General features: G+C 49.2%; 44 protein-coding genes (2 of these 44 running past the window's edge). 5 read left to right on the forward strand and 39 right to left on the reverse strand.

The genetic code is table 11. From position 1 onward, the window contains the following. The 7 genes from ACAN54_RS07610 to ACAN54_RS07640 form a co-directional block, all read right to left on the reverse strand. On the reverse strand, positions 1-206 hold the beginning of the coding sequence (locus ACAN54_RS07610; RefSeq protein WP_379152640.1) for a coiled-coil domain-containing protein. 4294 nt of this gene lie to the left of the window's left edge; 206 of the gene's 4500 nt are visible here — the first part of the coding sequence; it begins with the start codon at positions 204-206; its stop codon lies beyond the left edge, outside the window. Then, complete coding sequence (locus tag ACAN54_RS07615; RefSeq protein ID WP_379152642.1) at positions 193-951, reverse strand: DUF6063 family protein; 759 nt, start codon at positions 949-951, stop codon at positions 193-195. The genes ACAN54_RS07610 and ACAN54_RS07615 overlap by 14 nt, the downstream gene beginning before the upstream one ends. Before the next feature lie 11 nt (positions 952-962). Then, positions 963-2471, reverse strand: a complete 1509-nt coding sequence (locus ACAN54_RS07620; RefSeq protein ID WP_379152645.1) for a hypothetical protein — start codon at positions 2469-2471, stop codon at positions 963-965. A gap of 295 nt (positions 2472-2766) precedes the next feature. Further along, positions 2767-3201: an SRPBCC family protein gene (locus ACAN54_RS07625; protein WP_379152647.1), complete on the reverse strand. Its 435-nt coding sequence runs from the start codon at positions 3199-3201 to the stop codon at positions 2767-2769. Between the two features lie 12 nt (positions 3202-3213). Then, positions 3214-3825: a GNAT family N-acetyltransferase gene (locus tag ACAN54_RS07630; protein WP_379152649.1), complete on the reverse strand. Its 612-nt coding sequence runs from the start codon at positions 3823-3825 to the stop codon at positions 3214-3216. A gap of 176 nt (positions 3826-4001) precedes the next feature. Beyond that, the gene (thrS, locus tag ACAN54_RS07635; protein ID WP_379154147.1) at positions 4002-5915 is read right to left on the reverse strand and encodes a threonine--tRNA ligase; all 1914 of its coding nucleotides are present in this window, start codon (positions 5913-5915) and stop codon (positions 4002-4004) included. Between the two features lie 399 nt (positions 5916-6314). After that, positions 6315-6992 carry an HAD family hydrolase gene (locus ACAN54_RS07640; RefSeq protein ID WP_379152651.1) on the reverse strand — a complete coding sequence of 226 codons (678 nt, stop codon included), beginning with the start codon at positions 6990-6992 and terminating at the stop codon, positions 6315-6317. A gap of 145 nt (positions 6993-7137) precedes the next feature. On the opposite strand from ACAN54_RS07640, the gene ACAN54_RS07645 reads away from it, so the two are divergent. Further along, positions 7138-7623 carry a DUF6803 family protein gene (locus ACAN54_RS07645; RefSeq protein WP_379152653.1) on the forward strand — a complete coding sequence of 162 codons (486 nt, stop codon included), beginning with the start codon at positions 7138-7140 and terminating at the stop codon, positions 7621-7623. A gap of 135 nt (positions 7624-7758) precedes the next feature. Here ACAN54_RS07645 and ACAN54_RS07650 read toward each other — a convergent pair whose 3' ends face one another. The 9 genes from ACAN54_RS07650 to ACAN54_RS07690 all read right to left on the reverse strand — a co-directional run bounded on the left by ACAN54_RS07650 (position 7759) and on the right by ACAN54_RS07690 (position 19476). Next, a complete protein-coding gene (locus ACAN54_RS07650; RefSeq protein ID WP_379152655.1) occupies positions 7759-9147 on the reverse strand; it encodes a sensor histidine kinase in 1389 nt (462 codons plus the stop codon). Continuing rightward, entirely contained in the window at positions 9144-9848 is a 705-nt protein-coding gene (locus ACAN54_RS07655) for a response regulator transcription factor (RefSeq protein WP_379152657.1), read from the reverse strand. Before ACAN54_RS07655 ends, ACAN54_RS07650 begins: the two co-directional genes overlap by 4 nt. Positions 9849-9851: 3 nt before the next feature. Continuing rightward, positions 9852-12782: an insulinase family protein gene (locus tag ACAN54_RS07660; protein WP_379152659.1), complete on the reverse strand. Its 2931-nt coding sequence runs from the start codon at positions 12780-12782 to the stop codon at positions 9852-9854. 326 nt (positions 12783-13108) lie between these two features. Next, positions 13109-14467: a glycoside hydrolase family 64 protein gene (locus ACAN54_RS07665; protein ID WP_379152661.1), complete on the reverse strand. Its 1359-nt coding sequence runs from the start codon at positions 14465-14467 to the stop codon at positions 13109-13111. Between the two features lie 242 nt (positions 14468-14709). Then, on the reverse strand, positions 14710-15222 hold the full coding sequence (gene msrA / locus ACAN54_RS07670; protein WP_379152663.1) for a peptide-methionine (S)-S-oxide reductase MsrA: 513 nt from the start codon (positions 15220-15222) through the stop codon (positions 14710-14712). A 79-nt stretch (positions 15223-15301) separates the two neighbouring features. Continuing rightward, positions 15302-16324 (reverse strand): Gfo/Idh/MocA family protein, encoded by a 1023-nt coding sequence (locus ACAN54_RS07675; protein ID WP_379152665.1) that lies wholly within the window; start codon positions 16322-16324, stop codon positions 15302-15304. 51 nt (positions 16325-16375) lie between these two features. Continuing rightward, positions 16376-17464, reverse strand: coding sequence for a Gfo/Idh/MocA family protein (locus ACAN54_RS07680; RefSeq protein ID WP_379152667.1), 1089 nt, complete (start codon positions 17462-17464; stop codon positions 16376-16378). A 21-nt stretch (positions 17465-17485) separates the two neighbouring features. Beyond that, positions 17486-18250 (reverse strand): sugar phosphate isomerase/epimerase family protein, encoded by a 765-nt coding sequence (locus tag ACAN54_RS07685; protein WP_379152669.1) that lies wholly within the window; start codon positions 18248-18250, stop codon positions 17486-17488. A gap of 62 nt (positions 18251-18312) precedes the next feature. Continuing rightward, positions 18313-19476 carry a Gfo/Idh/MocA family protein gene (locus ACAN54_RS07690; RefSeq protein ID WP_379152671.1) on the reverse strand — a complete coding sequence of 388 codons (1164 nt, stop codon included), beginning with the start codon at positions 19474-19476 and terminating at the stop codon, positions 18313-18315. 159 nt (positions 19477-19635) lie between these two features. On the opposite strand from ACAN54_RS07690, the gene ACAN54_RS07695 reads away from it, so the two are divergent. The 3 genes from ACAN54_RS07695 to ACAN54_RS07705 all read left to right on the forward strand — a co-directional run bounded on the left by ACAN54_RS07695 (position 19636) and on the right by ACAN54_RS07705 (position 22003). Next, positions 19636-20463 (forward strand): helix-turn-helix domain-containing protein, encoded by an 828-nt coding sequence (locus ACAN54_RS07695; protein WP_379152673.1) that lies wholly within the window; start codon positions 19636-19638, stop codon positions 20461-20463. A 159-nt stretch (positions 20464-20622) separates the two neighbouring features. Further along, positions 20623-21477 (forward strand): SDR family oxidoreductase, encoded by an 855-nt coding sequence (locus tag ACAN54_RS07700; protein ID WP_379152675.1) that lies wholly within the window; start codon positions 20623-20625, stop codon positions 21475-21477. Between the two features lie 115 nt (positions 21478-21592). Further along, on the forward strand, positions 21593-22003 hold the full coding sequence (locus ACAN54_RS07705; protein WP_379152677.1) for a VOC family protein: 411 nt from the start codon (positions 21593-21595) through the stop codon (positions 22001-22003). Positions 22004-22552: 549 nt separating this feature from the next. Here ACAN54_RS07705 and ACAN54_RS07710 read toward each other — a convergent pair. The 23 genes from ACAN54_RS07710 to ACAN54_RS07820 form a co-directional block, all read right to left on the reverse strand. Continuing rightward, positions 22553-24340 (reverse strand): glycoside hydrolase family 36 protein, encoded by a 1788-nt coding sequence (locus tag ACAN54_RS07710; protein ID WP_379152679.1) that lies wholly within the window; start codon positions 24338-24340, stop codon positions 22553-22555. A 51-nt stretch (positions 24341-24391) separates the two neighbouring features. Then, positions 24392-26110: a cache domain-containing sensor histidine kinase gene (locus tag ACAN54_RS07715; protein WP_379152681.1), complete on the reverse strand. Its 1719-nt coding sequence runs from the start codon at positions 26108-26110 to the stop codon at positions 24392-24394. A gap of 1 nt (position 26111) precedes the next feature. Further along, positions 26112-27677, reverse strand: a complete 1566-nt coding sequence (locus tag ACAN54_RS07720; protein WP_379152684.1) for a response regulator transcription factor — start codon at positions 27675-27677, stop codon at positions 26112-26114. A 130-nt stretch (positions 27678-27807) separates the two neighbouring features. Continuing rightward, positions 27808-29412 (reverse strand): extracellular solute-binding protein, encoded by a 1605-nt coding sequence (locus ACAN54_RS07725; protein ID WP_379154149.1) that lies wholly within the window; start codon positions 29410-29412, stop codon positions 27808-27810. An 83-nt stretch (positions 29413-29495) separates the two neighbouring features. Next, positions 29496-30401, reverse strand: coding sequence for a carbohydrate ABC transporter permease (locus tag ACAN54_RS07730; RefSeq protein ID WP_379152687.1), 906 nt, complete (start codon positions 30399-30401; stop codon positions 29496-29498). Between the two features lie 49 nt (positions 30402-30450). Further along, a complete protein-coding gene (locus ACAN54_RS07735) occupies positions 30451-31314 on the reverse strand; it encodes an ABC transporter permease (protein ID WP_379154151.1) in 864 nt (287 codons plus the stop codon). Between the two features lie 199 nt (positions 31315-31513). Continuing rightward, a complete protein-coding gene (locus ACAN54_RS07740) occupies positions 31514-34489 on the reverse strand; it encodes a glycosyl hydrolase (protein ID WP_379152689.1) in 2976 nt (991 codons plus the stop codon). 163 nt (positions 34490-34652) lie between these two features. Further along, the gene (locus ACAN54_RS07745) at positions 34653-36923 is read right to left on the reverse strand and encodes a hypothetical protein (protein ID WP_379152691.1); all 2271 of its coding nucleotides are present in this window, start codon (positions 36921-36923) and stop codon (positions 34653-34655) included. Between the two features lie 204 nt (positions 36924-37127). Further along, positions 37128-42836 (reverse strand): HAMP domain-containing protein, encoded by a 5709-nt coding sequence (locus ACAN54_RS07750; RefSeq protein ID WP_379152693.1) that lies wholly within the window; start codon positions 42834-42836, stop codon positions 37128-37130. A gap of 4 nt (positions 42837-42840) precedes the next feature. Beyond that, positions 42841-44493 (reverse strand): response regulator, encoded by a 1653-nt coding sequence (locus ACAN54_RS07755; protein ID WP_379152695.1) that lies wholly within the window; start codon positions 44491-44493, stop codon positions 42841-42843. A gap of 265 nt (positions 44494-44758) precedes the next feature. Then, entirely contained in the window at positions 44759-45100 is a 342-nt protein-coding gene (locus ACAN54_RS07760; protein WP_379152697.1) for a DUF1801 domain-containing protein, read from the reverse strand. A 415-nt stretch (positions 45101-45515) separates the two neighbouring features. Further along, entirely contained in the window at positions 45516-46196 is a 681-nt protein-coding gene (locus tag ACAN54_RS07765) for an ABC transporter ATP-binding protein (protein ID WP_379152699.1), read from the reverse strand. Then, positions 46193-47311, reverse strand: a complete 1119-nt coding sequence (locus ACAN54_RS07770; protein WP_379152702.1) for an ABC transporter permease — start codon at positions 47309-47311, stop codon at positions 46193-46195. Before ACAN54_RS07770 ends, ACAN54_RS07765 begins: the two co-directional genes overlap by 4 nt. Positions 47312-47380: 69 nt before the next feature. Next, complete coding sequence (locus ACAN54_RS07775; protein ID WP_489685738.1) at positions 47381-48757, reverse strand: sensor histidine kinase; 1377 nt, start codon at positions 48755-48757, stop codon at positions 47381-47383. Continuing rightward, a complete protein-coding gene (locus ACAN54_RS07780) occupies positions 48754-49431 on the reverse strand; it encodes a response regulator transcription factor (RefSeq protein ID WP_379152706.1) in 678 nt (225 codons plus the stop codon). The genes ACAN54_RS07775 and ACAN54_RS07780 overlap by 4 nt, the downstream gene beginning before the upstream one ends. An 89-nt stretch (positions 49432-49520) precedes the next feature. Further along, positions 49521-50342, reverse strand: coding sequence for an SDR family oxidoreductase (locus ACAN54_RS07785; RefSeq protein WP_379152708.1), 822 nt, complete (start codon positions 50340-50342; stop codon positions 49521-49523). A gap of 169 nt (positions 50343-50511) precedes the next feature. After that, positions 50512-51003, reverse strand: coding sequence for a MarR family winged helix-turn-helix transcriptional regulator (locus tag ACAN54_RS07790; RefSeq protein WP_379152710.1), 492 nt, complete (start codon positions 51001-51003; stop codon positions 50512-50514). 130 nt (positions 51004-51133) lie between these two features. Then, on the reverse strand, positions 51134-52327 hold the full coding sequence (locus tag ACAN54_RS07795; protein WP_379152712.1) for a metallophosphoesterase: 1194 nt from the start codon (positions 52325-52327) through the stop codon (positions 51134-51136). Positions 52328-52707: 380 nt separating this feature from the next. Further along, positions 52708-53571 carry a TIGR02452 family protein gene (locus ACAN54_RS07800; RefSeq protein WP_379152714.1) on the reverse strand — a complete coding sequence of 288 codons (864 nt, stop codon included), beginning with the start codon at positions 53569-53571 and terminating at the stop codon, positions 52708-52710. A 40-nt stretch (positions 53572-53611) separates the two neighbouring features. Further along, positions 53612-54088: a riboflavin biosynthesis intermediates N-glycosidase gene (gene ybiA / locus ACAN54_RS07805; protein WP_379152716.1), complete on the reverse strand. Its 477-nt coding sequence runs from the start codon at positions 54086-54088 to the stop codon at positions 53612-53614. Positions 54089-54125: 37 nt separating this feature from the next. After that, positions 54126-55028 (reverse strand): NUDIX hydrolase, encoded by a 903-nt coding sequence (locus tag ACAN54_RS07810; RefSeq protein ID WP_379152718.1) that lies wholly within the window; start codon positions 55026-55028, stop codon positions 54126-54128. A gap of 211 nt (positions 55029-55239) precedes the next feature. Then, a complete protein-coding gene (locus ACAN54_RS07815) occupies positions 55240-55641 on the reverse strand; it encodes a VOC family protein (RefSeq protein ID WP_379152720.1) in 402 nt (133 codons plus the stop codon). Between the two features lie 110 nt (positions 55642-55751). Then, positions 55752-56615: a cation diffusion facilitator family transporter gene (locus ACAN54_RS07820; RefSeq protein ID WP_379152722.1), complete on the reverse strand. Its 864-nt coding sequence runs from the start codon at positions 56613-56615 to the stop codon at positions 55752-55754. Between the two features lie 300 nt (positions 56616-56915). Here ACAN54_RS07820 and ACAN54_RS07825 point away from each other — a divergent pair, with 300 nt between their 5' ends. Then, on the forward strand, positions 56916-57671 hold the 5' portion of the coding sequence (locus ACAN54_RS07825) for an outer membrane protein assembly factor BamB family protein (RefSeq protein WP_379152724.1). Its footprint extends 600 nt past the window's final position; the window shows 756 of its 1356 coding nt (coding positions 1-756); the start codon lies at positions 56916-56918; its stop codon lies off the right edge, out of view.

The following is a 57671-nucleotide window of genomic DNA, read 5'->3' on the forward strand; positions in this document are numbered from 1 at the left end:
TCATTGTCCTTGCCCCAGGCCGCCTTAGGGATCAGCAACTGAAAAATCGACTGCAACAGGACACCTTTGCCGCCGCCGTTCATCAGGGTAATCAGCGTGTTAGCCGGGCCTTCGTCGTTGCTGAGGTCCAGGATCATATCGTCATACTTTTTGAGCATCTTCTCATATTTAAGTCCGGCAATCCGGATCCGTTCAATGCGCGGCATGCGATTCCCCCTCCTTCTCCGTCAAGGTGCGCCCGACAAGTGCTTTTAATTCTTTATAACGGTCCACATCATGATACAGGTAACGCATTCTTTCATATAACTCTTCTCGCGGGAAGATCCGCTTCTCATTCTCCGAGATGAATACCAGATGTTCCTCCTCCAGCAGCTTCATCCCCTCATGAATCAGACCCATCCGTGAACCGGCCCCTCGGGTTAGGGAATCGCCCTCCTCCTGGCTTTTGGTCTGCATATAGAGGCTTGTCCAGACCTTGTACATCGCCTGAATATCCAGTCGCCATTGCTTGCTGAAGCTACTGTCAGCGTCCATTTCCACCCATGCCTGAAATAGGGATGAGATCTGGTCGGAAATTTGAATATAAGACATGCTGTCCTGTCCCGGTTTGAAGTGGTGCTCATCCTGATCCATCTCGGCCAGAAACACCAGAATGATAATGTTTATGATATGTAAATGGGTTTTACGCTCAATCCTTGAATATTTATTCCGTAATTGTGTGAAGTTACTGGCAAAACCCGATCCGAGCGGATTAACCAGCAGATGCAGGCGGTGTCCGGAATTCATAATCCGGCAGCCTCCTTCTTTGGCCATGTACTGCAGTGCATCATAGGCTCCCGTGTCCTGAAGACATTCGGCGGCTGCGGGATCATCCAGTGAGATCACCTTCCGGCGAAGCAGGTCAAAAAAGAGCCGTGAGGCCTGCTGCAATTGTTCGAGTGAATAGCTCATGCGGGTTCATCTCACCTCTCGATTATAGTAATAGTATAAGGACTCATTTCCAGGCCGGGCCAGGAGACAAGTTGCGTATGTGTGTTCTGTATTGTTGTGCGTAGCACTGTGCCGCGCAGTACCTCCAGATCAGGGTTAGAATCCAGCAGCCGCTGGATGAGCTCCTGACATTCATCTGACGCTCCGCCCTTACTGTCCGGATCCAGGTCCTGCACTGTAATTTCAGCATGGAAGAACTGCACCCACAGATCGACGGCATCAGGTGTCGAGGACCATTGGCGCTGTTGCTCTTCTGTGAAAGCTTCTGCAGAAAAAGTAAAGCTTCCTTGATCCGCCAGTTTTTGTAAAATAGGACCCCATAGTTCTGCAACCTCAGGCCATGGAATAGACCTCGGTGTATATGGAATACTTTCCTCTTCTCCAGCTTCATCTGGATCGTCTAATTCATCTACGGGCAGGAACCCGACCTCCTGTTCTTCCCATGCCCAGGCCAGCGGGTAGATAAAGTCCTGATTAGGCGCGAACAATCCGCTAACCAGCATCTCCAGGCTGTCCGCATCCGGCAAACCTTCGGCTTTAACCCATTCCTCCCAGACATTGGTACGAAAATTAAAGCCTCCCGCTCCCCAGAAGAGCTCGGGGAAATTCAACCGGAGATTCGTCTCTGCCTCAAAAATGCTTAGCACCACTTCAGCAAGCTCATCGTGTACCCGTCTGGATAACTCCACTCTTTCCGACAGCTGGCGGAGCTCATTGAAGTCGATAACATCCTTCTCATCATTAGCCAGACGGGCTAGTGAACGGTGGATATTATCAAAGTGCTTGCGCTCCTCGTCAAACTGCAGGTGGATTTCCTCCAGCCTCTGATGCCGCAGCACACCGTATTCACTGAACATATGCTTCGGATTACGACGCAGCGCATTTCGGTATTCCTGCTGCTGCTGTGTCATCTTCCGTACCCGCGAGATCAGTTCACTCACATCCTGCAACGCGCGGGTCACCCGTCCATGCTTGATGTGCATCTGAATTTCCAGCAGCTTGATGCTGATCTGAAATTCTTCGATAATCTCATGGCTCATGAAGATCAGCTCCATGGCGTATTCCGACAGCCGGTAGACGGTTTTGCCGCTCTCCTCCCAGCTGGTGCGGGTAGCATCCTCATCGACAGTAAAGTACTTGTATTTCTGTACTTCCATCTTCTGGGACAGATCATCATAATAGTAGGCTTCAAAATCGCCACCGCTCCCGCTCCACAGCAGACCATCCACTAGCCGACCTACAGATTCGGCAGTACCAAGCTTGACTATATTGAACCGCTCCAGTGAACTCCAGGCCAGCTCCACGATATCCTCCCTGGCTCTAAGTTCACTGGATTCCAGTTCCAGATAATAGACCTGCAGCAGCACACTGAGCGCTATCATTTCCTTATACGGCTGCAGCTCGCCAAGATTCATGCCCGCCCCCAAGGTCCACAAGGGATTGAGACGTTTATTCCGTTCTCCAAAATCACTCCAGTTCATGCTTCACTCCAACCTCGCCATCACTTCGTAGTTTAGGACTTCCTGGGGAATTCTTATAAAATAACATAAACCCATATCTGCCCCATAGAGGGTGGAATATGGGCTATATAGATAGAACATGAACTCTGCGGGATTAATCTCTGATCTCTTACAGATAAGTTCCTGCTACCGGGGAATGTATGTTTCTATTATATCAATGATCTAGAATTCTGGCTATTTGCAAAAATAATAATGAAGAGAACATACAACAAAACGCATGCCGATGTCGGCATGCGCTATTAAGGCTGATAAGATTCTATTCTTCCGGAGATGTTTCCACATATTTTTTGAAATTATCTAGAATCGCTTGCCAACCGGCTCGCTGCATTTCGGCGGGATTGCTATCTTCCGCATCGAACACTGTGATGATTTTTGTGTTGTGATCTTGGTGTGAGAAGTTGATTACCACTTTTCTACCGTCGGCAATCGTATAGGATATACTCTCGTTAAGGTTCACCTGGTCGTACACTCCGGTAAAATCAAATCCAAAGCTGCCGTCCTTGGCTTCCATTCTAGAGAGAAATTTACCACCGGCCTTCAGGTCATTCTCTGCGTATGGCGTATGCCAGTCTTCGGAAGCGTTATTCCATTGCGTGATATGCTTCGGCTCTGTCCAATAGGTCCACACTTTTTCAATAGGAGCATTAACTACTGTGTCCACTGTTACCGTTACCGGCTTACCTGTCTCCACTATATAACCCCCTCAATGGCTGATTTGTTCTGCATACTTCACATGCAGCAAGTAATGCAGATTGGCTTGCACCGCAGGCCACTCGTCATCAATGATACTGTACAGCATGCTATTCACTATAGGGCCTTCCATGGTGATCCGGTGTTTACGCAGAACGCCCTCTTTTACCGCACCAATACGTTCGATGGCTTTTTGTGACCTCAGATTGTCCCCCGCGATCGTGAAGTTCACACGAATCAAACCCAGGGATTCAAAACAATACTGCAGTAACAATGATTTGGATTCCGTATTTACAGCAGTCCGCCAGAACTGGGGTGCAATCCAGGTGCAGCCAATTTCCGCATTGCGGTGATTGTGATCTATATGCATAATTCGCGATGTCCCGGCGACTCTGCCTGTGGATTGTTCAATCATAACAAAAGGGAGCTCCGTCCCCTTCGCCTGATTGGCCAGCGCCGTGTCAATTAAACTTTCCGCTTGTGCGTCTGATGTGATTTTGCGCCAGGTATACTCCCAAATTTGCGGATGGCTCATAATAGCGATCAGATCCGCCTTATGCGCGGATTCCATAGGAACCATTCTAATACTAGTGCCGCTAAGTTCTCTGATATTATTGGAAATCACGAAGTTGCCTCCTATAGACGTATTCTCCCAGACTTCCCGCAGAAGGGAATCTTCATATCATTATAAATTACATCCATCAACCCTGTCTGCCACATTCATATAAAAAAAGAGCCCCGTTTGTGTAAAACGGAGCTGCTTCCGGCTGTCATTTTGCCGATATTTTAATGAAGATACATCTATTCTCTTGTGTCATTCTCACAGATCATTTGCCGGACAAGCTCGGAGACGCTCATGACTCCGATATCACCTGCCGCACGTTTTCTTACAGATACAGTAGCGGAGTTCTGCTCCTGCTCACCAATCACAAGCATATAAGGTACTTTCTCCAGCTGGGCTTCGCGGATTCTGTAGCCCAACTTTTCATTCCGCAGATCAAGCTCGGCGCGGATTCCGGCATCCTGCAGTTCTTTTTTCACCTTGAAGGCATAATCGGTAAAGTGTTCAGAGACTGGTAAGAGCTTCACTTGTACAGGGGACAGCCACAGTGGAAAAGCTCCGCTGAAATGCTCTGTAATAATCCCCATGAACCGGTCAATTGAGCCATATATGGCACGGTGGATGACAACCGGACGGTGTTTCTCACCATCTTCACCGATATAATTCAGATCGAACTTCTCGGGCATCTGTAGATCCAGTTGAATGGTTCCGCATTGCCAGCTTCTCTTAAGCGCATCCTGAATATGAAAGTCGATCTTCGGCCCGTAAAAAGCCCCGTCTCCCGCATTTATCCGGTACTCGATCCCGCGTCTATCCAGTACTCTTTGCAGCGATGCTTCCGCCTGATCCCAAAATGCCTCCGAACCCATATAGTCTTCCGGCCGTGTAGACAGCTCCACCCTGTATTCGAAGCCGAATACTTTGTAGATATAGTCGATCAGTTCCAAAACGCCGCCGATTTCTTCTTCAATCTGTTCAGGAAGCACAAACAGGTGGGCATCATCCTGGCAAAAGGTCCGGACCCGCATCATCCCGTTCAGCGCTCCTGAGAATTCATGACGGTGAACCTGACCAAACTCCGCGATACGTATCGGCAGTTCCCGGTAGGAATGCAGGCTATTTTTGAACATCAGCATATGCCCTGGACAATTCATCGGCTTCAGCGCATATTTCGTTTCGTCCACCTGAGTAAAGTACATGTTGTCCTTGTAATGATCCCAATGGCCCGACTGCTCCCACATCCGGTTGTTCATCATCAGGGGCGTACGAACCTCATCATACCCCCGCTCACGCTGCAGTGCCCGGGAGAAGTCCTCAAGTTCTGTGCGGAGAATCATGCCTTTAGGCAGGTAAAAGGGCATACCCGGCGCTTCTTCGGAAAACATGAATAATCCAAGCTCCTTACCCAGCTTGCGGTGATCCCGTTTCTTCGCTTCCTCCAGCATGTGCAGATGCTCATCCAGCTGAGCCTTCTTGTAAAAAGCCGTACCATAAATGCGCTGCAGCATTTGATTATCCGAATTACCGCGCCAATAGGCTCCCGCTACACTCATCAGCTTATAGGCTTTGATCTGGCCTGTAGAAGCCACATGCGGACCTCTGCATAAATCTATGAACTCACCCTGCTCATACAGGCTGATCACTTCGTCCTCCGGCAGACTATGAATCAGTTCCACTTTTAACGGCTGATCCATCGCTTCAAAAAGTGCGACTGCTTCACTGCGGCTGACAACCCGCCGGACAATCGGCAGATTATCCCGAATAATGTTCTGCATTTCCTTCTCAATTGCGGCGAAGTCATCTATTGAAACCGGTTGATCCGCATCAAAATCATAGTAGAAACCATCCTCGACAACCGGACCAATGCCCAGTCTAACCTTCGGTGCGCCATATATTCGTTGGATAGCCTGAGCCATGAGATGTGCTGCACTATGACGCAGGATAGACAATCCTTCTGAACTTTCCGGCATGACGATTTCAACGAGACAGTCGTATTCAACCGGTTGATGGAAGTCAACGGGTGTGCCGTCGATTTTGCCGGCTACTGCTTGTTTCTTCAGGCTAGAGCTGATTGATTCCGCTATTCGTGCAATTGTGGTGTTGCGTGCGTACCTCCTAATTGTTCCATCCGGCAGCGTTACATTGATCTCCATGATTGTGGCCTCCATTTCTTCAGGTTTATTGGTGTTATAGAACGCAAAAAAACGCATCTCTCCCGGAAAGGGACGAGTGCGTTCTGGCTCGTGGTTCCACCCTAATTTGATCTGCAATGTTCGACCCCCGGCTGTTCGGCGGAAGAATCATATACAAGATCCTCATTGGTATCCGTTATCGGGGATAAGTCGGTGACATTTACAGCTTCCCTAACAGCAGGGTAGGTTCAGTGCCACGGCTGCAAAGGGGTAACATCCTGCCGGTCCCTGTAAGAAGCTCTCACCGTTCACTTCTTTCTCTGGCCAGTCCTAGTAGGATATCCTGTCTTTGGTCATTGCCTTGGATATGGTGTTGCTGGTTACATAATACTCAAGTCGTTTACGAAATGTCAACCACTCTTATTTCACAGTAATAACATTTATATAATTGCGCGAGATAATATCACCTATATCTTTCACATCGTAAGCAATATCATCCGCTCCAGCATTTTGAAGCTCCGCTTCCGAACCATAGCCGATCATGACACCCATGGAGGCTACGCCGCATGCTTTGGCACCGATAATATCATGTTCGCGGTCTCCAATCATCAGCGCGGTTTCCGGAAGAATGTGATTCTCGTCCAGAACATACTGAATAACCTCTTTCTTCTTAGATCGGGTACCGTCCAGATTACTTCCAGCCACATGCCGGAAATATTTGTTCAGGCCATAATGCCGGATGATCTCTTCCGCAAATACCGTGGGTTTTGAAGTAGCTACGTATAGATTGAAGCCTTTGTCCTGCAGTTCCTCCAGTAGTTCCGGGATGCCATCAATCACCGCATTCTCGTACATTCCCAGTGTGCGGTACCGTTCACGGTAGAATTCAACAGCTTTGGCCGCCATCTCGGCGGAGAATCCCTGTATTTCTATAAAAGAATCATATAAGGGCGGGCCGATATATGGCAGGAGCAGATCGGGATGCTCCACGGTAATATCGAATTTGCCCAGGGCGTATTCTACGCTTTTGGTGATCCCTTCTTTGGGGTCGGTTAAGGTGCCATCCAGATCAAATAAAATATTTTCGAGTCTCTCCATAACTTACGTCTTGCCCCTTCCGTATTCATTTGCTGCCTGCATGATGTCACAACTCTTACAATCATACCTTTGATTCTCCATACTTTCCACACACTTATCTACTACTATGATTATGACAGTTAATTAATTTATTGGAGGAACCAACATGAACATGACGCATTATATGTTCCTGCTCGCGGATAATCAGCCATGGAATCTGATTCTTTTTATGGCAATCCCGGTCATCTTTGCAGAGACGATCACCGTGACTGAATTTATTATTTTGTTCACCAAAAAACTGAGCGGGCCCCTCAGGACGTTTAATCGGGTATGCAGTATTCTGGCCGGGCTATATTTTACAGGAGTATTCCTGTACTTGTTCCCTACTGCTTTTGTACCGATTACCGCAAACGGGGAATGGCATACATGGGTTGACGTAGTGGCGGTAAGCTTTTACTTAAGCGGAGTCATCTTCCTTCTGCCCCTGGCGCTGCTGGACCTTGGACTGATTGCCCGCAAACAAAGTGAGGAAAACAAGATGAAGCTGCATTTCATCCTGATCAGTGGATTTCTTGTGGTAGCGCATATCGCGATGATCTTCGGGATGGTTAATCCTGAGATTATGGGCGGGATGGCTGGAATGAGCCATTAAGTTGGACTTGGAAAATAGAGAAGAACGCGTGTGGGTGCGCGTTCTTTTTTGTGCTATGGGAATGATCGGAATGATGTACTTCAGTTTGGCCTTTTTAGATAGGCTCTTTCCCTCAGTGAATTCAAATGCTATTCATCACTTACGCAGGGGAAACCTGACCTCGCAGCGGGTGCCAACGCCTACTTTACTGGTGATGCCAATCGAACCGCCAAGAAGCTCGACCAGTTTCTTCACGATGGAAAGGCCAAGCCCAGTGCCTCCATACTGTCTTGAGCGGGACTTTTCGACCCTATAAAAGCGGTCAAAGATATACGGAAGCTCATCTTCAGGGATGCCCATACCTGTATCCTCTACGATGAAGTGCACGACATCAGATGTATACTTGAGCTGAATATTAATCTTACCCTCATCGGTATAGCGCACGGCATTTTCCAGCAGATTCATCACGATTTGCTCCATCCGTTTGCGGTCTCCATGCAAATTGGCAGCTTGTCCACTATGCAATACTGTAATACTCAGGCCTTTTTCTTTGGCGGCCAAATCCAGCTTGCGGGCTGCCTGATCCACAACCAGCTTCAAGTCTACCATCTCAAGGTTAAGCGGAATTTGGCCCTCCTCCATCTTGGCCAACTCAAACAGATCATCTACAAGATGCTGGATGCGGTGTGCCTCCTGATCAATAATGTCTAGATACTGTTTTTTTTCCTCTTCAGTCTCATAGAGTTCACCCTTCACTACCTTGGCATAACCTTGTAGATAGGTGATTGGCGTCCGCAGCTCGTGCGAGATATTCGCCAGAAACTCCTGACGAGTGTCCCGATACCGCTGCAGGTCTATAGCCAGATCGTTAATCGCCGCAGCCAGGAACCCTATCTCGTCAACGCTCCTGATCGCCAGCCTGGTCTCCAGCTCTCCTGCCGCAATTTTGCGGGTTGCTTTCTGCATCTGTACAAGCGGACGAGACAGCACCCGGGCAATGAACCAGGTAATCCCCAGCGCCAGCACCAAAGCCCCCATTCCCGACAAGAGCAGAATATCCCGCACCGAAGCCAAAGATTGCTCCATACTTGCCGTCGATGACATGAGATAGAGTGCAGAACTTATCGTCCTGCCCGTCTTAATGGGTTGCCCCGTCACGAAATACCGGTGTCCCGCAGGATCTTTGTATTGAAAGCTCACACTTTTGCCGGCAAATATCCGCGCCAGATCTGCCGTATGAATAAATGAACGATCCGCCGAGTCATGCACGCCAGAATGAAGATTGATGCTGCTATCCCGGGAAATGTTAAATATACTCACATTAGAAAATTCGGCAAAGGTCCGCATCATTTGTTCGCTGGTAGTGTCCTGGGATTCAGCCATGATGGTGAAATGCGAAGCCAATTCATTGGTTTCGGTCTGCATTTCTTTATAGAAAAAGCTGCTGAACATCCGGTCGATGGCGATCCCCAGAAACAGCAAAACAATCACAAACACCGACATGATCACAAGCCCCAATTTAAAACCGATGATGTTATTCTTCATTCCGTGTCGCCGGGAATTTGAAATTTGTAACCTAGCCCCCATACCGTTTGCACCGGATTATAGGACAGCCCCGCCTTTTGCAGCTTCTCCCGGATGTTCTTGATATGGGTGTCGATCACGCGCGTCTCTCCGCCATAATCATTGCCCCACAATCGTTCAACCAGTTCATCCCTGGTGAATACCCGCTGGCCGCTCCGCGCAAGCATCGTCAACAGATCGAATTCCTTCATAGTAAAATCAATACTTTGCCCTTCAATAAATACTTCTCGTGCTTCAGGAGAGATTCGCAGGCCCGGAAAATTCAACTGCTCTTCCTGGGGCTTGACTGCCTTGGTTAATGAAGAACGCCGGAGCAAAGAGTGAATCCGCGCCAGCAATTCTTCCGGTTCAAAGGGTTTGGTTAGATAGTCATCTGCACCGATGCCCAGCCCCTGCACTTTGTCTTTGGTTTCTGAGCGGGCTGTAAGCATCAGTATAGGAAGCTGAGTATGCTCCCTCACTGCACGGCACACTTGCCAGCCATCCATATCAGGCATCATTACATCCAGGAGCAGCAGATCGAAGCTGTGCTGTTCTACCATACGTAGCGCTTCATGTCCGGTCGCTGCTTCTTGTGTCGCAAAACCTTCTTTTTGTAAATAAATACGCAGTAAATTCCGCATGTTCCACTCGTCATCTACAATCAGAATTTGTGTTTTCATAGGTTACCTCACCAATTCCTCCAGGCTGCCGAATAAGTCTTGTGCCGATTTCATTCTGGATTCGTTACCAACCACACTATAGTAATTCTTATCTGCCACAGCTTTAAGCAGCCCGGCATATTGCCTGATATCTTCGGGGGTAGCTGACAAAATTTCATTCCGTTCCTGCTGCAATTCTTCTGCAGTAATCTGTTCGAAATAATACCTGTCTGCCCGCCGCCCCTGTCCACTGGGACTAAGCGGCTGTTCAAACATCGCCAGGGTGCCAATAATCGCCTTGGTCATCTCTTCTTCATCTGCTTCAAAGCTTCCGGCAAATTGGTATGCCTGATCGTAGACCTCCAGCGTCTCCTGCAAATTCGGATCACGATAGGAGGTGAAGATAAGCACACCATCTCTCCGCAGGATCAGATTCCCGCCATAAGCTCCGCCTTTTACCCGGATTGTATTCCACAGGTAGGTGAGACTAAGGATCTTTTTGAGAACCTGCATCTTGCCTGAATATACAAAACCAAGCTTAGTAAAATCATATCCCTTCACTACATACTGCACCTGGCTTGCTGACATAAAACCCTCGTTATTGGCATGATCCTCCGCCTTCAGCATAAGGTTGGATTTCATATACCCGTCCTGAAGTTTCAGTTGCGGCAATTGAGCAGCGAACTGCTCATAGACATCTGCTGTTCCCGTAACCGAAAGGATTAAATTCTGCTTATTGAACAAGGCCGCACAAATGTCTTTCAGGGTGTCAGCTAAGTGTTCGGCCTGTTTATCAATAGTGTTAGCTAGTCCTCGGATAAAACGGTAATAGGCTACACCGTCAAGCTGTTCCTCGTACGCTCCCATATCGGAGAAATAGGATAGCAATCGGCTGGCTGCGATGTCATTGCCTTTCTGGTTCAGGAACGATTCCATCCGTGAAGCTTCGCGGCGGACGATTTCCTGCAGCTTGGTGTAGTTATCCAGATTGCTGCTATAGAGCATCTCATGGAGAAGCTTAAGCGCATCACTTATGTTGCTCTCTAATACTTTTATACGCGCGCTGAATTTGGGCTGATAGCTGGCTTCAGAATCTGGTTTGGCACCAAACACCTCATTCTGAAATCGAATTCCTCCGGTTTTGATCCCAATCTCACTCGTAAGCTCTTCAATACTATATGCCGCAGTCTCCAATTGCCCAAGCGCCCTCCCCAGCAGCACCAGATATTGAATCTGTTCCGCCGCAAGAACCCTGGTGTCCCAATAAAACTTAATGTAGGCAATTTTGTTCGTAGGTACCTCATGATGAATCAGCTTGATCCCTTCCAGAGTGTACTCATGCGTAGCCACCTGGGATGGAGCGTTACGGTCAATGTCCTGTAGGGACAGCTTCGGGAGCTTCTGCAGATTCTCAGCCGTGTCCGGGAGGCTCTGGCGGGCTAGCAGGTTTTGAGTGCTTTGAACAAGCTGGCTGAGCTGTACCGGGGACAATGATGCTTTATATTCAGCAAGCTGCGCTTTGTTTAAAGCTTCATTCTCGGCCGCAATGGCAGCAGAAGGCTGTAATATTACTACACTGCAGTGGTTACTATTCAGCAAATAGGTTTCGATCAGCTTCTCAAAATAACGGTCCGCACATTTTTCCCGGATGGCAGTGAACGCTTTTTCATATTCCAGATGTGCAGCCGGCGCCCCTCCATACAGCCACGATTTCATTAGCTCAATATTATAGGTCAGCCCTTTGGGATACTGGGTAAAGTCCGCTTCGCGCAGTTCGAATTCCTTGCTGTTGACCGCTGCGAGCACAAGTTTCTCATCCAGACCGTCAGCTACAAGACGGCTTAACACCGTTCTGATCAGGTCAAGGAAAGCCTCTTTGGATGAGGGGTTGGAATGGGTCAGTGTAATGCCCAGCATCGGCTGGACCATACTGTCGGAATAGAAAGCAAACGCGTCTTTGCCCAGTCCGCTTTCGAGCAATGCTTGTTTTAGCGGAGCTGCGTTGCTGTCCATCAGTATGTTTTTTAGAATAGCAAAGGCCAGATTCAGTTCCCGGTCCAGGGAAGTTCCTATCACATAATTCATGCTCAAATAGGTTTTATCTTCAGCGGTTTCTGATTCCAGAATGGGATATTCCGAAGTGAGTTCCGTCATTCCGGTCGGCTGCTGCAGAGGAATTGCGGTATCGAGATCATTACGAGTGTAATGGCTGAGATATTCCTGATGGATGAACTGCAGTCTCTCTTCGATGTTCACGTCTCCATATAGATAAAAATAGCTGTTGGACGGGTGATAATAATGACTGTGAGTCGCAAGGAACTGTTCATAGGTCAACGCAGGGATATTCTGCGGATCTCCCCCGGAGGAATGGCGGTAGATCGTATCGGGGTACAGCGATTTTTTGATCCGGTCAATCAGAACCGTAACCGGCGAGGAATAAGATCCTTTCATCTCATTGTAGACGACGCCTTTATAGATCAGCTCATCCTGTTCTTGCTGGAGTTCGTAATGCCATCCCTCCTGCTCAAAAATCTCCTGCTGCCTGTAAATATTCGGCTTAAATACACTATCCAGATAGACTTCCATCAAGTTGGAGAAATCCTTGTTATTCCGGCTCGCCACCGGATACATAGTTTTGTCTGCAAACGTAAATGCGTTCAAGAATGTCTTCATTGAGCCCTTGAGCAGCTCGACAAACGGTTCCTTGACCGGGTATTTGTCAGATCCGCACAAGACCGAATGCTCCAGAATATGAAACACGCCTGTGCTGTCCTCCGGCGGAGTCCGAAAGCTCACACTGAAAACTTTATTGTCATCCTGATTCTGCACAAAAAGCAGCTTGGCACCGCTTGGCTGATGCTCCATTGTAAATACGGAGGATTCGATTTCCCGGATAAATTCCTCACGTACGACTTGAAATCCTGAATAAATACTACCTGTCTTCAAGTTGCTCACAGATTTCACTCCTCTATTTAGGGCTAACCTCACTCCATGAGCTTATCATATTCCGGGTTTCCTGTTCCATCCGTAGAAGACTTGCAGTATGAATTTGCGAATTACTGGCAGGTTATGTTCCGGTGTTGGCGCCGCTCTCCCACGAATGTAAATAGAAGTGTACTGAATAAATATGTAGGAAGAATGTAGAATTGCAATAATTAAAAATATATTAATAGCGTAATGAAAATCTAATTGAACAAAGAAGGCTGCGCCGCCATTCATTAAGCGGTGCAGCCTTCTTATACATCGGATTTTACAATTAGAAGTCAGTGCGAATTACACGTTTACCAGGCTACACGGATAATCAGGCCTTTGGGATCGCCTACCTCCAGATAAGCTGCTTGACCGTTGACATCATCATAAGGGAAGCCGTAAGCCAGGCCGCTGATGCTGTGGTCATGCCAGAACTTTGCATAATAGTTGGCTGGAGCTGCGTTGTAATAGTTCGCTACATTATTCCAGTTGCTGGTTGTATAGACATGGCGGTTGATGGCAGCCGCAGTAGCAGCATCGGTGAGCGCACCGTCACAGCGGAGAATATCCTGGGTGTTATAACTCGAATAGCCGGCAAAATAATTGGCATTAGCCCCGCCTGGAGCAAAAGATCCGTGAATCGGAGCTACGATGCGGTATGGTGCCTGATCGGTAGCCAGTGATTTGAAGGCGGTTGGCACTTCGTTCTGATATTTCGTGAATATTCCTGCACGGGTTTCCGATTCCAATTCACCTACAGTCCGGTCGTATGAGCCGGACAAGCTCACCAGACGGTGCTGGATCGGGAATCCGAATGCGTCAACGCGGGTAGTATTGCCGTGATATCCGGTGGCGTCGACTGTGAATTCAATAAAATCAAAATAGATATTACGGTTCGGATCCGTTGCATTATTGATATCCGGTCCGGCAAAGCCGTCGTTATAGGTTTTGATGTACAGTGGTGTTCCTACACTGAGGAACATCCGCCCGGAGGTGATTTTGGGCATGTTCACCCATGAGGCTTGGCTGACCGTGTGATAAATATTCGCATAATTCACGCCGTTTTTGGTCAAATGGCCAGACGCGTCGTTCAGAGCCGCTGAGATAGGCACCAGATTTCCATTCAAATCCAGATAACTCCATTGTCCGTTAGCCGGATTGATGCCGATAACCCCCCAGTAGACTTGACTGTCAGAGTATGCTCCCCCTGTTCCGTTCATTACCTTAAAGGATAGCGATCCGCTTGGTGCTGTGGGAATGGAGGATGCGGCAATGGAATAGATCGAACCGGAGGAATTGGATGGCGGTGTTGTAGGTGTGGTTCCGGCATTGAAAGTGAACCAGCCAGTGTCATAAGCAGGAGTTCCGTTGTTATATGTGAAGAAATAGGTGATTGCTGTCCCGCTTGATACACCCGTTACGGTTTGTTCATAGCGGGCTTTGCTGCTGCTGTACGTCATGCGAAGATTAATCTGGGTTCCACCATTAAGCTTGTAATGCACGTCCGTCCAGCTAGTGCTTACAGCAGATTTGAACCAGATCGTTGCTGTGGTTCCAGACAAGTCGACACCTTGCGTGTAATCGGCGGCCTCGGCTTTGGAGCCGAACAGCGGGAAGCAGGAGATCAGCATCAGAAGCGCGAGCACGGACATGAGCCATTTTTTTCTCATCGCAATCATCCTCCATTATATGGAATAAGTTCAATCACGCACCATAAATGTATGCGTTTACAATGCTGATTATAGTATTCTTATTGCTCATTTAGTAGGAGCAGAATTTCGGATTTGGTCTCCATATTTTGGGTGAAACGTTTTGATAATCAATGGATCTGCCACATTTGCTGCAAAAAAAGAAAAAACCTTATGTCTCCTGAATGCAGGAGGTATAAGGCTTTTGAAAAACACTATTAGCTTTACCAATGCTTTGCAATGAAAGTATCGCGTCCAGATTGCTCGCGGTCCTCTTTATAGTGCTTTGGATTCTTTTTGTGATAGTCCTGATGGTATTCTTCTGCCCGGTAAAAGACGGGTGCTGGCAGTATTTCCGTTACGACCGGACCTTCGAACCTGCCGCTTGCTGCTACCTGTTCCCGGGAAGCCAGTGCAGCCAGACGCTGCTCTTCATTATAATAAAATACCGCTGTCCGGTATTGGGGACCTCTATCCTGAAACTGTCCACCATCATCGGTCGGATCGATTTGCGGCCAGAACAGCTCCAGCAGCTTCTCGTACGGGAACAACGCCGGGTCATAAGTAATCTGCACAACCTCATAATGGCCTGTCGTTCCGGTTTTGACCTGTTCATAAGTCGGATTCTCTACGGATCCCCCGGCGTAGCCTGAGATAATCCCATGAATTCCGGGGAGCTCCTCAAAAGGTGTTACCATGCACCAGAAGCAGCCTCCGGCAAACATTGCCTGTTCCATAACCTGTATCCCTCTCCCTGTCTATCATCTGCCATGCTAGAAACGCATGTAATGAAGATAAGGCTAAACGTGCTTAATGTCAATTTGAGGACACAGGTGAACAGAGCCTGGATTCGGATGATTGATAAATACCGGCAATAACCTTCAGCGCTTTGATTCCCTCGTTACCGTCAATCCAGAATTTGCGGCCTTCACTGATGTGTCTGTAGAAGTCATGGATTAACCGTTTATGACTGTTTCCCCAGTAAGACTTTCCTTCGGCTGCCGTAGACGTGGGTTCACATAACAGCGTCTCCTGGCCATCCTTCCAGAGATATAGACAGTCTCTGCGAAGAAGCAGCGTACCCAGCTCAAAAACAACTTCCATTTCAACCGGAGAATTCACGGAATATGCATTCGTTCCATAAAAAATTCCGCGTATATTATCCTTGAAAAGGATGCAGGCATGTGCGGTATCTTCCACTTCAATGACTTCATTCAGCACATCCGTAGTCACACTTCCCTTAATAGAAGTGATTTCGCCGCCGAACCATTGCAGGAGATCGAGCGTATGAATCGTCTGGTTAATCAGGACTCCTCCACCTTCGGTAGACCATTTCCCGCGCCAGCTACTCTGCGTATAATAATCTTCACTCCGGCTCCAGGTCACGATCCCCTTCATGCAGAGCAGCTGGCCGAGAATACGGGAGTCTATAATCTCTTTGATTCGTATGGAAGCTTCATTATAACGATTCTGAAATACAATACCCAACTGTCCCTTGCTTACAGCTGCAGCTTCCTGCATTCTCCGGGCGGACGGCACATCCATGGCCATTGGCTTCTCCGTCAGGACATGATGGCCTGCCTGAAGGAACTCCACTGCCATTGAGGCATGCAGATGATGCGGTGTGCATATGTGAATGATGCTGATGTCTGTTCTCCCAATAAGCTGCTTATAGTCTGTTACCGCTTCACAGCCATAGTCCAGAGCGGCTTGTGCCGCATGTTCAGGATCGGAATCGGCGACGGCAATTAGCCGTGCCCCATCCAACGATAGAATAGCCTTGGCATGCAAGGGGGCAATCGCGCCGCAGCCGATGATCGCTGCACCAATTGTACTCATCCCGGTCCACCTTCCGTTATGCTATGTCTTAAATTCTACTAACTTAGTATGTTACCTGAGAATATCCGGTGTAAGGTTCAGCGCTTGAGATTGGGCTATGAGGCACAGTTCCGCAGCTTTGAACACATGAGCCTGTGTCATCGCCAGCTCTGAACGCTGCAGACAGTCCAGGATAAGCTCACCGAAGAAGGGAAAACCAATTTTGCCGGCTACTTGCTCATAATGTTCGCCCTGTCCGTCTACCCAGAATACATGATCCGGTGTATTTGAGCGGGCAATATCTGTGTATTTGCGAAGCTCCAGGTAACCTTCGGTTCCCATAATGATCATACGCCCGTCTCCCCATGTGCCGAGTCCCTTCGGGGTGAACCAGTCCACACGAAAATATTGGGTTGCACCATTATCACCAACCAGTGATGCATCCCCGAAATCTTCAAGCTCCGGATGGGCAGCATTGTTGTAATTGGCCACCTTGCTGTGCAGTACCTTGGCGTCACGGCAACCCGCATAATAGAGAAATTGTTCGATCTGGTGACTGCCGATATCACAGAGAATCCCCCCATATTTCTCGCGTTGGAAGAACCAGTCGGGACGGCTTGGCGCATTCAGACGGTGAGGCCCCATCCCAATCACCTGTAACACGCGGCCTATCGCACCCTGTCTGATCAAATGGCCAGCGTACACTGCACTTTCTACATGCAGCCGTTCACTGAAATAGCACATGTATTTACGTTTCGTTTTCTCCGCCTGTACCCGCGCCGCCTCCAGCTGTTCCATAGCTGTAAAAGGTGCCTTGTCCGTAAAATAGTCCTTCCCGTGAGCCATTACACGCAAACCCAGTGGTCCTCTTTCAGAAGGCACAGCGGCAGCGGCTACCAGGCGGACCTCCGGGTCTTCCAGTACTTCTTCGGCAGATCTGGCCACCCGGACTCCCGGATATGCGGCCGTGAACGCTTTGATCTTTATCGGATCCTGATCATATACCCATTTCAATTCCGCTCCAGCCTCCACCAGCCCGTTGCACATTCCATAAATGTGTCCGTGGTCCAGCGCGATTGCAGCAATTAAGAATTCGCCTTGTCCCACCACAGGTTTAGCCTCATGTCTGGGAGCATAATTCATTCCGTCATTACGACTCATACATTTTCCCTCCAGATCTAATTACAGCAAGGTATGAAGATATTTCAAGCTGATCTCCAGGCTCTCGAACGGATTGCGGCGGCAGACATCCTGTTCAACCACATACCACTCTACTCCTGTCTCGCGGCAGGCTTCGATGATTGCTCGATAATCCATATTGCCTTGGCCGATTTCAGCAAATTCTGCTTTTCTTGCGACCACTGCCATATCTTTCAGATGCACAACCCGCATTCGGCCCTTCATCTTGTGAATCCAATCCACCGGACTGCCACCCCCAGCCTGAACCCAGTAGAGATCCAATTCAAAATCGAACGTCTCCGGGTCTGACTCCTGCCGAAGAACTTCAAGTCCCGTCATGCCATCCAGTTGCTCGAACTCAAAATCATGATTATGATACACAAATTGCAGCCCGTGCTTCTGCTTCAAGACTTTTGCAATTTGGGAAGCTTTCTTGGCAAATGTACGATAACCTTCCTGACTAGTCTGGTACTCGCCCGGAAGTGCTCCAAGACCGATGTATGGACAGTTCCAGAGCTTGTGCTCCGCCGCCAGCGCGTCAAGGTCGTTCACCAGCCTGTCCCAGGGAACGTGTGTGGCACAGATCGCCAGTCCCGCTTCTTCTGCATATCGCTTAACCAGCTGCGGATCAATTGGCCCAATACCCGAAACCTGCACTGCCTGATAACCAATATCCTTTACCTTTAGAAAGCTGTCCCGCAACCCTTCGGCAGTCTGTGTGAACTCCCTCAGGGTATACATTTGCGCGGCAATGGTTGAAGTCTTCATAGATTGCTACACTCCTTGTATGGTTGTAATCGGACGGTTGATATCGCTTTAACCGAAGATATCTAGTGTGTTCCCGACACATTCAGCGTCTTTAGCCCAGTCGTATCCTTTTGGAAGGTAGAATTCTGCACTTTATCCATCAGCTTCTCATGGAACAAATCACCGTCAATGGGAAGCTCCACCCAGTTATCTGTCCATGCGGACAGATACATCGCATTCGACAGTGTCAGGCCATGGATGCCTTCTTCCCCTGGTGCAAGCAAGGGTTCATCGTGCAGGATGGCGTTCGTGAAGTTGCGCAGGATGCCTTTATGCTGCTCACCATCCCCTTTTTCCACGGGAATCTCGCATTTCCAGCACTCTGGTGCTCCGAAGCCGCCCTTGTATTCAGCGTTAAAAACTGGCTCAGGCGTGCGCAACCGCCAGAAGGTCAGGGTGCCGTCTTCAATGACGATCTTCCCGTTGTCTCCGGTGATTTCAAAGCGGTTTGTACCCGGAGCTTCTCCGGTCGTGGTAATAAAAAGCCCGGTGGCTCCATTCGCATACTCGGCATAAGCAGTCACATCATCCTCGACCTCAATCTTCCGGTATTTCCCAAAATGGCAAAACGCCCGGATGCGCACAGGCATCATTCCTGTGGTCCACTGCCAGAGGTCTAACTGATGCGGGTCCTGATTCAGCAGCACTCCGCCTCCCTCTCCGGCCCAGGTAGCGCGCCAGCCGCCGGAATCATAGTAGTTCTGTGATCTGTACCAGTTCGTAATAATCCAGTTCGTACGACGGATCTCGCCAAGTTCACCAGCCTGAATCAGCTCACGGAGCTTCTGGTAGAGCGGGTTGGTCCGCTGATTGTACATAATGCCGAACTTGCGGTCTGACTTAGCAGCTATGTCGTTCATTTCCTGAACGGCTTTGGTGTATACACCGGCAGGCTTTTCAATTAGAACGTGCAGTCCGTAACCCATCGCTTCTATCGCGAGCGGCGGGTGGTCATAATGCGGTGTAGCGATTAACACAGCATCTATGACGCCTGATTGAAACATATCTGTTGCTGTGCTGAAATGCTTCACCTTCTCCGGCAACTGTTCCGAAGCCCATTCCAGGCGTTCAGGACTGATATCGCATACGGCAGTCAACTCAGCCCCCTTCACTTCTTCCAGCAGGCTAAGGGCGTGGGCCCGGCCCATATTTCCGATGCCTATGATTCCATAACGTACCTTTGTCATCTCTTGGATCACATCCTGATTTCAGTTTATGTTATGAGAATAACCTTAATCATCAGGTGTGAACATGACTGGAATTAAGGAGTATTTGTATATAATTAAGATGTATTAGTTAAATGAAAGCGGTATACTAAAGTTATCCCTCTATTAAGGAGTGGCCCTATGGATCGATTAGGAAATATGACAGGACGACTGCTTCAGAATTTGAACGTTACTGTCACTCATGCCCAGCTCAGTACCAGGTACCCGGGCTGGAACCGCACGAACGAGACGCCTTCTTTCAACCGGCTTTATTTTATTGACAGCGGGGAAGGTAAAGTGATTATTAATGGTGTTGCTTATTATCCAAGACCAGGGCAATTAATGATAATGCCTGCCGGTTCCATTCAGACCACAGAAACTTCGCCAGACCACCCATATGCCCGGTACTATTGCCATTTCGATGCCCACATCGGGGAGTGGCCGCTGTTTCATTCCGCTAATAAGCTGTATATCAGCGATGCTGCCGATCCCGATGCTGTTCGGGAAGTTTTTACCGAGATGATCACTCACTTTCAAGATGACAGCTTTCTCTCCACAATCCGTGTGCAAGCGGCACTGCTTAATCTTATGGCGTTGTGCATGGAGGCCGGCGGCTACTCGGATTTCCTGAATGAGCTGCTGCATACCAGTGACCAGGGCAAACTCGCGCATGTGCTGGAATACATTGACCGGCGTCTGAAACATCCGCTTGAGATCGAAGAACTGGCAGATCAAGTGCATCTGCATCCCAATTATTTTATTCCTTATTTCAAAAAGTTCATGGGCGTCACCCCGATGCACTATGTACAGCTCAAACGGATGGAGCTCGCCAAAAAACAGCTGTCCTATACCGGCTTCAGCATCTCTGATATCGCCGAACAGGTTGGAATGGAGCTGGCCCACTTCTCTAAGTATTTCAAAAAAACAACCGGGGTCTCCCCCTCGGCCTACAGGAGCAGCACCCGATAAATACCTGGCCACTGTTTCACTTTAAGATTAATGAATGTATATACAAATGACACGGAAAGCGGATAGATCTTTGAAGTCATGTGCAAGAAGTTATGCTGCAAAAGAATTCATCCTGGGCTGCGCGATAGCGCTGTACCCTGCAGAGAGGAAGTGCCATTCATGGCTCGATTAGCACTGCAGCCTGCGCTTGCAGGCAAGATTGCTGTTATTACTGGAGGAGCGGGTGTCTTGTGTGCTGTCATGGCACATGAATTAGGGCGCCAGGGCGCCAAGGTAGCTATACTGAACCGCACGGTGGAAAAGGGAAACTCGCTTGCTGCCGAGATTAATGAAGCAGGAGGACAAGCCTATTCAGTAGCTTGTGATGTAACGGATGAAAGCAGCGTTAGCCTTGCTGCAGCTGAGGTTCTGAAGCATTGGGGGCCATGCGATCTTTTAATTAATGGGGCTGGGGGAAATCAGCCGTCCGCCATTACAACGAAGGAAATACTGGCAGATGGAGATCTGGAGAATCCGGAGATCACCTCCTTCTTCGATCTATCTGCATCCGGCTTCCGTCAGGTCATGGACCTCAATCTGATTGGCACACTTATACCTACCCAACTATTTGCCAGGCAAATGCTTGGGCGTTCAGGTGCAACCGTGATTAACATCTCTTCCATGAGTGCCGCGTCGCCAATGACCAAAGTACCTGCATACAGTGCTGCGAAGGCTGGGATTAACAACTTCACCCAATGGCTGGCTGTCCATCTGGCAGAGTCCGGGATTCGGGTTAATGCCATTGCACCAGGCTTCTTCCTCACGAAGCAGAATGAGAAGCTCCTGCTCCGTGATGACGGAGGACTGACCGAACGATCAGACAAGATCATCTCTCAGACTCCGATGCGCCGCTTCGGGAAGCCGGAGGACCTTCTCGGTACCTTGCTCTGGTTGGCGGACGAAGAGATGTCGGGTTTTGTTACGGGAATTACAGTACCGGTAGACGGCGGATTCATGGCCTATTCAGGGGTATAGAAAGCTTGAGTTCTGTACAGAACAATACAGCAATCCATAAGAAATGCGGCTGAAGTGATTTGTTACAATGAACATGTCAGAACCAAACCTTATCCCTGGAAAGGATGTTGTTCACATGGCTAATTTTACAGCTTATCTGATGTCAGAGGATGCTAAAGCTCAAGCGGAGTTCTACATTCAGGCGCTTGGCGGCAAAATGAATTCCATTACCAGACACGGAGACTTGCCAAACGCAAGTGAGGATTTGAAGGACAAAGTGATTAACCTTAGCTTTATGGCTGCCGGGGTCCACTTTATGATGTCCGATTCAGTCTTAGAACCGGTTAGTTATGGCAATACGGTCAATTTGAACCTGGAATTCGCGGAAGAAGCTGAAGCCCGTCAAGCCTTTGACAATCTTGCGGAGGGCGGCGTGGTTAAGGAAGCATTGAACCCAGCATTCTGGGGAGCACTCTTCGGACATGTTCAGGATAAGTTTGGCATTCTTTGGATGATCACTACAGTGCCTAAGCAGGAACAACAGTGACCTATCCTTTATAAAGACGCCGCTATCTTCTATTAAAGCGGCGTCTTTTCACTGTGCGGACCTACGTCTCCTATAAGCCACTCCAAAAGCCTTCACAAGCACATCCCCCAGCACCGACAGCAGAACTGATCCAATAAGTCGAGCCAGAAAGTGGCTTTTTCCTATTTGGAAAAATTTTTATAAAATCCCTCCTTTCCTCCAGACCCATCAGGTAGGCAGGTGCTCCTACAACGGTATTTCTGCCGTTGTTTTCGGGCTAAGCAGCCTAAGGCGCTTCAACAACAGCATTTCTACCGTTGTTTTCGGGCGATCCAGGCTAAAGCGCTCCAACAACGGTATTTCTGCCGTTGTTTTCGGGATAAGCAGCTTAAGGCGCTCCTACAACGGCATTTGTGCCGTTTTTTTCGATTTCAAACAGGCTTGGGCGGACAATAGCCACGTTACCGAATAAACTCGGTAGCGGCGCCTATTGCACGTTGTATTTAGCTAATCAAGCTCAGAGCCAGCTACAGTAATGCTGAAACTGAGGAGTAGATATCCCTCATAAGTCTATTCGTTTTTGCGGACTGGACGCAGTGTAATTACACCAGCCGATGGCACATCCAGCGCGTGTACCCCGCTGCTCCAGTTCAGCTGGTAATCTGCAGTCACTGTTCCGTGACAATCACGGACACTGATATCCAGTGGACCCGAGTCACGGTCCAGCTCCAGCACCAACCGGGTGAGCAGCGTACCATTGACGATAATCACCAGCCCTGGTAAATCCCCGGTTACGGAAATAACAGTATCAAGGTAAGCCGCAAATACCCACTTCTGGGTGGTGCGGGCTATCACCAGCGGATACAACAGCTCAGGATGCTGCGGCTCCAGGCGGCCATCCAGCAATACCTCCCTGTGTTCTCGCCAGAAGGATAACCAGAACGCCAGCATGGTGACATGGTCCTCCGGCAGACGTTCGATTCTGACTGAAATCTGCGGGACAGCAAACAGCACATTGATAAACTGAAGTGCTGCCGATGCTGAAGACTCCTGCGTATTCCACATCAACATGTCAGAATGCGCTGCAGTGGTTCCGCATATCAACCGGATATCGATTGTCTTGATCCGGTTCTGAAGCGCGTCATTCGGACAATCCCCTGCCCGGAACATATTCCCGTATTTGCGCAACAGCGGTCCAATGTAGTTCTGGCGGAATTCGATCAGAATATCCGGTTTCAGCTGCCGCAGACGGGAGATGATTCCACTCATAAGCTTATCTACCGCTTCCGGCACCGAACTGGTGTCATGCCCATACTTAGGTGACTTATCCTCTGAGGTATAGAAACTGTCGATGAAATCCAGTTTAAACCCGTCCAGATCCCACTCCAGAACCGCCTGCTCATAGATTCCGGTCAAATATTCCCGCACTTCCGGGTAACGGGGATCGGCAACCCCGGCTCCAAACGCATCATTCACATACAGCAATTTATTCTCAAACCTCGCCCAGGCCTGACTATGCTTCCCGATGAATGGAACCGCGTACCATAGCATGAATTTCATCCCATACTTATGAATCCGGGCTACATGCGCCTTCAGATCAGGGATTTTTTCTGTACTCTCCCTCCAGTCTCCGCAGTAGGCATAACCTCTGGTTGCATCTGAGGTCTGCCAACCGTCATCCACGATAACCGTCTTGCAGCCCACTGCAGCTGCTGCCCGGCACTCGGCTTCCACTGCATCAGGTGTTAGCTGTTGATGAAAGCTGTACCATGTCGAATACATCGGTTCCCTGGCCGCTTCCGGCACGGGTGAAGGGTCACATCCGGGTAGTCCGGCCCACCATTCTGTCACCCCCTTCAATGCTTCATAATATGGATGACTGCGGGAATCCAGCCTCAGGGTGATCTCAAGATGGTCCACTGGCGGGCTAGATTCTGCAAAGAGTGTCACGGAACAATGAAAGCAGGATGTTTCTTCATGCAGACCTGTATGCAGAACCACAGGGTTCAGAACATCCGAACAGGCAAAGGTAAGAACATTATTCCCCCGGTTCCCATAGAGACTAATGACCGGCGCAGAGGAAGTAGACCTTGAGGGGAAGCCCTGCCACCAATCAGGGATCAGTCCGCGGCTCCGCTCTACCGATGGATGCCAGAGACCTTGCACATCCACTGCTGCGCAGCTCCATTTCAGGGATAATTCAGGGGGAACCTCCGGATTTAAGGCATCCATAACAAGACGGACATAATGAACTCCTGTCTCAGAGACTTCTTCACTAGCAGTAAAGAGCGAGACGGTAAAAGCGCCTGTCTTACCCTCCAGCCTCATTTCACAGCCATTGCTTAGTATGATCTTCAATAGCTTCAAAGCTCCTTTGTAGCCGGTTGGGACCGCCTGAATGATTACAGGTTACATCCGGCACGGAATCGAAATCTGTATACACGCCCCGATCCCTGGCCGGCTGGCGATGGTTACACCGTAGCTGCTGCCATGATGCAGCTTGATCCGGGAATCCACATTACGTATGCCATAGCCAATGCGGGGGCCTTCGGGGTCCATAATCTGCCGGATGATCTCCGAATTCATGCCAACGCCATTATCAATCACCTTGAACACAATCTCCGTATCCCTTTTCTCTGCGATAAGCCGGATACCTAGAGTCGTTCCGAACCAAGCATGCTCGAGCGCATTTTCAATCAGCGGCTGGAGTATCAACTTGACCGTGGCATACTCCAGAACTTCCGGGTCGATGTCATAATATACACTAAGCCGTTCACCGTATTTGATACACTGGATTGCCACATAAGCTTTAGCATGTCCTATTTCATTACCCACGGTGGTCAGGATTTCTCCGCGGTTCAGACTAAGCCTGTAGAATTTCGCCAGCTCTTGGACCATAATATGCAGTTTATCGATATCGCCGAATTGCGCGAGACGATTGATGGAGGAGAGAGTATTGTAGAGGAAATGGGGATTGATCTGCGCCTGCAGCGACTCCAGCTCTGCTTCCTTTTTCTGCAGATCGGCAACGTAATTTTTGTGGATCAGTTCTTCCATATTGCTGCCCATCCGATTGAAAGCGGTAGCGATTTGAGCCAGCTCGTCATTGCCTTTGAAGCGGATTCTTTTGTGGAAATCCCCGTCATGAAAAGCATTGAGCGATCCCACGATCTTCTGAATCCTCCGTGAAAAGTAACCGGATACCCAAATCCCCAGCACTGCCAGAATGAAGGCGCTGACCAGACAGACCAGCAGGGTCATCCGGCGGACTTCATTCGCGCTCTGATCGAACAAGCTATCCGGAATGTAGGCTTGCAGCTGCCAGCCCAGACCGTGCAGGGATTCACTAAGAACAAGCCGTCCGGGACCGGACTGGATGCTCCCCCCTTCCGGATCTTCCGGCGAGGACTTCAGCACGATTCTTCCGCTGTCGTCAAGCACGACAAGCGTGCTGTATTCACCGATTTTACGATAATCCACCGAGTCCAGCAGATCCTTAATCTGCACCGTCACCCGGACGAGTCCGATCTTCTTGCCGCGCTGTACATCGTCCAGACGCTGCAGCAGCGAGATATTGTTGTCCTCCTTATCGCGGAGTATCTGCTGCCAGTGGCTGAGACCCGGGAGGGTGCCTGGGAATTCCAGCATGCGGTACCAATCCGCATCTTGTATCCGCTGCAGATGATAGATCTCGTAGCGTTTGGTTGAGAGCAGTGGATTCTGCCCTCCATCCTTATAGAACACCTCAGGCAGTGATTCGTTCTGAAGATACAGGGACAGGCCAATGTTGCTGGCTGTATAATTCAGCAGATTTTCGAGCGCCGGCATGAGGGTCTTCGTCATAGTCTCATAGCTGTACCAGCCCTGATCATAGCGGCGCAGTGCATTTTGCAGACTGTAATTGTAGTAGAGACTGTTCGAGATCCGTTCGAGATCATCTGTGCGGTAACGGATATTATCGCGCATTTGCCTCAGGGTACCTTGAAGATTCTCCCGTGTTTTTTCACGTAGGGAATTCACAGAATGGGTGTAAGCGAACAAGCCAACCGTCAATACGGCAATCAGCAGGCAGAGTACATAAGGCAGAATGAGCTTGTATCCAAAAGGAATATTCCCCATGCGCCGCATGTCACAGATGTCTCCTGTAATCGCCAGGGCTCACACCATAAAATTCCTTGAACTGCTTGCTGAAATGGGAAAGATTTTTATAACCCACTCTGTTTGCGGCTTCATAGACCTTCAGTTTTGGATCACCAAGCAATACCTTGACCCGCTCCAGCCTCCGCTGCCCCACATAATCGGAGAAATACACTCCGGTCTCTTCATAGAAGATCTGACCTAGATGGTTAGGCGAAAAAGAAAAGTAATTGGCTGCATCCCGTAGCATGACATTATGCTCCAGATGCTCTTCAATGTACGCCTGAATCTCCTCTACAAGCTTGCGTTTCTTCCCCTGGCGTTTGCGCTGCAGGCGCTCGGATAACTCGAACATCCGGCGGCGGAGCCAGGATTTCATATCCTCAATGGTCTCAAGGTCATATAAAATATTGAGATGCTTGCGTTCCAGCCCCAGCAGCTCATAAAAATCCTCATTGATCGTATGCAGATATGCATCCAGCTTGGAGATAATGTGCAGAAAAAGCTGGTAAATCTCCAGCTTGGTCTCCATATTGCCCACCCATACGAACAGCTCTTCGTTGCAGTCATCCACATCGACCAGACGATAAGAGGACATCGCCGCAAATAAAGCTTGCAGGATGCTGTCTAGGTCCTTAGCGGAGGCCGAGATCGGCCCTCTGGCATCGGAATGGAGAATCAGCTTGCCTTTGCCCAGGAACAACTTCAGTCCTAGCGCATTCCTTGCCTGCTGGAAAGAATCACGCAGCTCACACAGATGGCTAACGGTAGGACCCACACCGATGGTTATCGTCAGCGGTGTTCCGTCCGCCGCCTGTTGGGTCAGCCTGCGGAGTCTTTCGTGGCCCACACCTTCCTCCAGAATCAGCGCATAATGGAACCGTTCCGTTCTGCACGCTTGTATCTGTTCTTCGGAACAATACCGCTCGATTGACAGCTCTAGCCTGTTCTCTATCTCTGCCTTGGCCCCGTCACTGTAGCCGTTCAGCTTCCAGGACATATCATCGGGTTCGAGCAGCGCCGCGTACAGTCTCACTCCACTCCAGTTGATCCCCACTCGGTGAAGGAGAGACAATATCTTTTCTTCATCCGGGGTTCCGTCAATCAGCTGTATGAACAATTCCCTTCGCAGAAGTGGCTCAGATTCGGAGAAATACCGCTCCAAATAGTTGTGCTCCTGCTCGCGGTCCAGACTTTCCCGGACCTCTTCAAGTGATCTGCGCAGATCTTCATCATCCACAGGCTTCAACACATAACCGGACGCGCTCATGGATATAGCCTGCTTGGCATATTGAAAATCCTCATAGCCGCTGACAAATATAATCTTCAGCTTCGGGTTCAGCTCAAGGGCTCTGCGGGCAAGCTCCATTCCTGACATGATCGGCATTCTGATATCGGTGACCATAATATCCACAGTCTGCGACTCCAGCACCTCCAAGGCTTCAAAGCCGCTGCATGCGGCAGCACACACCTCCATGCCAAGACCTTCCCAGTTCATGAAGCGCTGCAGTCCCTCCAGATCCAGCAGCTCATCGTCGACCAGCAGCACCTTGTACATCCCATATCACCCTCACAATCAGAATTCAATCTGCACCCAGGCGACCTGTGCTTGCGGATAATACCATATAATTGTAAAAAGGGGGTACACTTGGATTCAGTATACCCCACGGCTTAGGATGGCTCTAGTGTTATTTCATCTTGCTCAGATTGTCCTGCCATTTCCCGGTTTGGAATTTCAGAAGCTTCTCATAGCCTGCTTTCTTCGCATCCTCATTCGCTTTATTTAAGAGGCTGATGACTTCGTCATCGCTTTTTGCATACAGGGTTTTGGCAAAAACCTCCTGGTAAATATCATTTACCGCCGTGGCAATGGTTCCTTCTTCCGAGTCCGGCAGCGGATCCAGATTCACGAACTCCGTAAAGTTCTTGGAGGTCTTCCAGGTCACCTTCTGCTGGGCCAGTGTAGTCCAATTCTGCTTGTCGGGCGGAAGCTGCGCATCCATCTTGGCTTTGGTCTGGTCAATAAAGGTCGTGTTGCCAACCCAGTTGAAACGGCCGATTCTTTCCTTGTCCTTGTCTCCCTGCGGAGTATTCAGACCTGCCTCGTTCAGAATAGGAACGCCGTCTGCATCATACTCATCCCAGTAGAGTCCCTGCCGGCCGAAGTTCAGAATCCGCTGTCCTTCTTCGCTGGTTACCCAGTCAAGATAAGAGAAGATCGCTTCCGGGTCTTTGGCATTCTTCGTGATGACCAGCACGTTCCAGCCTAGTGAATTGTAATTGTTTGGTGTGATTTTGGCTGCATCCAGGCCCGCTTTGTGAATTGGCCAGATGATATCATATCCGGCATCGGGGTCCGTCGTTCTGAGCGCGGTATCTGCTCCCCGTCCAGGATTCACCACATCACCATCCACATAGACAGCTACGCGGCCGGTTTTGAGCTTCTCGGATATCTGGTCACCCGTCTGGGTGAACAGGTCTTGAGTGATCAGCTTTTCACGGAAAAGCTTGCTGGCGTACTGCATATTCTCGATAAATACCTGATCCTCAAAAATCGATTCCAGCGTATTGCCTACCGGATTCGCTTTGGGCAGATACGGTTTATTTTCAGCAAATCCACCATACATCGTATCGATTCCACGGCCCTTGGCTCCTACCTCAAGCGGCACCACATCGGGATATTTCTCCTTCACCTGCTTCAGGTAAGCGTACAGATCATCGTAGGTTTCCAGTTTTGGTGAACCCAGTTCCTTATATATTTTGCGGTTAATGATCCACCCGCCGTTGCCGTTCGGGCTTGACGTATACCAGTTAGGGAACTGGTAGAGCTTGCCGTCTTCCGAGCGCAGCATGTTCAGTGTGGCTTCACCGGCGTTCTTTTTCAGATTAGGGTAACGGTCCAGATAATCGTCAAAGGGTACCAGCAGCCCGGGCTGACGAAGCCGCTCCACATTTGCACCCCGGTCCATCATAATGACATCAGGCAGACTGCCTGAGGCAATCATTGTGCTGAACTTGGTCTCGGCAGCGCCGCTGGACTGAACCGGAGTCATTTGGACCTTCAGGGTATCAGCAATCCATTTGGTTGTGGAATCCCTGCCCCACTGTTCCGTGGTATCCCAATCGTAATTACTGTAATACGTAAAGGAGACAGGTTTGACCGTGCTTCCGACACCTGCAGCTGTTGCTTCGGGAATTGCACTTGCCGCTGTTGTCTCTGTTGCCGCAGGTGCTTTGGTAGGATCGGCGGATGGCGCCGCAGTATTGTTCCCCCCTCCACAACCGGCAATCATAAGCACCGAACATAATGCAACACTCAGCAGCGGAAAACTCTTCTTGGACTTCAAATGAGCAACCCCTCTCTAATGTTCATTCTTTACTCTTTAAGCGAGCCGATTAATACACCTTTCACGAAATATTTTTGTAAAAAAGGGTAGACCATAATGATCGGCAGTGTAGCAACCATGGTCGTTGCCATGATCAGCGATTTACTGGTGACCGACTGTACGAGCGCTAGACGGTCCTGCGCTGCTGCACTGCTGCCTATAGCTTTCTGAAGCTGATCCGTCACAATATTGGAATTCAGGATCTGCTTCAGCAGGGTCTGAATCGGGATCAGATCTGGATTGTTAATATAAATGCTGGCCGAGAACCAGTCATTCCAGTGGTACACGGCTGTAAACAAGGACAGGGTTGCCACGACAGGACCAGAGATGGGAATAATGATGCGGATCAGTACACCGATATGGTTGCAGCCGTCAATCCGCGCCGATTCAACCAGTCCCGCCGGCAGCCCCAAAAAGAAAGTCCGGAATATAATCATGTTATAAACACTGATCATCCCTGGAATAACCAGTACCCAGAAGGTATCCATCATGCCAAATTCGCGCAGCAGGAGAAAGGTTGGAATCAGTCCACCGCTGAAGTACATCGTTATGATGCAGAATACCATATATACTTTGCGGCCCATCAGTTCATTCCGGGAGAGGCCATAGGCCAATATGGCGGTGAACATGACCGATAAGGTGGTGCCTACGATGGTGCGCATGATGGAGATCAGAAATGCATGGCCGATGCGGCTATCCCGGAACACGACCTCGTAATTATCCAGCGTAGGACTTCGCGGCCAGAACGTTATTCCGCCAAGTGCCGTGTCCGACCCCATATTGAAGGAGATCACAAGTGAATTCCAGAAAGGGTACAGGGTGATGAAACCCAGCAGCAGAAGCAGTGCATAGATAATGACTTGAAGGATTTTGTCTCCCGCCGACAGCTTCATCATAACCTGCTCCCCGCCTTCCTTCTCCGAATTTGTTGTAATTCACTTGTGCTCACCATAGACTTGAACCCATTTTTCTCGCTGCCTTGTTCGCTAGGGCAAGAAGTCCGATACTTACGATCGCCTTGAATAGTCCCGCTGCCGCCGCATAAGAGAAACGGTTGTTCAAAATCCCCATGCGGTAGACATACGTATCAATCACGTCGGATACATCACGCAGGATCGGATTGGTAGCTAAGATCAGGATATCTTCGAATCCGGCATTCAAAATGTTGCCCACAGCCAGAATGAGGAAGATAATGATGACCGGCCGGATGCAGGGTAACGTAATCAGCTGGATCTGCTTGAATCTTCCTGCACCATCAATGGAAGCGGCTTCATAGAGATGCGGATCAATTCCGGAAATTGCCGCCAGATAGACGATAGCCGCGAACCCCATCTCCTTCCAGATGCCTGTTCCCACCAGAATCCCCCAGAAATACTCTGGCACCGACAGGAAGCTGATGGGCTCCGTGGTAAGATGGAGATTCATAAGCAGCATGTTAACGCTTCCATTATCGGTCGAAAGCATCGAGCCTACGAACCCGCCTACGATTACCCAGGATAGAAAATGCGGCAGATAGCTGACGGTCTGGATGATCCGCTTGAACAGCATGCGCCGGACCTCATTAAGCATCAGCGCCAGCAGGATCGGAGCCGGAAACCCGATACACAGCTTCAGCAGGCTAATTACTATCGTGTTACGCATTACCGTCCAGAAGTCGGGCGAATTGAAGAAGGCCTCAAAATGCTTCAGCCCTACCCATGGACTATGAAAAAAACCGCCGAACAGCTGATAATCCTGGAACGCCATCAATACCCCATACATGGGCAGATAGCTGAAGACGAAGATAAACAGCATTGCGGGTACAACCATCAGCTGAATATCCCACTGCCTGATCCACCTGCTCCACCAGGATACTGGCTTTCCTTTCGCCCTGGTAATGACCTTTCGTTCGATTTCCACGTTAGTCATCCTTCCTGTTTCTGTGCTCTACACCTTAATCTTATTCAGATCAGGAAGGAGGCACCAGTACCGTGGCCAACGAAATGTGTGGTTCAGCAATGATGATTATTTACAGCTTAATTGCCTTTACATCATCAAAATAGATCGTCCCGCTGCCCTGGGTTCCACTACCCTGAGCTACATAGAAGGCGAACTCTTTAATCGAGCCCAAATCAATAACTCCATTGCCACCAGTAGACCAACCGGGCCTTGCAAAGTCCGTAAAGGGAATCGTTACAAGCCTTGGAGCCGTGCCTTCAATCTTGATACTGGCTTCCCAGACCTCTCCGTTCGTCTCATGAAATTGCACAGCCAACTGGCGGTTCGAGCCATCCGGCTGCAGCCAGAAGCTGATCGCCTCCATACCAGGCCATTCCTTACCCATGCTGCGATAGACACCTGCGTAACCGGGATTGCCGACGGTATAGTCCAGCTTGAGCCCGTAGGTACCACCGTTCAGCTGATACGTATCCAGTGTTACGGTTGCGGCATTGCCGGAGACATTGCGCTGCCATTTGGAACGCAGGCTTGTATTCGAACCACCGTAGGATTCGAAATCATCGATTACATAGAAGTCTACCGGAGGCGGAATAAACGGGCCGTTTCCGGTTTCTCCGTTCTTTAACGCCCGTGGATCGTTATAGAGCGCCTGAATGCCGCTAATCGAATTTTTGTCGGTTAAATATTGGGACCAGGTCATGAAGTACACATATTTTGGCTGTTTATCCCGCAGCATCTGCATATCCGGTAGCTCGCCATTTTCTCCGATGGCAATAGGCCGTCCTCCGCTGAGCTTCAGTAGTTTGTTGTAATAGGTGTCACGGTAATCGTTGTTATAGATGTCCATAGCCAGCACATCCACAGCATCGTGACCGGGATAATAGGGGGTTGAGTCATACGCCCAGGAGCTCTCCGCATTCGGGCTCCACACCCAGATCAGATTATTCAGACCATGCAGATTCGTTAAGCGGTCGTACATATTGTGCCATAGCTGCCTGAACAGCTCAGGTCTTGCGCCCCACCAGAAAAATTCAGCATTCATCTCGTGATACGGCCGCCACAATACCGGAATACCTTCATCCTGCAGCTGCTTCAGATATCCTGCGATCTCATCTACCTGGGCGGCCCACTGATTGTACAGCACAGTGCCCGGAGTGACGATCTCTGTCATTTGGGTTTCTGTCACATCACCCGTCACACTCTCCCAGCCGGAGGTGGCGGGGTCCATGGGCCGGGTCTGGTGATAGGTGAGAGTCACAATGGTTCCGGCGTGGCCTTGACGAATCGCCTCGTCAATCATGGATTGGCGCACTTCGCCCATATCTTCCCCGGTATAATAGGCAAAATCCGAGCCCCATAATGCCGGATAATAACCCGTCAGCTCTGCCGCCTTGTCATACCATTTTGCAGGCTCTTCGTAATAATTGTGTTGGCCCGTAAAGATAGCATTCCCCATCGTAGCATAGAGGCTGTCGAGAAGCGCAGACGCAGCCTCAGATGCATTTGGGTTCACCGGAAACATCCGGGTAGTCGTCAACTGAAGAGTACTTGCAGCGGAAATAGCCGTCCCTTCACTAACTGCTTTAACTTCAATATCATATACACTCTCCGGGGATAAGCCTTCCAGCTTGTAAGCATACATGGATTGTCCGGAAACATAAGGAATTGTCAGGCTGCTCCAGCTGGTGTCAGAGGTTTTTTTATAGAGCAGCTTATACTCTCTCACGCCAAAGGGTCCTGTGGATGATGCCCACTCCAGCTCTGCAGATACCCCGTCTATTGTTCCCGCCTTGAAACCCGCAGGTGCAGTTGGGCTAAGGTCAGTCGGAATTACTGGCATCTTGCCGATAAATACCTGATCCAGATACATATCCCCTCCGCTCCAATTACCAGCCCGGAGCTGCAGGCCAGCCCATCCGTTGCCGGTCTGAATCTGCTGCTCCGAACGGGACCAGGCTGCTGTGGCGTTAGTATAGAGCGGATAAGAATTTACAGAGAACCCTTGATAGACATCCATGGTTACTGTGAAGGTTCCCGGCGGTATCGTATTGAATTTGCTCCAAAAAGAAACCAGATAGGAAGCACTATTGTTCGAGAGTATAATAGGCGTTTTGACAGTAGAGGAATTCATCAGCTTCATCGCATACATTCCTGAATAGGGATCATAAGTTGTCGTTTGTACGGTCCCTGTTCTAATCCAAGGCAGAAGATACCCCGTCTCCAATCCTCCGTTAGGTACCTGATTATATCCCGGTGTAGCCTCCAGTCCCATCACGGCATCAGAGGTGTTGCCCGCTATATCCTTGGCCCTCAGCATAATCGCATACACTGAAAAAGGATCCAGATTATTGAGGGTATACGTGTACTGTGTAACGGATTGCTGATGAGGGATAACCGCGGTATTCCAGTCAGCAGCATCTGTTCTTTTGTAAAAAATCTGGTAGGAATCCACTCCCATATCATCCGTGGACCCCGCCCAGGTTAGCTTCAGTGCTTTGGAGTCATGCTGTGCCTGCCATGCACCAGGAGTTGTGGGGCGTTCGATATCCACATTCTCCCGAATGATACCGTCGTCGATATAATAGTCTTTGCTCGTGGCGTTCCAGAAGGACAAGCGGATATACTGCACACCTGGCCCCGGCGTATACAGGAGCTGCCGGTATTCCCATTCTGTCGAGCCTGAGAAATGAAGCTGCTCCTTCGATTGCTTCGTGCCAAAAATGTCCATATCAATCGTCGCGTTAGTGACACCTGCTGCGGCAAACTTAACCCATAATCCGACCCGGTAGGTTTTACCCTGCTGTACTGCAACTGACGCTGATGCCCCTCCTGTACTTCGCTTGACCCAAAGGCTATTTGAGCCTCCATGCTTCTCGGCGGTTGTCACCACCGGACTTCCCCACTTCTCCCAGAGCGTATCTCCCGCTTCAAACCCGGGATTACCCAGCAGATTCTCGCCAGCCCCCCGCACTGTAGCACTAGGGACGAAAATTAATGCAACTATCAGAACTACGGCCAGCCAACCATGGAACCATTTCCCCCTCATACGTGGTACCACTTCAATCAGGCCCCCACTCACTTATAGCCGGTGGAATTACGACAAGGACGTCGTCCGGCACCTCCAATGTAAGCGTTTTCCATAAAGCTCAACAAGGTACAGCAGCAACGAAAACTATGCTGCAGCAACGATGTCCGGCTTTTGTGCCGAATTATATTTTGTCCATAAGGGGTGTACGATAAGCTCCATTGCCGCAGGATACGCTGAGCACCTGTTTTCCCGCAGCATCAAGAGTGATTCCTTTCCAGCGGACCGCCCCCAGTTCTGTCTGATTCCAAGCCTCCCAGTGACCTCCGCCATCCCGGCTGCAGACCACTTGAGACTCCGTACCATTCATGACCATGGGTTCACAGGCAAGGATTAACAGATCCTCTCCACCGTCTCCACTCCCCACAGTTAGTGCAGATACATTAAAAGCCTGGTCCGCCTCAGCAGGATATAGCTTGCTCCAGGACTGCCCTGCATTGGTAGTAAGCCATAGTCCTTCTGTAATGAAACCGGCATATATCGAATCTGGGTCACTTGGAGAATAGGCTACAGTGTTCAATACCGACACCGGACCTCTCCGCTGAAATGGAAGACCTTTCCCGATCGATTCCCAGGTGTCTCCACCATCCTGTGATTCCCAGATTCCCTCTGTCCATTCACCAACCAGTATCCGGCCCTTTTGTATGGGGCTTGCTGCCAGCAGCTGATTAGCCCCGCAGGCATTTTTGACCTGATAGACCACTACAGACAGCAGGTCGGCTTCAACCCAGTTCTTCAGATGAGGTAATTCTGTCATGTATACGGGAGGACGAAAAGCAGTCTGCTCCCAGGTCACCCCGCCATCCTTGGAACAATAGATTCCGGCTCCCGATGCAATCGGGCCATCGATATAGGCATAACAGGTGCCCGTCTCCACACCGTCCTCCCGCAAAGCCTGCACAAACAGACCCTGTCCCAGCGTGAGCACAGCTGAAGCGGTCGCTCCATTGTCCCGGCTTAATGCAATGCATGCAGTACGCCCATGACCGACAAGTCCGTAGAGATAGTGCTGAGAAGATGTTCGCAGGATTACAGCTGCCGTACTTCCCGAATAACCGGGAATGCCAGGGAGATTCCAAAAGTTTCTGCCTCCATCTACAGTGATCTTGGGCGGGTGGTCAGCCATCGTAACACAGAACTTGCCCGGCTCATGCGGATCGGCGGTAACAGCTTCCATACATGTCGTCTCCAGGCCCTGAAAGTGAGCTGCCTGCCAAGTTCTTCCTCTATCTGCGCTGACGGCAACTCCATACCAGTTGGTCAGATAGAGACGGCCTTCGCAGAAGTAGTCGACAATGATTTTGGAGATCGCCCAGCCTGTCGCCTCTGCCCGCGAACCGCTGTCGAAGTGATCCATATATACAGGGAACCCGCTCAAATCCTGATCCTTATACTGACGGAGGAGCTGCCACTCTTCAGTATCGCCACTGTCCAGACCGGATACATACAACGGAATCGGCGGAACCGTCTTCATATGAGGCCGGACATCCGGGGCCGTATACCACAGGTGCGGATGATGGTTGTCCTGTACAACCGTTCCGTATCTCTGCCTGCCCTGGAGCAGCCCTGTCATGTCAGACTGCCATGTCCCGCCGCCATCGTGGCTCTGCAGGATGCCATTCCATATGCAAGCAGCACGCACCCGCTTGGTGTCACGGCTGTCGAAGGCAAGCTCGGCAAAGCTTGGGCCTTCATGCAGAAGCACCCAAGACTTGCCTTGGTCACTGCTGGCATAGAGCTTACCAGTCTTGCCGCGGGGCAGGTCCTGAAGCAGTCCCAACACTCCGCCCTCCCCTGTCTCCACATAATCCATATTAAGATCTTCATCACTTATGGTTCCTGCATACAGTAATCCAGGTATACCTGGATGGAATACGACACACCCGAACCGTTCCTCCGGCAGCGGAGATGGCTTCCAGGTCTCCCCTTCATCCCGGCTGATCCATAAGCCGCCAGTATAACCACCAGCAATCACAACTTCTGGGTGATAAGGATCTACCGCGATGATTTCACCGTACATCCGGGTAGGACCATTACCGTAAAAGCCCATATCTGTACAAACCTCTCTCCAGGTGTGCCCGCCATCGCCTGATTTGTGAACCGAGCCGTAAAATTGATGGCTGCGAACTTCCCCCGAGCAGCGGAACAATACCTCAGGATGATGCGGACTAATAGCAAAGCTTTGCACCTGGTGGTGATACGCCTTCGAGAGTCCGCCATTTCGGGCTTCCCAGCGGAAGCCGCCGTCGGTGCTGGCGAAGACGCCCGCCACATCGCAACGGGCGTATAGCACTCCGCTTCTAGATGGATGCTGAATCAGCCCTGTAATATAACCGCCCCCGCCCAGTTCAGCCGGTGACCAGATATGCTGTGTTACGAATGGAATCTCTTCCACATCCCATCCTCCTTTCTTACCTGCAACTTAAGCTTACCTTCGAACCATATTTCCGTGCATCCCCGTGAGCAATGAAATCTGCTGCTGAGCAAGGAATATGTGTAGTAATTCCGTTCAAACCCAAAAAGACCCACAAGAAGGGCACTTTTTCTAAGTGTCCCTTCTTATGGGTCTCCATTAAAATTAGAGGTTAGACCGTACGGGTCATTGGTCCAGCCATGTGCGCATCATGGATAACAAATGAGCACTGTTGACCGGTTTGGTGATGTAATCGGAGCAGCCTGCTTCGATGCATAGCTCCCGGTCTCCCTTCATGGCTTTTGCCGTGAGTGCAAGAATCGGAAGGTTCTGGAATTCCGCCTTTTGCCGGATCGCCCGGGTTGTTTCATAACCATCCATTCCTGGCATCATGATATCCATGAGCACGATTTCGATATCCGGAGTCTGTTCCAGGAGATTGATCGCATCCTGGCCGTTCTCCGCAGGAATGACTTTCATATGGTGACGCTCCAAGATCGAGGTAAGGGCAAAAATGTTCCGGATATCATCATCTACAACAAGCACTTTCTTATACTCAATCATTTCATCCGAATGATATAGTTTTACCAGCTTGTCCTTTAAGCCGGACGGCAGGTCCTCGGCCTTGAGGTGCAGGAAGAGGGTAGTTTCGTCAATCAATTGGACATTTGACTTAACCTCCTTGAGAACCGCCATTTTAACGAGCTCATCCCACTCGTTTTCCTCCTCCGCCGTCAACTTCTTGCTCAGACGGGCTACTACGGGTACCCTTTTGTTTTTGGCGTTCTTATACATGTCCCGGATGAGCCTAATGAGATTCATATCCGGCAGGCTATTATCCAGGATTACACAATCGAAATCTTTGGTATTCATCTGGTTCAAAGCTTTGCGCCCTGTGTCTACTGCCGTGAGCTTCAGATCCTGATTGCTTAAAAGTTCAATGATTTGCTTGCGCTCTTGCTCATCATGGACGACCAACAACAGGTTACGCCCTTTTTTGTCAGCAAATTGGTTCAATCGATCCAGTGCATTCTCAAGCTCTTCGTTATTCACCGGTTTCCGGAAATAATCGTGAACCCCCTTCTGCAGCAGAAGCACCTCATCCTCGTCAACAGTCATGACACAAATCGGAATATGCCGCACATCGATATCGTTCTTCAGCTGCTCGAGCACCAACCAACCGTTGCTATCCCCACCCAGATGCAGATCCAGCGTGATAGCGATCGGATGGTACTTATGAACAAGTTCCAGGGCATCATAGCCGCTGGCCGTAATGACACCTTTGAGCCCTCGTTTATGGAGAAGGTCGAGAATAATCTCATTGAACTTTTGATCATCCTCAATAATCAGGAATACACGATCACCCGGCTCGATATTATCCCGGTCGTCAATCAATGCGTCTTCTTCGGGTGTGGCCATGCTGCTTCTGCGTTTTGGAGGGGTGATATCAATCACTTCCGGAACATGTGCCTTCCGGGTCTCCGGCTCTGTGAATTCCGCTTCTGTTGGAAGGTACAGGTTAAATACACTTCCCTTGCCCACTTCACTGTACAGGGTGATTTCTCCCCCAAGCATCTCGGCAATTTCACGTGATATGGCAAGCCCCAAACCGGTTCCGCCATATTCCCGGTTCGTGCTGCCGTCCGCCTGTTGGAAGGCTTCGAATATGATCTGTTGTTTTTCATGAGGGATGCCGATCCCCGTGTCGCTTACGGAGAAGCAAATGACCGTTTTGGCACGATTCAGCGACTCATTGTCCGGGTGCCAGCCTTCGCTTGCTTTGCGGATCTGAAGCATGATCTGACCTTGTTCCGTGAACTTAAAGGCATTGGATAGTAAATTTTTCAGGATTTGCTGAAGTCGTTTGAAGTCCGTTTCAACACTTGCCGGTACACCGGCTTCAAGCTGGATTCGATATTCGAGCTTCTTAGCATCGACCATATGGCGGAAAGTACGGTCTAGACCATCTGTGAGTTCAGCCAAAGAAACCACACTGAAATCAGGTGTAATCGTGCCAGATTCGACTTTCGACAGATCCAGGATATCATTAATAAGGTTAAGTAATTCGAATCCCGAGTCTTGAATAGTCTTTGCGAACTTCACTTGGATATCGTTAAGATTGGCCTCCGGATTCTCGGCAAGCTGTTCAGCCAATAGCAGCAAGGAATTGAGAGGAGTACGAAGTTCGTGCGACATATTGGCCAAGAATTCGGACTTATACTTGGATGTGAGAGCAAGCTGTTCCGCTTTCTCCTCCAGGTATCGTTTGGCCACCTCAACTTCATGGTTCTTGCTCTCCACTTCCGCCTTCTGCAGTACGAGCAGCTTCGCTTTATCCTCGAGTTCATCATTCGTATTCCGCAGCTCCATCTGCTGCTTCTGGAGCTCCTCGGTGAGAGACTGCGATTGAATCAGCAGCTCTTCCGTACGTTGGTTCGCTTGCATCGTGTTAATTACAATTCCAATAGACTCGGTAAGCTGATCCAGGAATGCAATATCTATATCACTGTATGGCCGGAAGGTTGCCAGTTCAAGAATCGCAAGTACCTGATCTTCAAAGATAATCGGCAGCAAAATAATGTTGAGCGGTGTAGCTTCTCCTAGAGCGGAGGATATCACAACGTAGTCACCTGGAACATTGGTAAGCAGAATCCGCTGTTTCTCAATGAGACATTGACCTACCAATCCTTGCCCGGCCCGGAATTCGTTCGCTAAATGTTTGCGGCTCTGGTAAGCATAGCTGGCAAACAGCTTCAGCACCGGTTCGCCGCCAGACGGTTCATTGATATAGAAAACACCGTGCTGCATGGAGACAAGCGGAGCCAGTTCGGACAGAATCATACGGCTTACCGCATACAAATCTCTTTGTCCTTGCAGCAGTCGTGAGAATTTGGCGAGATTGGTTTTGAGCCAGTCCTGCTCCGTATTGATTCGGGTCGTCTCCTTCAGATTCCGGATCATTTCGTTAATGTTGTCTTTAAGCGTCGCGACTTCTCCGGATGCAGATACGTCAATAGCACGCGACAGATCGCCATTCGTTACCGCTGTTGCGACGTTAGTGATGGCACGTACCTGAGTGGTCAGTGTACTCGCCATATAGTTAACGTTGTCGGTCAGATCGCGCCAGGTACCGGCTGCTCCAGGGACATTCGCTTGTCCGCCCAGCTTCCCTTCTGCACCTACTTCACGCGCCACAGTAGTAACCTGATCTGCAAAGGTAGCCAGAGTATCGATCATATTATTGATGGTATCCGTCAGTTCGGCGATTTCGCCTTTTGCTTCTACGGTCAGCTTCTGCTTCAGGTTACCGTTCGCAACCGCAGTTACGACCTTAGCAATTCCGCGCACCTGATCCGTAAGGTTGGTCGCCATAATATTAACGTTATCTGTGAGGTCTTTCCAGATCCCTCCGACACCTCGCACCTGGGCTTGTCCGCCCAGCTTCCCGTCTGTACCTACTTCTCGCGCCACCCGCGTTACTTCGGAGGCGAAGGAATTCAGTTGATCCACCATCGTGTTGATCGTGTTCTTCAGTTCCAACAGTTCGCCTTTTACGTCTACAGTGATTTTCTTGGACAGGTCTCCGTTCGCTACTGCTGTTGTAACCCCAGCAATGTTACGCATCTGGATGGTCAGGTTACTGGCCATGTAGTTGACCGTATCCGTCAAGTCTTTCCACGTGCCGGATACATCTTTGACTTCAGCCTGGGCGCCCAGTTTTCCATCAGTACCTACCTCACGCGCTACCCTGGTAACCTCGGAAGCAAAGGTGGAGAGCTGATCCACCATGGTATTGATCGTATTCTTGAGCTCCAGAATCTCACCCTTTACGTCTACAGTGATTTTCTTAGACAGATCGCCCTTAGCTACCGCCGTCGTGACGTCTGCAATGTTCCGCACCTGGTCCGTCAGATTCCGGGCCATGTTATTAACGCCTTCCGTCAAGTCTTTCCAGGTCCCGCCGACTCCTTTAACCTGAGCTTGACCGCCCAATTTCCCGTCCGTACCCACCTCACGTGCCACCCGCGTAACCTCTGAGGAGAACATCGAAAGCTGGTCCACCATCGTATTGATTGTATTTTTGAGCTCCAGAATTTCTCCTTGCACATCTGCCGTGATCTTCTTAGACAGATCACCGTTCGCCACCGCAGTGGTCACGACCGCGATGTTGCGCACCTGGTTGGTCAAGTTGGAAGCCATATAGTTAACACTCTCGGTCAAATCCCGCCAGGTTCCCGCAACGCCTTTAACTTGGGCTTGTCCGCCCAGCATGCCTTCGGTACCTACTTCCCGCGCCACCCGCGTAACCTCTGAAGCAAAGGTTGAGAGTTGCTCTACCATTGTGTTAATGGTGTTCTTAAGCTCCAGTATCTCGCCTGTCGCATTCACCGTAATCTGTTTGGACAGGTCGCCTTTTGCCACCGCTGTGGTCACTTCAGCAATATTGCGCACCTGATCAGTCAACGTGCCGGCCATAAAGTTAACGCTGTCTGTCAAGTCCTTCCACGTGCCTGATACCCCTTTAACATCTGCTTGACCGCCCAGAATTCCTTCTGTGGAAACCTCCCGCGCTACACGGGTAACCTCGGAGGCAAAGTTGCTGAGCTGATCCACCATGATGTTGATCGTGCTTTTTAATTGGAGGATCTCGCCTTTAGCATCTACGGTAATCGTCTTCGATAAGTCCCCCTTAGCAACAGCGGTCGTCACCTCTGCGATGTTACGCACCTGGTTAGTAAGGTTAGAAGCCATGTAGTTAACACTTTCAGTCAAATCGCGCCAGGTTCCGGATACGCCTTTTACATCCGCCTGCCCGCCGAGTATCCCTTCCGTACCGACTTCGCGCGCCATCCGGGTAACCTCGGAAGCAAAGGTCGACAATTGATCCACCATCGTGTTGATTGTATTCTTGAGTTCCAGGATTTCTCCTTGAACATCCGCTGTAATTTTCTTCGATAGATCGCCATTTGCAACCGCAGTGGTTACAACAGCAATATTACGCACTTGGTTGGTCAGGTTGGAGGCCATGTAGTTAACACTTTCGGTCAAATCCCGCCAAGTCCCCGATACATCCTTAACGTCTGCCTGCCCACCTAGTTTGCCTTCTGTACCCACCTCGCGCGCCACACGGGTCACCTCGGAAGAGAACATCGAGAGCTGGTCCACCATGGTGTTGATCGTATTTTTGAGCTCAAGGATTTCCCCCCGTGCATTTACCGTAATTTGCTTCGACAGATCCCCGTTGGCCACGGCAGTAGTTACAGCCGCGATGTTACGCACTTGATCCGTAAGATTTGTGGCCATGTAATTTACACTATCTGTAAGATCCTTCCATGTTCCAGATACACCTTTGACGTCTGCCTGTCCGCCTAAGATCCCCTCCGTACCCACCTCGCGCGCCACACGGGTAACCTCCGAAGCAAAGGTACTGAGCTGGTTCACCATCATATTAATATTACTTGCCGTTCTCTGGAACTCACCGGTGAGCGGTCTTCCTTCGATTTCCAGTTCCACCTTTTGGGACAGATCGCCTTTGGCCACTGCGTTAATTACCCGAACCATCTCGCTTGTAGGTTGAATCAGATCAATGACCAGTCCGTTGAGCGAATCCGTGATCGTCTCCCATGATCCGCCCAGATTTTTCTGTACAAACCTTTTCGACAGATTGCCTTCTTTACCGACAACCTTGGCTACAGTCTGTACTTCATATACCAGTCCTTCCTGAATGTCCATGATCTCATTAAACGTATCCGCTACCTTACCCGCAATACCTGTGCGGTCATAGGGCATTCTATAGGAAAAGTTGCCTTTTTTCATTGCCATCAAGGCATTGAGCAGTTCACCGGCATCTATTTGATCATCGTTTTTTTCACTAAATTGATTTTGATCCTTCATATTCTCAACCCTGCCCCTTTTGCATCATATATTTTAGAATAACCTGCTTGATATCATTCAACCGAATGGGCTTGGTGATAAAATCGTCCATACCCGAGGACAAGCACCACCGCATCGTTTCCTTGGAAATGTCCGCTGTCATGCCAATGGTCACAGGATGCTTATTCATAACATTCGTAATCATTTCCTTTTCAGTCCCGGAATCTACATTCATTGGTATTCGCGTGTCAAGGAAAAGCAGATCGTAAGCCATTTGCCCGGCAGCTTCCTGCAGCTCTGTGCTGTTCTCTGCCAAATCGGCGGTGAAGCCGAGTGTCCGCAGCATTTGTATCATGAGCCTCCCGCTTACGTGATCTCCCTCTGCGACTAATATACGAATCGGTGCTGCAGGATCACAGATAATCATAATATCCTTTTCCTCCGGCTTTTGAAACGGATCGTCCGATGCAGGAGCGGCAGGATATGGGCTCAGACATGGCTTGACAACAATTGTGAAAATGAATGTTGCCCCGGGATCGTTCGAGGGTTCTACCCAAATCGTGCCGCCCATGAGCTCGACCAGAGCTTTACTAATGGATAATCCGAGCCCTGTACCGCCGAACTTGCGTGTGGTTGAGGCATCGAGCTGGGAGAATGGCTGGAACATTTCGTTTATCTTATCCTGAGGGATACCGATCCCGGTATCTTTGATCATAAATTCAAGCGTAAGCGAATTCTCCGTCTCCGCTAGCTTGTTAACCATTATGTATACACTGCCTTCAGGCGTAAATTTCACGGCATTGCCTACAAGATTATTCAATACCTGACGCAGGCGGTTCATATCGCCTTTGATACAGGACGGCAACATAGGATCAACCATCACTGCCATTTCCAGATGCCGTTCTCTAGTCTGGGCCGTAAACAAATCAATAGTCTCATTCAAGCATTGCTGAAGGGAGAACGGTTCCTCCTCCAGTTCCATCTTTCCCGATTCGATTTTGGAAAAATCAAGAATATGGTTGATTACAGATAGCAGTGCATTGCCGCTTTTGTGGATAATTCCTGCCATCTCCGTGTATTCTTCAGGTAAATCGGAGGCAAGAAGCAGATCAGACATACCAATGATTCCATTTAGAGGTGTCCGGATTTCATGACTCATCATGGCCAGAAATTCCGATTTCACTCGGGAGGCAATTTCAGCCGATTCCTTGGCCTTACTGAGCGCTTGATTGGTTTTCTCCATTTGTCTCGTTTGTTTCTTCAACATTTCGCTTTGAATCTGAAGGGTTTGGTTGGCTTCGTACATATTGACGTAACCCTCAATTTTGGATTTGAAGATTTGCGGGACAAAGGGTTTCGTCATATAATCCATTGCACCGGCGGAATACCCTGCGAAAATATGCTCCATAGTATTGCTGGTGGCAGTCAGGAAGATGATCGGCACGTATTTGGTTTTTTCCCGGGTACGGATGATTCTGGCTGTCTCAAAACCGTCCATTTCCGGCATTTGCACATCCATTACAATCACCGCAAACTCCTCTTCCAATAAACAGCGCAGAGCTTCCATCCCGGAATACGCCCGAACCAGACGATAAGGCTCATCGCTAAGAACTGCTTCAATGGCAATCAGATTTTCCGGGTGATCATCTACGAGCAGGATATTGATTGGAAAATCCATGACGCCCCTCACCTTTCAACTTGTTACATGTTGACGTTTATATTTCAAAAACATAGCTTATATACCCAAATCTTCAAATGATGAAACTTCTGTTTATCAATGGTCTTCCTTATATCAAGATTCCTCCATGCGCCACTGCCATAAGATTTGACCATACACGCTGCATTAAGCGCATCAACCTCCTTGTGGTCTTTCGAATTTACCATGAACATGGATATTCTTCTTTTCAAAATATAAAACCGCCCATTTAAGGGCGGCGTTTGACTTATAGGGTACTGGAGGCTTGTTTTATTAAATGGGTGAGCATGACGTCATCCACTTGCTGGCCGCTGCGGAACTTGATCGTCTTCCGTTCTGGAGGGCCTTCGAACATTCCTTCAGGGAGTTCCAGTTCGGTCGCATTGAAGATCGTGAAGCTTACAGCGTCCTTCGAATTCGAGATCACTGCTGCATATTTTTTGTTTTTTAGAAAATGAGGTTTGTTGTATTGTATACGCTCTTGAACGTCTGGAATAGCGTTGTGGACGATTTGGCGCAATTCCTTGCACAGCTGAACTTGCCAAAGCTCTTTGACTTTCTCAATAAAATCGGTAACTTCTTGGCTCATTTGTACTTCCCCTCTCGTATCTTGTTTTATTCTACGGCGCAATCGGAAGCGCGCGTCAAGAGTAATTCTCGTTCCTTTTCGTTGTGACTTGGCATGACGCCAGCCTCAGAATCAGTTGTTAATTAGACGATCCTCATGAATCTCATCGTGAATCTCCTCCTTAAGTGATTTCCCTTTATATAAGCAACGAACGAGAGACAACGAAATCGACCAGACAAGAAAATTTTTCTAAATTCTTTTTTCAACACGTGGCAATGGTTTTCCTCTTCGCCCAAGGTTCAAAATTAAAATTCTTTCATATAAAGTATTAAAATTGCAAATAAAAAAGAAGGGCTAGATTTATCAGCCCTTCCTCATGAAACCAGTTTTTGCGCTAGGATGTGTTATCCTAGTTGCTCTGGAGTACCGAACTTTCCTACTGTTCAACCAGCACGCCATCCTGTAAAAGATACACCCGGTTACACCACTCCAGCATCCGCTCGTCATGAGTCACCATGACAGCCGCTTTGCCTTCGCTTGTCACCTCATCCGCAATCATACGGACCACCTCGTGCCCGCGGCTGAAATCCAGGCTTGCCGTCGGCTCGTCGGCAAACAGAATGGCCGGCTTGTTCATCCAGGCTCTGGCTATCGCCACGCGCTGCTTCTCCCCGCCGGAGAGCTGCCCGGGATAATGATTCCGGCGCTCCCAGATTTCCAGCCGCTTCAGCAGATAGGCCGAACGTTCTTTAGCTTCCTTGCTGCTCAGCTTTGCAAGTTTAGCCACATACAACAGCTGTTCTTCCACTTTCAGGTAGGGCAGCAACTGGGCACTTTGGAACATAAAACCGACCTTTTGCAATCGAAGCTCGGTTAGCTCTCTTTTATCCTTGTTGCCCAGCGGTTCACCATCAATGAAGATTTCACCGCTAGTCGGAGTCAGAAGCGCACCGGCTGCGGAGAGAAAAGTGCTTTTACCAGAACCGGAGGGCCCTAGCACTGCCACAAATTCGCCTTCGTTCACCGTAAAATCAAGATGATTCAATACAGTCATAGCTCTATCACCGTCGCCGTACGTCTGCGTCACTTGCTTCATCATTAACTTAGCAGCACTCATGCTCCAGTCCTCCCTATCGCTTCTAAGGCGTCTACTTTTGCCACTCTGGCTACCGAGATCAGCGAGCCTAACAGTGACATCCCGACGAACAGTACACAGGTCAAGAGGATCGTCTTGCCTTCCAATTGGAACGGCATCGTATCCGGCAGGCCCATATTCATACCAAAGGTCAGCAACAGGCTTACTGCAAGACTGGCTACCGAGAGTATCAACACCTGACCGACCACACTCCAGGCCAAGTAGGACATCTTAGTACCCATCGCTTTCAGAATGCCGAACTGGCTGGTCTTCTGGATCGTAATCACATAGAAGAATACAGCAAGTACAAATGCTGCAATGACGAACAGGAACACGATCATCATCAGCAGTGAGTTCTGTTCGGCAGAGTATCCAGGAATGCTGGCGATTGCCTGTTTTTGCGTAATAACCTCGACATTGTCCAGTTTGTCCGTGATCTGAGAAGCTTGACTAGAGGTTGCCTGTAGCGCTATGACATTATAAGGAACAGAGTCTGCATCTATGCCGCTCTGGCCCGAGCCCTGTCTTATAGCATTCCAGTCCAGATTGTTAATGTAGACAACTGGAGTATGGCTGTAAGAGCTGTCTTTTACAAAACCTGCTACCTTGAAGGTCAGCCCGGAGGCCTGATCTTTGATTGAACTGCCGATCGTAACCCCTGAATCTGCAAGCTTCGAATCTGCAAGCACTTTGCCCTGTGTTTCATTGGTAATGCCGGACCCTTGAACCGCCTTGGGTGCCAGCATACCATCCATATCAACTGCAAAAAAGGTAATGTCCGCTTTTATATCCGCCTCTGCAGCAGTAATTGTGCTCATCTGCACCGCTAGTGGAGAAGCATTCTGCTCTCCGGCAACCGAACGTGCGGCAGCAAGCTCGCCTTCACCCAATTGGGAACGTCTGAAGGTATGATCGGCGTCCTTTTGTACCACAAAGTAATTGGCGGACATGTTCTCTACAGCGGATATATTAGCATAAGCCAATCCCCGCGCAAGCCCGGTCACGAACAGGACCAGAAATGAGACCAGGAGCATAATGACCATTATGAGACTGTAGCGTGCTTTGGAGTGCCTCATCTCCCTTAATGCCAAAAACATGTAACCACTCCTTCTAATCTGTATAGACACAGTCTAGAAGATGAAAATGAACGGAGTATGAATAGAGAATTACAAAAGCGGCAGTACAACTGTAAAAACAGTTCCTTTTCCAAGCTGGCTCTCCGCTTCAATGGTACCGCCGTGGACTTCGATTATTTTCCGCGCAATGGATAATCCAAGACCGGTGCTGTTGCTCCCCCGGGTACGCGCCCGGTCTACTTTATAGAAGCGGTCAAATATCATCGGCAGCTGATCCTCAGGAATGCCTAAGCCATTATCCGCAACAGATAGGACACAGCTGTGATGTGAGATTTCCGCCGAGATCGTGATAGATCCGCCAACTTGGGTATATTTTATCGCGTTAGACAACAGATTCATCCATACCTGGTATAGCAGATTGGAATCGCCCTGAAGATTGATATCCGGCACATGCAGCCGCACCGCAAGCTCCTTCTCCGTCAGTTGCCACTCCATAATCTGCACAACCTGGCGCAGCTGTGCCCGCAGATCTATGCTTTTCTTCTCCAGCGTATATCCGTCATAATCCAGTGAAGACAAGGTGAGCAGCTGTTTACTGAGCATAGACAGCCTACGGCTCTCCTCATCAATGATGGACAGATACTCTAACCGCTGCTGGTCGGGGAGAGTGCCATCTTTAAGAGCATGGGCGAAGCCCTGGATAGAAGTCAGCGGAGATTCGATCTCATGCGATACGTTGGCGACAAATTCCTGTCGTGCCTGATTCGTCCGCTCCAGCTCCCGGCTCATGACCATGAAGTGGGATGCCAGCTGACCAATCTCATCGCGCCGTGCCGTATAGAGCTTAATATCATATCTGCCCTTGGAGATTTTTTTGGTAGCCTCCGTGAGCCGGGTGATGGGCCTTACCACATGAAAAACAGAGATCAGAACAAACCATAGACTGAAAAGAATCGTTACTGCAATGAGCACGGCAAAAAAAATCCGCAGCTCACCGAACTGTACCTCGGCATCCGGACGCATAAACAGCGCATAGGGCTGGCCGTGAACATATATGGGAACACCTATCGAATTGCTGAGCTGATTATCAAAAAATCCGGTAACGAACAACTGACTGGGAAAGTCAGACACCCCATGATAGATGCCTCCGGCCAGCACTTTTTGCAAATCATCTTCCTTCAGATCATTTTTGCGGAAAGGCAGCCCATAGAATCGTTCATCCCCCTGTTCGCCCCGTAGATACATCTTGTATCCCAGGGAAGCGGTGCTGAGCAGATATTCCTCCACGGCATCCGGATGATCTTCAATAAAAGACTGCAGGCCAATAGCCATTTTGGTAAGCTTGGCGTCATTCTGCGGTTTTACTTTGACCTGATAATAGGCGTTGGATATGAGAAATCCCAGCACGCTGCTGATCACAATTACCGAACAGAATAATATACTCATTCTTATATACAGCGATTTCATGGATTCACCATTTCTACTTTGTAGCCGATACCACGGACCGTTCGGATGGAAAAGTCATTTTTGTATCCGCTGAACCGGTCACGCAGGCGTTTGATATGCACATCCACCGTCCGCTCATCCCCTTCATAATCCGCCCCCCACACCAGCTCAATCAGCTCGCTGCGCGAAAACAGCCGGCCGGGATATTGCGCAAGCTGGGCAAGCAGTTCAAACTCCTTCACCGGCAGCAAAAGCACATCATTTCCGTCGCTGATCTCGTAATTCTTACGGTCAATTACCAGAGAATTCAGCCGGATCTTGTCGCTTGCAGCCACCGAGTAACGGCGAAACAGGGCTTTGATCCGGAACAAAAGCTCTTCCGGTTCAAACGGCTTGGTCACATAGTCATCGGTTCCGCGCATGTACCCCTGCTCCTTGTCGCTAAGCTGTTGGCGTGCGGTAAGCAAGATCACCGGAATATCATAAGTCTCCCGGATGTACTCACACAGCTCAAGCCCGTCCATATATGGCATCATTACATCCACTACTGCCAGATCTACAGTATTGACCTTCATCAGGCCCATTGCCTCGCGTCCGTCAGCAGCTTCCTGCACTTGGTACCCTTCTCTTGTCAGGACATGCCGCAGCAATGTGCGGATATTCACATCATCATCAGCCACTAATATTCTCTTCATCACTATCACTCCCCGGGTATCCCATCATGCTGTCATCATAGTAGCAACATTAAGGAATTAAGACAACTTCAACGAGGGCAGGACTATAATCACACATTATCCAGATTCAAAAACAGCTTAATGCTCTCCTTTAGTGAAGCGGCAGGCCGGCCCATCAGTTGCTCCAGATCCTTTGAGGTAGATATGGTGTTGATACTGCTTAGAAAATGGTAAATCCAGTGCTGTACAGACACATCTTCGGTGTGAGCTACTGGCTTGCCTGCAAGTTCAGTAAGTACCTCTGCCAGATCAGCGAAAGACCATGTGCGCGGCGCAGCCAGCTCATACACCCGATGCTCATGTCCAGTTCCGGCAAGAACCTTTGCCGTTGCCAGTGCAAGGTCACCCCGCGTTACAGCATTGAACCTCCAATCACCTGGCCGGGTCTGCAGAATACCAGTGCGGATCGCCTCATTCAGTCCGAGCACTCCTACAAAATCAATGTACAACCCGTTGCGTAAAATTGTGTACTCCATCCCCGAATCCAATATCGCCTGTTCAGTGAGCGCATGAATATTGCCTGAATATATATTATTTGCCTGCGGAAAAGCAAAACTGGTATAGACAATATGCGCAACTCCGGCTGTCCTAGCCGCATCAATTACACGCCTGTGCCCAGTCAGACGGACTGCATCATCTGTGTTCGAGCTGGAGATCAACAGCAGCTTGGACACTCCAGCCAAAGCGGTTTGCAGTGTTTCCGGCCGATCGTAATCGGTGCATCGGACTTCTACCCCACGATCCGCAAAGTGTGCGGCTGCATCCAAATTCCGTGCTCCTGCAATGATTTCACAGGCTGAGAGATGGGTTAGCAGATTCTCTATAATCTGACTGCCTAGTTGGCCAGTAGCTCCAGTAATCAGTGTTGTCATCTTCATTCCTCCTCTAAAATGCATAATGTATATCACGATAATAGTTAAGCCCTTAACTAAATGAGTGAAGCATGAAACGGAAGGACATCCTGTGAGTCGTATAGTTACAGCCTACCAGGTACTCGATTTCATCGTTCATATAGCTTAGCGTCTTGCTGGATATACACTTTTATGACCGGTTCAGCTTTTGCAGCAGCATTGTTAGCTGTCGAAGTTCTTCTCCATTTAGCCGGCTCATCCTTCCAGCAACGGCCTCGCGATTGCCGGGAAGCTGCTCCGTCAATAGGACCCGGCCGGCAGCGGTTAGTGAAATCACTGATTTTCGTCCATCCTGGGCGTGCTCAGTCCTCGCGATATAGCCATCCCGCTTCAGCGGGGTCAGCAGCAGGCTGATATTGGCCTTGGAAACTCCGATTTTGCCGGCAAGTACCGAAGGAAGCATCGTTCCACCTTGCTTGGCAATCTCCACGAGCACACGAATTCTTGCACCATTTAATCCCTTGGACTGCCAGTACTTCTCAGAGACAGCCACCATATTGGCGGTCGCCTCAACCAATGTGAAAAAGGCTTCATTCGGCAATGGCAGGTTCAGCACGTATTCCTGCAGATCATCTTGCTGAAGCTCATCTTGCTGTAAGTTCCCCTCTTGTAGATCTTTCATACTTTCTGTTCAGCTCCACTTAGTTAATAACTTAACTACTTCTGTTCAAAAATAACGTAAGCTGCTGTAAATGTCAAAACAAAATAAACCCCCGTGCCTCAAAATAGGAGAGGCATGGGGGTTTATCTTTTTATATCAGAACAGGATTTCCGTGAATCGGCTCTTCAATGTAACGTTTGCTGCCTTCCAGCCTTACCTCAAGTTTGATCAGCTCGGAGCGGCTGGCCAAGCGTATTGGAGGCCCCCAAGTTCCGTACCCGGAGGAGACAACCACATGCAGCTTATCCTTGCGCAGATAACCCCAGTCCAGTTCAAACAACCGTCTGGTAATCCAATGGTTCGGAGCAATTTGACCCCGGTGCGTATGTCCCGACAACAGCACATCCACACCTGCCTTGGCAGCAATATCAAATCCGGTGGGCTGATGATCCATCATAATCACCGGGCGGGTCAGATCAAGTCCTTCCAATAAAGATTCCACGCTTTTACGGCCTCCGGCTTCCATAGTCTCGGCCGTTTTGTCCTTGCGCCCCACAATATACAGGCCGGCGGTGTCCACTACTTCGTCCTGGAGGACTTTGATACCGATGCTGTCCATCAGCTCTGTGTATTGCTTAATGGAGCCTCCATAATATTCATGATTGCCCAGTACAGCGTATACGCCATGGCGTGCTTTGAGCTTTCTGATCTCTTCACTCATCCCGTTGCGGATAAACGGCTCAATACTGTCATCCAGTACATCCCCTGCAAGCAGAATCAAGTCGGGTTGCATCCGGTTAATCTCAGCTACCATACGGCGCAAATGGCGGTTGCCGACAATGTTGCCCAGATGAAGATCTGATGCGACCGCTATGGTCAGCGGTACACTGGTTCCAGTTGACTTGTCAATCTGAATCGGGTGATTACGCACAACTGTACTCCAGGCATTGCGCGAACCCCAGATTAGGAAGATGGCCAGCAGCAGAACAAGTGTAGTCCCCGCCTCCGAAGTGAAGGACGTACGCTCGACCCCCATGAGACCAAGCGCCCAATAGAACAAATCCGTAAGCGGAAGTACAATAATGGCAAATTCCATGCAGGCCAGATAATAGGAGCCTATGACTTTGAACAGCCGGGCAACCGGCTTCACAGCCTTCGGCCAAGGAACCATTCCGATCATATAAGCAAAGGCAATAAGCAGGAAAAGAGGCCAATATATACCTGCATATATTCCCGGCACCCAACTTTTCAGCAAATACCATAAATGGAGACCAATGTAGAAATTCACAAGTCCCAGCACAAGCAGCATGACCAGACCTGACGCAAGCATACGCATTATTTTCATCATTCCACTCCCTTGACTTGCAGTTTATCTGAATCTCTATTTCAAATGATAACACAAAGCATTCGTGTAGTATAAACTCTGCTCACGCATTGGAATAAGGCCCAAAAATAAGTAAATGCCCTGCAGTATTTTCTCTAATCAGAACGAACTTACAAAAGGACCTCTAAAAGAGTAAACTAGTAAAAAACGTAAAAAAGCATTGACTGCTGCCAATGCTTTGGCCGAAAGAAGGGGCAGTATGAGTAAAATGTCAGTAAATAGACCGAACCGTCCTATGTTTATCCGCAAAAGTTCAGGTGCTGGCTGGAGTCTCAATCCCAATCACCCGATCACCTGGAGTGTATTGCTCGGTATATTGATCATTATTGTATATACAATATTTACGCATTGAAGATTGTGCGAAAAGCGCCAAGCACTCTCTCATTCGGAGAATGATCGAGCACGGCAAATACGATCTGGTTAAACAGGCTTTGATAGCCCTCATCCAACAGCACCTGTCTGAACCACTCCGCAACTTCGCTCGGATTATTACGGAAAACTCCGCACCCGTATGCACCGAGCACAATAGTCTTGTGCCCATTATTAGCGGCAACAGCCAGAATGTAGCGAATGCGCTCCAGCATCACGGTTGGGATCATTCCAATCTCCTGAGGCTCCCGCTCTCGGACTACTCCCGCATTTACTGCTGGTGCGGTAATAAAAGATACCACATACGGTTCATCCAGCAGCTGATCCTGGCTGTCACGGATGACAGGTACCTTAGGTGAATGAATCATATAATGCGAGTATAGACAGGTTTTACGGCCTCGGTTGTATTGATACATCTCATTTTTCGCGGCGATGGACAGATAAAGTGCAGAAGCTCGGGCCAAGCTTTCTTCTTGGGCTTGGCTTCCTCCCAGGAAGCCCCCACCCGGGTTCTTCGCTGATGCAAAGTTCAGACATACCGTCTGCTCCCCGCCCTCTTTGACAACTAATCGGTAAGCGGCTTCCAAAGTGGATTCACTCGTGACAGACAGCTTCGCGGTATGCATCGCATCTTTCTTCATATGCTCCGTAACAGCTGCGTTCAGCTGAGGCAGCTCGTCCGGTGCATACAACATGGTATCCGTGATGGATGCTCTCACACTTTCAGCTATGTCGATATGCCGTCCCATCCGGTTAACGTAATTCCCCTTCTCCAAATTATCCAGTGTTTCTTGCGCAATTGCCGCTCTTTTATTCCTCGGATTTAAGTTATTCATCTTATATCTTCACTCCTTAACCCGGGTTATACGGGGGTAGTTATTCCAGTAACAGGTCGTCCCGAAGCTGCGTCAACACTTCTCCAAGCCAATTAGTGCCTCTCCAAGTATCTCTGTTTCGGATTCTTGGGTCGTCTTCAGCCAACCCCACACCCCAAATGCGGTCCGTCGGACTGGCTTCCACTAGTGTCGTTCCCTTAGTATTCAGCAAAAGCTCCAGCAGCTCTTCATTCTGCAGAAATTTCTCGCGGTTTCCCTGGTAGACAATCTCTTTGCAGTGAGCATTCCACTCCGTTTCCTTAAAGCCGCTCACTTTACGTCCCAGTTCTTTTTGCTCCCTGGGTGTTCTTGCCCGCAGAATCTGTCTGGCCGTTTCTTCATCCTTGAACAAAAGAGCTTTGCCATACATCATGTATTGCTCTGCACAGTTGAAGCTATTCTCTTCTACAGTGAAATTGCAGGGATACCACTGCGAAAACGGTGATCCACTGCGGTAAAAGTAAGTAAAAGTCTCCATTTGTAATTCTCCATTCTATAATTTAACTCATTCTTAATTATGCATCCCGGTCTACTTTGTACCGGTACAGCTTTGAAGGCCGATGGCCGGCATCTTTGGTGAACTCTTCGGTTTCAGTTACACGATCGGCAATTTTACGGCGGAAGGCGGGGGCCAAGAGCTCTCTGCCGAGTATAATTTCGTAGACCCGCTGAAGTTCGGACAATGTAAATAAGGGTGGCATCAGATTGAAAATAATATCGGTGTATTCCACCTTGCCCCGAAGCCGTTCAATGGCATACTGGATCATCTTCAGATGATCGAATGCTAGCCCGTGATTCTCTATAATCTCCCGCCGCACACGCCGGACATGACCTTGCACAGTCTCGGAAACAGAAAGAACACCGGATAATACAATATCCTCTTTCTGTAGGGTGATGCGAATCTGCTCATCCTGTTGATAACCACCTTCAAGCTCTTTGCGGCTGGACTTCAGCACATCATAGGCAATCTCGAACCAACCAGCGTCATCCGCATCATCCCCAGCCTGAACATCAAGCGCAGTCCGGTCAACAAGTGCCATATACGAGCTGCTGATCACGCGTAAGCGCGGATCTCGGTTCACATCACCCCATGTGTAGAGCTGCTCCATGTAGACATTGTCTATATTGGTCTCACTATGCAGCTCCCGGCGGGCAGCATCCTCAAGGCTCTCGTCAACAGAGACGAATCCTCCCGGTAGCGCCCATTGACCCAGAAACGGGTGCTCACCGCGCTGAATCAGCAGCAGCTGAAGTGATTTCTCGGAGAGCTTGCGGTAGTTATCCTGCGCCTGCTCCATTACGGTAAAGATCAGCATATCCACCGTAACAGATGGACGCTCATACATCCCCGCATCATAACCCTGCAAAAATTGTTCCTCGGTTAAGCCATTTCGGTCAGTTAACGGTTTGTTGGACATGTATATACTCCTTTGATTTATATTAGGAACTATCTTAGATTTTTAGTTATTATCTATGTGTTATTATCACATTGTTATTATATATCCAATTCCACTAGTAGAGTCAAGTATTTGTTTTATCAAAAGTGGATGACGAACGATTGAGATATGCATACAAAAGGCGTAACCCCCATCGTGGTTACGCCTCTTCACAGTTTCTGATTTTCAGTTATTATGTCGGATTTATCGCAAATAAGGAATGAATATTCCCTTCAGGATCGGCAAAGAAACCAGTGGTATGCCCCCAAGACTTGACTTGCGGCGGCATGATGTCAATGGCTCCTTTCGAAATGAATTCATCGTACAAAGTATATACTTCCTCTGGCGAATCACATTGAAAGTTAAGCTCAGCGGCTTGTCCGCTTCGTTGTTCTCTGAAGGAAAAATGATCGTTGGTATTCTCCGCCATAAGTGATTTGGAACAAATGGCTAATCGCACTCCTGAATTGCTAAATTCTACGTAATGCTCCTCTTCTACAACAATCGTGAACCCCAGGACTTCATGATAAAACCTTGCTAAACGGGCAACATCATCAGCGAGTAACGTAAGACCTTCCAAATTCACTTTTTTCATTAGTATAGCCCACCTCCAATTTGAGTTAAGCATACTACAGATCCGTTACAAATTCTGGAACAATTTTTCTGTTGAAAATGGATCTTCAGCTTCAGAGACCTGTTCGTCCTTTACACGGGTTCTATATGTACCAGAACATTGGAGACCTGATGCAGATTTTTCAGCTGATCCTCTATTTCCTCGGTGATATCATGGCTCTGGATAACGTTTAAGCTGGAGTTCACAAGCACTGTAGTATCCACCAGCACATTATTCCCATGTATTCTGGCTTTGATATCCTTAATAGATTCTACCCCATCAATCTTAGCAACCGTCTGTTTCATTAACTCAAGCTCACTGGCATCAAAGCCGTCGGTAAGATCATGAGTTGCCTTGCGGAAGATATCCCAGGCCGTCTTACAGATCAATCCCCCGACAATTGTAGCGGTCAGCGGATCCAGCCAAGGCAGACCGAATTGCGAACCGACAATCCCGATAAAAGCGCCAATACTTACAAGAGCATCCGAACGGTTATCCTGGGCAACGGCCTGCATCGCGTTACTGTTCAGACTGCGGGCCAGTCTTATGTTATACATATAAACTGCGAACATCACTATAGCACAACCAGCTGCCGTCCACGCGGCTACAAGATCCGGTGTTTCCAGTGCGGGCTGAATAAATTTGTGCACACCTTGATACAGAACTTGAAGCCCTACAGCGATCATAATAAATGAAGCGACCAGCGCTGCCACGGTTTCCGCTCTGAAATGACCGTAGCTGTGATTGGAGTCCGGCGGTCTCCTGGAAATCTTGAGTCCGGCCAGAATAGCCAGTGAGGCAATAATATCCGTGCTGTTGTTCAAGCCGTCGGCAAGAAGTGCCTGAGAGTTTGAAAATGTACCGATTAACAGCTTGATGGCAGACAGCAGAATGTAGGCAAACAGACTTAGCCAGGCCCCTTTTTCACTTTGTTTGATGTCACTGTAGTTTTCCAAGCAAAGAACCTCCAAAGAATAGTATCGTTCTATCCTACACGCTAACAACCGGGTGGGTCTAGAGAAACAGTGTTGCAAGAACCCGTAAGTGTTCCCCCAGCTAAATAGAGTTGCCAGACCGGAAGTGTTTTGCCGCATGTAACATTGTTTGCCCTCGTTCAACTTCAGATTTTTCCCATTCATTTCTTCACTTACCAACCAGGCATCTGTAACTTTTTTCTATTTGTCCAGTCTAAGGATAATAAGGCTCTTTTCCTGATAGAAATGGAGTCTATTCCGAGTACAAAAGGAGCGCAAAAAATGAACAGACTAAAGCTCAAACAAATGACTTTAGTTCTCGCTGGCATGGGAATAACATTGCCCCTGTATGCCGGAGAACTGTTGCCCGCTGCTTCTGCCGAGAAGGCAGAAGTCAGTATTGGAAATTCTTTTTACACCAAAGTTACAGCACCTGTCCTTAAGCCGTTATGGTCTATCACCACGGCCACTGTGCCGAACGATATTCCGTCTCCGTCCGTTACTGCTGTCGCAGAGAACGGCAAGGTTTTTGCGCTTCAGCAGAATAAAAAGTTAGTTGCGCTGAATGCAGCTACAGGCAAAAAACTTTGGGAATATGGGATCGCCCTTGCACCAATGTTCACCTACAGTAAAGGAACGATATATGGACTGACGCAAACCGGTTCGCTGTATGCTGTAACTGAGTCAGGTCGAAAAGTCTGGACGACTTCTTTATCTTTGCCTAATGCATCCAGTATTCAACAACTGGGAGCCACTATTTATGTAACTGAGGGACGACAGCTAGCTGCGGTGGAGGCGTCCACCGGTAGGCTTAAATGGAAAATTGCGGAGAACAGCAGTTATGAAGGATATACAGATCTTAACGAAGAGGACGGAGTACTGATCCGCCTTTATACCAGCGCTGGAGTCTTAACCTTTCCGTCGATCATAGCTTATGACTCCCAGACGGGTAAGAAACTATGGGAGCAGTACCGGCAGAGCATGCCGCTGGCTATTCGCGATGGATTATTGTATTCCGTCAAGTCACTGGAGATGCTG

It is taken from the genome of Paenibacillus diazotrophicus (assembly GCF_042610465.1).

Coding starts and splice junctions, on each gene's coding strand:
- ACAN54_RS07615 (WP_379152642.1), bottom strand. CDS start 951: ATGAGCTATTCACTCGAACAATTGCAGCAGGCCTCACGGCTCTTTTTT.
- ACAN54_RS07620 (WP_379152645.1), bottom strand. CDS start 2,471: ATGAACTGGAGTGATTTTGGAGAACGGAATAAACGTCTCAATCCCTTG.
- thrS (WP_379154147.1), bottom strand. CDS start 5,915: ATGGAGATCAATGTAACGCTGCCGGATGGAACAATTAGGAGGTACGCA.
- ACAN54_RS07640 (WP_379152651.1), bottom strand. CDS start 6,992: ATGGAGAGACTCGAAAATATTTTATTTGATCTGGATGGCACCTTAACC.
- ACAN54_RS07645 (WP_379152653.1), top strand. CDS start 7,138: ATGAACATGACGCATTATATGTTCCTGCTCGCGGATAATCAGCCATGG.
- ACAN54_RS07650 (WP_379152655.1), bottom strand. CDS start 9,147: ATGAAGAATAACATCATCGGTTTTAAATTGGGGCTTGTGATCATGTCG.
- ACAN54_RS07655 (WP_379152657.1), bottom strand. CDS start 9,848: ATGAAAACACAAATTCTGATTGTAGATGACGAGTGGAACATGCGGAAT.
- ACAN54_RS07665 (WP_379152661.1), bottom strand. CDS start 14,467: ATGAGAAAAAAATGGCTCATGTCCGTGCTCGCGCTTCTGATGCTGATC.
- msrA (WP_379152663.1), bottom strand. CDS start 15,222: ATGGAACAGGCAATGTTTGCCGGAGGCTGCTTCTGGTGCATGGTAACA.
- ACAN54_RS07675 (WP_379152665.1), bottom strand. CDS start 16,324: ATGAGTACAATTGGTGCAGCGATCATCGGCTGCGGCGCGATTGCCCCC.
- ACAN54_RS07680 (WP_379152667.1), bottom strand. CDS start 17,464: ATGAGTCGTAATGACGGAATGAATTATGCTCCCAGACATGAGGCTAAA.
- ACAN54_RS07685 (WP_379152669.1), bottom strand. CDS start 18,250: ATGAAGACTTCAACCATTGCCGCGCAAATGTATACCCTGAGGGAGTTC.
- ACAN54_RS07690 (WP_379152671.1), bottom strand. CDS start 19,476: ATGACAAAGGTACGTTATGGAATCATAGGCATCGGAAATATGGGCCGG.
- ACAN54_RS07695 (WP_379152673.1), top strand. CDS start 19,636: ATGGATCGATTAGGAAATATGACAGGACGACTGCTTCAGAATTTGAAC.
- ACAN54_RS07700 (WP_379152675.1), top strand. CDS start 20,623: ATGGCTCGATTAGCACTGCAGCCTGCGCTTGCAGGCAAGATTGCTGTT.
- ACAN54_RS07705 (WP_379152677.1), top strand. CDS start 21,593: ATGGCTAATTTTACAGCTTATCTGATGTCAGAGGATGCTAAAGCTCAA.
- ACAN54_RS07715 (WP_379152681.1), bottom strand. CDS start 26,110: ATGCGGCGCATGGGGAATATTCCTTTTGGATACAAGCTCATTCTGCCT.
- ACAN54_RS07720 (WP_379152684.1), bottom strand. CDS start 27,677: ATGTACAAGGTGCTGCTGGTCGACGATGAGCTGCTGGATCTGGAGGGA.
- ACAN54_RS07725 (WP_379154149.1), bottom strand. CDS start 29,412: ATGATTGCCGGTTGTGGAGGGGGGAACAATACTGCGGCGCCATCCGCC.
- ACAN54_RS07730 (WP_379152687.1), bottom strand. CDS start 30,401: ATGATGAAGCTGTCGGCGGGAGACAAAATCCTTCAAGTCATTATCTAT.
- ACAN54_RS07735 (WP_379154151.1), bottom strand. CDS start 31,314: ATGGTTGTACCCGCAATGCTGTTTATCTTCGTCTTCAGCTATCTGCCC.
- ACAN54_RS07740 (WP_379152689.1), bottom strand. CDS start 34,489: ATGAGGGGGAAATGGTTCCATGGTTGGCTGGCCGTAGTTCTGATAGTT.
- ACAN54_RS07750 (WP_379152693.1), bottom strand. CDS start 42,836: ATGAAGGATCAAAATCAATTTAGTGAAAAAAACGATGATCAAATAGAT.
- ACAN54_RS07755 (WP_379152695.1), bottom strand. CDS start 44,493: ATGGATTTTCCAATCAATATCCTGCTCGTAGATGATCACCCGGAAAAT.
- ACAN54_RS07760 (WP_379152697.1), bottom strand. CDS start 45,100: ATGAGCCAAGAAGTTACCGATTTTATTGAGAAAGTCAAAGAGCTTTGG.
- ACAN54_RS07765 (WP_379152699.1), bottom strand. CDS start 46,196: ATGAGTGCTGCTAAGTTAATGATGAAGCAAGTGACGCAGACGTACGGC.
- ACAN54_RS07770 (WP_379152702.1), bottom strand. CDS start 47,311: ATGTTTTTGGCATTAAGGGAGATGAGGCACTCCAAAGCACGCTACAGT.
- ACAN54_RS07775 (WP_489685738.1), bottom strand. CDS start 48,757: ATGAAATCGCTGTATATAAGAATGAGTATATTATTCTGTTCGGTAATT.
- ACAN54_RS07780 (WP_379152706.1), bottom strand. CDS start 49,431: ATGAAGAGAATATTAGTGGCTGATGATGATGTGAATATCCGCACATTG.
- ACAN54_RS07785 (WP_379152708.1), bottom strand. CDS start 50,342: ATGACAACACTGATTACTGGAGCTACTGGCCAACTAGGCAGTCAGATT.
- ACAN54_RS07790 (WP_379152710.1), bottom strand. CDS start 51,003: ATGAAAGATCTACAAGAGGGGAACTTACAGCAAGATGAGCTTCAGCAA.
- ACAN54_RS07795 (WP_379152712.1), bottom strand. CDS start 52,327: ATGAAAATAATGCGTATGCTTGCGTCAGGTCTGGTCATGCTGCTTGTG.
- ACAN54_RS07800 (WP_379152714.1), bottom strand. CDS start 53,571: ATGAATAACTTAAATCCGAGGAATAAAAGAGCGGCAATTGCGCAAGAA.
- ybiA (WP_379152716.1), bottom strand. CDS start 54,088: ATGGAGACTTTTACTTACTTTTACCGCAGTGGATCACCGTTTTCGCAG.
- ACAN54_RS07810 (WP_379152718.1), bottom strand. CDS start 55,028: ATGTCCAACAAACCGTTAACTGACCGAAATGGCTTAACCGAGGAACAA.
- ACAN54_RS07815 (WP_379152720.1), bottom strand. CDS start 55,641: ATGAAAAAAGTGAATTTGGAAGGTCTTACGTTACTCGCTGATGATGTT.